The 56622-nt window shown below is 70.0% G+C and carries 49 protein-coding genes (1 of these 49 only partly in view); 25 read left to right on the forward strand and 24 right to left on the reverse strand.

The features are described 5' to 3' along the window. The first annotated feature begins 645 nt into the window (after nucleotides 1-645). Together ACIA8K_RS24910 and ACIA8K_RS24915 are read left to right on the forward strand one after the other, a co-directional pair. Nucleotides 646-1155, forward strand: coding sequence for an RNA polymerase sigma factor (locus ACIA8K_RS24910; RefSeq protein WP_396063186.1), 510 nt, complete (start codon nucleotides 646-648; stop codon nucleotides 1153-1155). Beyond that, the gene (locus tag ACIA8K_RS24915) at nucleotides 1148-2023 is read left to right on the forward strand and encodes a hypothetical protein (RefSeq protein WP_396063188.1); all 876 of its coding nucleotides are present in this window, start codon (nucleotides 1148-1150) and stop codon (nucleotides 2021-2023) included. Before ACIA8K_RS24910 ends, ACIA8K_RS24915 begins: the two co-directional genes overlap by 8 nt. Before the next feature lie 228 nt (nucleotides 2024-2251). Here the strand turns inward: ACIA8K_RS24915 and manD are convergent, their stop codons facing one another. From manD to ACIA8K_RS24940, 5 genes are all read right to left on the reverse strand, one after another. Next, nucleotides 2252-3466 carry a D-mannonate dehydratase ManD gene (manD, locus tag ACIA8K_RS24920; protein ID WP_396063190.1) on the reverse strand — a complete coding sequence of 405 codons (1215 nt, stop codon included), beginning with the start codon at nucleotides 3464-3466 and terminating at the stop codon, nucleotides 2252-2254. 25 nt (nucleotides 3467-3491) lie between these two features. Beyond that, nucleotides 3492-4292 carry a carbohydrate ABC transporter permease gene (locus tag ACIA8K_RS24925; protein ID WP_396063192.1) on the reverse strand — a complete coding sequence of 267 codons (801 nt, stop codon included), beginning with the start codon at nucleotides 4290-4292 and terminating at the stop codon, nucleotides 3492-3494. Between the two features lie 68 nt (nucleotides 4293-4360). Continuing rightward, nucleotides 4361-5245: a carbohydrate ABC transporter permease gene (locus ACIA8K_RS24930; protein ID WP_396063194.1), complete on the reverse strand. Its 885-nt coding sequence runs from the start codon at nucleotides 5243-5245 to the stop codon at nucleotides 4361-4363. Then, nucleotides 5245-6531 (reverse strand): ABC transporter substrate-binding protein, encoded by a 1287-nt coding sequence (locus tag ACIA8K_RS24935; RefSeq protein WP_396063196.1) that lies wholly within the window; start codon nucleotides 6529-6531, stop codon nucleotides 5245-5247. Before ACIA8K_RS24935 ends, ACIA8K_RS24930 begins: the two co-directional genes overlap by 1 nt. A 96-nt stretch (nucleotides 6532-6627) precedes the next feature. Next, nucleotides 6628-7404: a FadR/GntR family transcriptional regulator gene (locus tag ACIA8K_RS24940; protein WP_396063198.1), complete on the reverse strand. Its 777-nt coding sequence runs from the start codon at nucleotides 7402-7404 to the stop codon at nucleotides 6628-6630. A gap of 97 nt (nucleotides 7405-7501) precedes the next feature. Here ACIA8K_RS24940 and efeU point away from each other — a divergent pair, with 97 nt between their 5' ends. From efeU to efeB, 3 genes are all read left to right on the forward strand, one after another. Continuing rightward, complete coding sequence (efeU, locus tag ACIA8K_RS24945) at nucleotides 7502-8344, forward strand: iron uptake transporter permease EfeU (protein ID WP_396063200.1); 843 nt, start codon at nucleotides 7502-7504, stop codon at nucleotides 8342-8344. A gap of 66 nt (nucleotides 8345-8410) precedes the next feature. Continuing rightward, on the forward strand, nucleotides 8411-9538 hold the full coding sequence (gene efeO / locus ACIA8K_RS24950; RefSeq protein WP_396063202.1) for an iron uptake system protein EfeO: 1128 nt from the start codon (nucleotides 8411-8413) through the stop codon (nucleotides 9536-9538). A 226-nt stretch (nucleotides 9539-9764) separates the two neighbouring features. Continuing rightward, nucleotides 9765-11021 (forward strand): iron uptake transporter deferrochelatase/peroxidase subunit, encoded by a 1257-nt coding sequence (gene efeB / locus ACIA8K_RS24955; protein ID WP_396063204.1) that lies wholly within the window; start codon nucleotides 9765-9767, stop codon nucleotides 11019-11021. Between the two features lie 535 nt (nucleotides 11022-11556). Here efeB and ACIA8K_RS24960 read toward each other — a convergent pair. Then, entirely contained in the window at nucleotides 11557-12279 is a 723-nt protein-coding gene (locus tag ACIA8K_RS24960; protein WP_396063206.1) for a TetR/AcrR family transcriptional regulator, read from the reverse strand. Nucleotides 12280-12400: 121 nt separating this feature from the next. Between ACIA8K_RS24960 and ACIA8K_RS24965 the strand changes: the two genes are divergently transcribed. The 3 genes from ACIA8K_RS24965 (at nucleotide 12401) to ACIA8K_RS24975 (ending at nucleotide 14647) form a co-directional block, all read left to right on the forward strand. Continuing rightward, nucleotides 12401-13444, forward strand: coding sequence for a medium chain dehydrogenase/reductase family protein (locus tag ACIA8K_RS24965; protein WP_396063208.1), 1044 nt, complete (start codon nucleotides 12401-12403; stop codon nucleotides 13442-13444). Beyond that, complete coding sequence (locus tag ACIA8K_RS24970) at nucleotides 13441-14097, forward strand: DUF998 domain-containing protein (protein ID WP_396063210.1); 657 nt, start codon at nucleotides 13441-13443, stop codon at nucleotides 14095-14097. Before ACIA8K_RS24965 ends, ACIA8K_RS24970 begins: the two co-directional genes overlap by 4 nt. Nucleotides 14098-14200: 103 nt before the next feature. Then, nucleotides 14201-14647: a GNAT family N-acetyltransferase gene (locus tag ACIA8K_RS24975; RefSeq protein ID WP_396063212.1), complete on the forward strand. Its 447-nt coding sequence runs from the start codon at nucleotides 14201-14203 to the stop codon at nucleotides 14645-14647. 319 nt (nucleotides 14648-14966) lie between these two features. Here the strand turns inward: ACIA8K_RS24975 and ACIA8K_RS24980 are convergent, their stop codons facing one another. Together ACIA8K_RS24980 and ACIA8K_RS24985 are read right to left on the reverse strand one after the other, a co-directional pair. Next, nucleotides 14967-16070 (reverse strand): ROK family protein, encoded by a 1104-nt coding sequence (locus ACIA8K_RS24980; RefSeq protein WP_396063214.1) that lies wholly within the window; start codon nucleotides 16068-16070, stop codon nucleotides 14967-14969. Next, complete coding sequence (locus tag ACIA8K_RS24985; protein ID WP_396063216.1) at nucleotides 16070-17308, reverse strand: Gfo/Idh/MocA family protein; 1239 nt, start codon at nucleotides 17306-17308, stop codon at nucleotides 16070-16072. Before ACIA8K_RS24985 ends, ACIA8K_RS24980 begins: the two co-directional genes overlap by 1 nt. Nucleotides 17309-17383: 75 nt before the next feature. On the opposite strand from ACIA8K_RS24985, the gene ACIA8K_RS24990 reads away from it, so the two are divergent. The 5 genes from ACIA8K_RS24990 to ACIA8K_RS25010 all read left to right on the forward strand — a co-directional run bounded on the left by ACIA8K_RS24990 (nucleotide 17384) and on the right by ACIA8K_RS25010 (nucleotide 22398). Then, entirely contained in the window at nucleotides 17384-18514 is a 1131-nt protein-coding gene (locus ACIA8K_RS24990; RefSeq protein ID WP_396063218.1) for an ROK family protein, read from the forward strand. A gap of 73 nt (nucleotides 18515-18587) precedes the next feature. Next, on the forward strand, nucleotides 18588-19862 hold the full coding sequence (locus ACIA8K_RS24995; protein WP_396063220.1) for an ABC transporter substrate-binding protein: 1275 nt from the start codon (nucleotides 18588-18590) through the stop codon (nucleotides 19860-19862). Continuing rightward, on the forward strand, nucleotides 19859-20824 hold the full coding sequence (locus ACIA8K_RS25000; protein WP_396063222.1) for a carbohydrate ABC transporter permease: 966 nt from the start codon (nucleotides 19859-19861) through the stop codon (nucleotides 20822-20824). Before ACIA8K_RS24995 ends, ACIA8K_RS25000 begins: the two co-directional genes overlap by 4 nt. Next, nucleotides 20817-21626: a carbohydrate ABC transporter permease gene (locus ACIA8K_RS25005; protein WP_396063224.1), complete on the forward strand. Its 810-nt coding sequence runs from the start codon at nucleotides 20817-20819 to the stop codon at nucleotides 21624-21626. The genes ACIA8K_RS25000 and ACIA8K_RS25005 overlap by 8 nt, the downstream gene beginning before the upstream one ends. Nucleotides 21627-21834: 208 nt before the next feature. Next, a complete protein-coding gene (locus tag ACIA8K_RS25010; protein ID WP_396063226.1) occupies nucleotides 21835-22398 on the forward strand; it encodes a hypothetical protein in 564 nt (187 codons plus the stop codon). Between the two features lie 81 nt (nucleotides 22399-22479). On the opposite strand, the gene ACIA8K_RS25015 is transcribed toward ACIA8K_RS25010, so the two are convergent. From ACIA8K_RS25015 to ACIA8K_RS25025, 3 genes are all read right to left on the reverse strand, one after another. Beyond that, nucleotides 22480-22920: an MEKHLA domain-containing protein gene (locus ACIA8K_RS25015; protein WP_396063228.1), complete on the reverse strand. Its 441-nt coding sequence runs from the start codon at nucleotides 22918-22920 to the stop codon at nucleotides 22480-22482. 144 nt (nucleotides 22921-23064) lie between these two features. Next, nucleotides 23065-24801, reverse strand: coding sequence for a sensor histidine kinase (locus ACIA8K_RS25020; protein ID WP_396063230.1), 1737 nt, complete (start codon nucleotides 24799-24801; stop codon nucleotides 23065-23067). Continuing rightward, nucleotides 24798-25466, reverse strand: a complete 669-nt coding sequence (locus tag ACIA8K_RS25025; protein ID WP_396063232.1) for a response regulator — start codon at nucleotides 25464-25466, stop codon at nucleotides 24798-24800. Before ACIA8K_RS25025 ends, ACIA8K_RS25020 begins: the two co-directional genes overlap by 4 nt. A 135-nt stretch (nucleotides 25467-25601) precedes the next feature. Here ACIA8K_RS25025 and ACIA8K_RS25030 point away from each other — a divergent pair, with 135 nt between their 5' ends. Next, a complete protein-coding gene (locus ACIA8K_RS25030) occupies nucleotides 25602-26156 on the forward strand; it encodes a hypothetical protein (RefSeq protein ID WP_396063234.1) in 555 nt (184 codons plus the stop codon). Between the two features lie 3 nt (nucleotides 26157-26159). Here ACIA8K_RS25030 and ACIA8K_RS25035 read toward each other — a convergent pair whose 3' ends face one another. Both ACIA8K_RS25035 and ACIA8K_RS25040 read right to left on the reverse strand, forming a co-directional pair. Further along, on the reverse strand, nucleotides 26160-26558 hold the full coding sequence (locus ACIA8K_RS25035) for a TIGR03618 family F420-dependent PPOX class oxidoreductase (protein WP_396063236.1): 399 nt from the start codon (nucleotides 26556-26558) through the stop codon (nucleotides 26160-26162). Nucleotides 26559-26569: 11 nt separating this feature from the next. Continuing rightward, on the reverse strand, nucleotides 26570-27202 hold the full coding sequence (locus ACIA8K_RS25040) for a TetR/AcrR family transcriptional regulator (RefSeq protein ID WP_396063238.1): 633 nt from the start codon (nucleotides 27200-27202) through the stop codon (nucleotides 26570-26572). A gap of 105 nt (nucleotides 27203-27307) precedes the next feature. Between ACIA8K_RS25040 and ACIA8K_RS25045 the strand changes: the two genes are divergently transcribed. Both ACIA8K_RS25045 and ACIA8K_RS25050 read left to right on the forward strand, forming a co-directional pair. Beyond that, a complete protein-coding gene (locus tag ACIA8K_RS25045) occupies nucleotides 27308-27481 on the forward strand; it encodes an epoxide hydrolase N-terminal domain-containing protein (protein WP_396063240.1) in 174 nt (57 codons plus the stop codon). 37 nt (nucleotides 27482-27518) lie between these two features. Further along, complete coding sequence (locus tag ACIA8K_RS25050; protein WP_396063242.1) at nucleotides 27519-27908, forward strand: hypothetical protein; 390 nt, start codon at nucleotides 27519-27521, stop codon at nucleotides 27906-27908. On the opposite strand, the gene ACIA8K_RS25055 is transcribed toward ACIA8K_RS25050, so the two are convergent. Then, entirely contained in the window at nucleotides 27806-28327 is a 522-nt protein-coding gene (locus ACIA8K_RS25055) for an NTP transferase domain-containing protein (RefSeq protein ID WP_396063533.1), read from the reverse strand. The genes ACIA8K_RS25050 and ACIA8K_RS25055 overlap by 103 nt on opposite strands. Before the next feature lie 197 nt (nucleotides 28328-28524). Here ACIA8K_RS25055 and ACIA8K_RS25060 point away from each other — a divergent pair, with 197 nt between their 5' ends. Both ACIA8K_RS25060 and ACIA8K_RS25065 read left to right on the forward strand, forming a co-directional pair. Continuing rightward, nucleotides 28525-30432, forward strand: a complete 1908-nt coding sequence (locus tag ACIA8K_RS25060; protein ID WP_396063244.1) for a potassium transporter Kup — start codon at nucleotides 28525-28527, stop codon at nucleotides 30430-30432. Nucleotides 30433-30474: 42 nt separating this feature from the next. Then, nucleotides 30475-31263, forward strand: coding sequence for a MerR family transcriptional regulator (locus ACIA8K_RS25065; protein WP_396063246.1), 789 nt, complete (start codon nucleotides 30475-30477; stop codon nucleotides 31261-31263). Nucleotides 31264-31312: 49 nt separating this feature from the next. Here ACIA8K_RS25065 and ACIA8K_RS25070 read toward each other — a convergent pair whose 3' ends face one another. Next, nucleotides 31313-32539 (reverse strand): alpha/beta fold hydrolase, encoded by a 1227-nt coding sequence (locus ACIA8K_RS25070; RefSeq protein WP_396063248.1) that lies wholly within the window; start codon nucleotides 32537-32539, stop codon nucleotides 31313-31315. Between the two features lie 127 nt (nucleotides 32540-32666). On the opposite strand from ACIA8K_RS25070, the gene ACIA8K_RS25075 reads away from it, so the two are divergent. Beyond that, complete coding sequence (locus ACIA8K_RS25075; RefSeq protein ID WP_396063250.1) at nucleotides 32667-34736, forward strand: glycoside hydrolase family 15 protein; 2070 nt, start codon at nucleotides 32667-32669, stop codon at nucleotides 34734-34736. Here the strand turns inward: ACIA8K_RS25075 and ACIA8K_RS25080 are convergent. Continuing rightward, entirely contained in the window at nucleotides 34731-35198 is a 468-nt protein-coding gene (locus tag ACIA8K_RS25080) for a MarR family winged helix-turn-helix transcriptional regulator (RefSeq protein WP_396063252.1), read from the reverse strand. The genes ACIA8K_RS25075 and ACIA8K_RS25080 overlap by 6 nt on opposite strands. 90 nt (nucleotides 35199-35288) lie before the next feature. Between ACIA8K_RS25080 and ACIA8K_RS25085 the strand changes: the two genes are divergently transcribed. Together ACIA8K_RS25085 and ACIA8K_RS25090 are read left to right on the forward strand one after the other, a co-directional pair. Continuing rightward, a complete protein-coding gene (locus ACIA8K_RS25085; RefSeq protein ID WP_396063254.1) occupies nucleotides 35289-36125 on the forward strand; it encodes a hypothetical protein in 837 nt (278 codons plus the stop codon). A 14-nt stretch (nucleotides 36126-36139) separates the two neighbouring features. After that, the gene (locus ACIA8K_RS25090) at nucleotides 36140-37072 is read left to right on the forward strand and encodes an NADP-dependent oxidoreductase (RefSeq protein ID WP_396063256.1); all 933 of its coding nucleotides are present in this window, start codon (nucleotides 36140-36142) and stop codon (nucleotides 37070-37072) included. 86 nt (nucleotides 37073-37158) lie between these two features. Here ACIA8K_RS25090 and ACIA8K_RS25095 read toward each other — a convergent pair whose 3' ends face one another. Beyond that, nucleotides 37159-37623, reverse strand: coding sequence for a DUF4396 domain-containing protein (locus ACIA8K_RS25095; RefSeq protein WP_396063258.1), 465 nt, complete (start codon nucleotides 37621-37623; stop codon nucleotides 37159-37161). A 1461-nt stretch (nucleotides 37624-39084) separates the two neighbouring features. Here ACIA8K_RS25095 and ACIA8K_RS25100 point away from each other — a divergent pair. Further along, on the forward strand, nucleotides 39085-40365 hold the full coding sequence (locus tag ACIA8K_RS25100; protein WP_396063260.1) for a hypothetical protein: 1281 nt from the start codon (nucleotides 39085-39087) through the stop codon (nucleotides 40363-40365). 301 nt (nucleotides 40366-40666) lie between these two features. On the opposite strand, the gene ACIA8K_RS25105 is transcribed toward ACIA8K_RS25100, so the two are convergent. The 5 genes from ACIA8K_RS25105 to ACIA8K_RS25125 form a co-directional block, all read right to left on the reverse strand. After that, nucleotides 40667-41641, reverse strand: a complete 975-nt coding sequence (locus tag ACIA8K_RS25105; protein ID WP_396063262.1) for a hypothetical protein — start codon at nucleotides 41639-41641, stop codon at nucleotides 40667-40669. A gap of 20 nt (nucleotides 41642-41661) precedes the next feature. Continuing rightward, on the reverse strand, nucleotides 41662-43176 hold the full coding sequence (locus ACIA8K_RS25110) for an OmpL47-type beta-barrel domain-containing protein (protein ID WP_396063264.1): 1515 nt from the start codon (nucleotides 43174-43176) through the stop codon (nucleotides 41662-41664). A gap of 59 nt (nucleotides 43177-43235) precedes the next feature. Next, a complete protein-coding gene (locus ACIA8K_RS25115; RefSeq protein WP_396063266.1) occupies nucleotides 43236-47135 on the reverse strand; it encodes a ThuA domain-containing protein in 3900 nt (1299 codons plus the stop codon). After that, the gene (locus tag ACIA8K_RS25120; protein WP_396063268.1) at nucleotides 47132-48166 is read right to left on the reverse strand and encodes a multicopper oxidase domain-containing protein; all 1035 of its coding nucleotides are present in this window, start codon (nucleotides 48164-48166) and stop codon (nucleotides 47132-47134) included. Before ACIA8K_RS25120 ends, ACIA8K_RS25115 begins: the two co-directional genes overlap by 4 nt. Nucleotides 48167-51074: 2908 nt before the next feature. Beyond that, entirely contained in the window at nucleotides 51075-51359 is a 285-nt protein-coding gene (locus ACIA8K_RS25125; RefSeq protein WP_396063270.1) for a hypothetical protein, read from the reverse strand. Between the two features lie 237 nt (nucleotides 51360-51596). Between ACIA8K_RS25125 and ACIA8K_RS25130 the strand changes: the two genes are divergently transcribed. The 3 genes from ACIA8K_RS25130 to ACIA8K_RS25140 all read left to right on the forward strand — a co-directional run bounded on the left by ACIA8K_RS25130 (nucleotide 51597) and on the right by ACIA8K_RS25140 (nucleotide 55520). Continuing rightward, complete coding sequence (locus ACIA8K_RS25130; protein WP_396063272.1) at nucleotides 51597-51839, forward strand: hypothetical protein; 243 nt, start codon at nucleotides 51597-51599, stop codon at nucleotides 51837-51839. 415 nt (nucleotides 51840-52254) lie between these two features. Continuing rightward, the gene (locus tag ACIA8K_RS25135; RefSeq protein ID WP_396063274.1) at nucleotides 52255-52626 is read left to right on the forward strand and encodes a hypothetical protein; all 372 of its coding nucleotides are present in this window, start codon (nucleotides 52255-52257) and stop codon (nucleotides 52624-52626) included. A 2285-nt stretch (nucleotides 52627-54911) separates the two neighbouring features. Beyond that, nucleotides 54912-55520: a class I SAM-dependent methyltransferase gene (locus tag ACIA8K_RS25140; protein ID WP_396063276.1), complete on the forward strand. Its 609-nt coding sequence runs from the start codon at nucleotides 54912-54914 to the stop codon at nucleotides 55518-55520. On the opposite strand, the gene ACIA8K_RS25145 is transcribed toward ACIA8K_RS25140, so the two are convergent. Both ACIA8K_RS25145 and ACIA8K_RS25150 read right to left on the reverse strand, forming a co-directional pair. Next, entirely contained in the window at nucleotides 55513-56004 is a 492-nt protein-coding gene (locus tag ACIA8K_RS25145) for a MarR family transcriptional regulator (protein ID WP_396063278.1), read from the reverse strand. The genes ACIA8K_RS25140 and ACIA8K_RS25145 overlap by 8 nt on opposite strands. A 7-nt stretch (nucleotides 56005-56011) precedes the next feature. Then, nucleotides 56012-56622: the 3' portion of an FAD-dependent oxidoreductase gene (locus ACIA8K_RS25150; RefSeq protein WP_396063280.1), read on the reverse strand. 637 nt of this gene lie beyond the right edge of the window; 611 of the gene's 1248 nt are visible here — the last part of the coding sequence; the start codon falls outside the window, past its right edge; the stop codon is at nucleotides 56012-56014.

Genomic DNA, 56622 nt, shown 5'->3' on the forward strand with positions numbered 1-56622 from the left:
GTTCGTTGGTGGCGGCCCTGCCGATGATCTGCTCCCCGTGGGGCGGGTCGATGGCAGACGGGGCAGCCAGGCGGTCACCTTTGTGTGCTGCGCACACGACCCAAGGTCAAAGGCGGGGCGCGCGGCGGGGATATGGGTGAAATGCGGGGAAGGTGCGAGGGTGGAGGGCGTCAGGTGAGGCGTAGGCACGTTATTCGGCGCGGATGACGTGCACATGCCTCACCTGGCCGTTGATCTATCGGCGGTTGCCGATTGACGTCATCGTGGTCACCGTCTTGCTTCGCGCGGCGCGTCTTGCTTCGCACCGCGTTTCTTGCTTCGCACCGCGCTTCTTGCTGCGCGCGGCGCTTCTTGCTTCGCACCGCGCTTCTTGCTGCGCGCGGCGCTTCTCGCTGCGGCGACGTACCAGCGGCAGGGGATTTTTCTTGATATTTCCGGCACCCGTTGAGTCTGGTCAGGTGGTAGCTGAGGCTGGGCGTCGAAGGCGGGAGCGTGCGGGCCGGGCCACCGCGGGAGCGGGAATCTCTGGAACTGGTGCCCTTGGATCTGGCTCCGTGGCAGGAAAAGGCGTGGCCAGCGGCGAGATCCGGGGGTGGGGCGACATGTTCAGGTCGAGACTGTTGGTACGTGTCGAGCTGAGGTGGCATGGACGAGGAGCAATTCAGCGCTCTCTTCGAAGCGCAGTTCACTGACGTGTGGCGTTTCGCGCGTCGGCGGACCGCTTCGGGGAGTGATGCGGACGACATCGCGGCCGAGACTTTCATGGTGGCCTGGCGGCGTCGGGACGAGATGCCTGTGGATGCGGCACGGCTGTGGCTGTTCGGGATCGCGCGGAACATTGTGGCGAACCACTGGCGGCAGGATGTCCGCCGCGACCGACTCCATCTGCGGCTGGTCGGCAACGATGCCGCGGAGGACGCCTACGAGCAGCCTACGCCGTCGCAGGAGGTGCTGTGGCCGGCGCTTGCGGCGCTGCCGGACAAGGACCGTGAGCTGCTGCTGATGCGGGCCTGGGACGGGCTCGGCGTCGGCGAGATCGCGACGCTGCTCGGCGTCGATGCCGCGACCGTGTCGTCGCGGTTGCACAAGGCCCGTCTGAAGCTCGAACGCGAGCTGACCGACCTTTCTCTTGAGGAGCAGAAGCGCCATGCCTGAGCACGAGGACACCACCCTGGCGGTGCTGCGGTCGCTTGACCCGGCCGTGGACGACGTGCCGCCCGCACCGGGGTCGGCCCGCTACGACGACATCCGGCGCCGGGTGATGTCGGAGGTCGCACCGCAGGCCACGGGTGCGCCCGAGGTCGCCACGCCGTCGCGGCACGTGGTGAGGCCGGCCCGGCGGAAGCGTCTGCTCGCCTGGACCGCGGCTGCCATCACCGCGGTGGCCGCGTCAGTGGTGGCGGTCGTCGCGTTCGGCGGCGTCGGTGGCGGTCCGGCCGCGGACCAGGTGGTGCTGGTGGCCGCCGACACCACGGCGAAGGTGACCTCGCTGCGCGGTGTCTCCGAGACCACGGCCGAGGACGGCGGTAAATCCTCCTCCACGGTCGAGGCGTCCGGCGACGACCTGAGCATCGTCACTGTGGACGGGCTGGGCACGATCACGTCGATCAGCATCGGCGACACGTTCTACGAGAAGACCGAGCAGGACGCCGAGTTCCGTACCGGCACGCTTGATCCGGAGAGCACGCTCGCGCCCTATGCAGAGTCGGCCGCCGCGGTGGTCCGGGCCGCGCTGCGGGGCGGAACGGTCGAGGAGATCGGGGAGGAGAAGGTGCGCGGTGCCGAGACGACCCACTACCGGCTGCCGGTGACCGGCGCGGCCCGGGACGCGCTCGCTGCCCTGCCCGCGCAGCAGACCGCGTGGTTCGAGTTGGAGCAGGCGGACGAGGTCTCCTCGATCGACGTCTGGGTGTCCGGGGACCTGATCCACCGGATCACTGTCGACCAGGGCCCGCGTCAGGCGGCGGTGGAGTTCTTCGACTTCGGCGCGCCGATCCGGATCACGGCACCGCCCGGCTTCTGAGGATCTGCGGTACGAGACCGTCCGGCGCAGCGCCGGACGGTCTCGGTCCGCACGCATTCGTCCCAGCGTGGGAGAGGCGCGGCGCCGGACCCGGAGGGACCGGTCCAGCGCCCGGTGAGGAGCGCGCCGCTGCCCACCCCGAGCAGGAACGCGGCGGCGGCACCTCCGCCCGGCGGTCCGATGATATCGACTCATATCGACGCGTGTCGGCCGCCTCGCCGGAGCGGCTCACCAGTCGTGAAGCGTGCCGTCCTGCAGGCGGTTGACCGGCAGATACGCGGGCACATAGGGGTGCCCGGCCGCCAGCTCCTCGTCCAGCTCCACGCCGAGGCCCGGCGCCTCGCCGGGGTGCAGGTGGCCGTCGTCGAACGTGTACGCGTGCCGGAACACCTCGTTCGTCAGCGCCGTGTGGCCTGAGTACTCCTGGATGCCGAAGTTGTGGACGGCCAGGTCGAGGTGGATCGCGGCGGCCATGCCGACCGGCGAGATGTCCTCCGGGCCGTGGATCGCGCTCTTGATCTGCCGCTGGGCCGCGTAGTCGAAGAGCTTCCGCATCGGCGTGACGCCGCCGAAGTGCGTGACGGCCGAGCGCACGTAGTCGATGAGCTGCTCGTCGATGAGCGTCTGGTAGTCGAAGACGGTGTTGAACACCTCCCCGATCGCCAGCGGTACGGTCGTGTGCTGCCGGACCAGGCGCAGTCCTCGCTGGTCCTCGGCGGGCGTGCAGTCCTCGAGCCAGAACAGGTCGTACCGCTCGATCTCCTTTCCCAGCCGTGCGGCCTGCTGTGGCGTGAGCCGGTGGTGGGCGTCGTGCAGCAGTGGCAGGTCCGGCCCGAACTCGCTTCGCACCGCCTCAAGCACGCGGGGGAGATGCCGCAGGTACGCGCCGGTGTCCCAGTCCTCGACGACAGGCAGTGCGCGCTGGTCCAGTTGGGCGGCGTCGATCGCGGTTCCGGCGTGCACGCCGTACACGGTCTGCAGACCCGGTACGCCGGTCTGCACGCGCACGCTCTTGTAGCCCTCGGCCAGCCGGGCCCGGACCGAGTCGAGCAGCTCCGGGATGTCGCGGCCGTTCGCGTGCCCGTAGGTGCGCACCCGGTCCCGGGACGCGCCGCCGAGCAGCTGGTAGAGCGGCAGCCCGCACACCTTCGCCTTGATGTCCCACAACGCCGTGTCGACCGCGGCGATCGCGGCCATGGTGACCGGACCGCGCCGCCAGTAGGCGCCCCGGTAGAGCGTCTGCCAGGTGTCCTCGATCCGGTGCGGGTCCGTACCGATCAGCAGCGGCACCACGTGGTCCCGCAGGTAGGAGACGACGGCCAGCTCGCGTCCGTTGAGCGTGGCGTCGCCGAGCCCGGTGACCCCGTCGTCGGTGGTGATCTTCAGTGTGACGAAGTTGCGCCCCGGGCTGGTGACGATGACCCGCGCGTCGACGATCTTCATGCAAAACCTTTCCTGGGTACGGATGTCAGCCCTTTGTCGCGCCGGCGGTCAGGCCGGCGACGAGATATTTCTGCCCGGCCACGGCCGCGATCAGCACCGGCACCGTCATCAGCGTGGCCGCCGCCATCAGCCCGCCCCAGTCGGTGGAGGCGTAGGAGATGAAGTTGAACAGCGTCACAGGCATCGTCTTGGTGTCCTCATCGGACAGGATCAGCGCGAACATGAAGTTGTTCCAGCTGAAGATGAACGCGAGCACGCACGCGGTGGCGGTGCCGGGCGCGGCCAGCGGCAGCGCGATCCGCCGGAACGCGCCGAACGCGGTGAGCCCGTCCACCCGCCCGGCCTCCTCCAGCTCGATCGGCAGGCCCTCGAAGAACCCGATCATGATCCACAGGATGAGGGGTACGGAGACGAACATGTGACTGAGCACCAGCACGGTGTAGGAGCCGACCAGCCCGATCTGCGCGAACAGGTAGTACCAGGGGACAAGCAGCGAGATGGCCGGCACGATCCGGGCCACAAGCACCAGCGAGCCGGTCGAGTGCATCCGGAACCGCCCGACCGCCCACGCGGCCGGCACCGCGATCAGCGCGGACAGCACAGTGGAGACCACGCCGACGAGCGCGGAGTTGCCGAGCGACCTGATGATCTCGCCGTCGGCGAGCACGGCGCGGAAGTTGTCAAGCGTCGGTGCGAAGACCAGGCCGACGGTGGGGTCGGTGACCTGCACGTTCGTCTTGAAGGCGGCGGCGATCATCCAGACCACCGGCATCGCGATGATCAGGCAGACCACGGCGATGGCCAGGACCCGCAGCGAGGTCCACATCCCACGGGGCACACCGGGCCTGCCGCCACGGTCCCGGCGCCGAGCTGATGACCGATTCGCAAGCTCGCTCATGCGGAAGCCTTCCGGGAGCGGCGTCGCAGCAGCACGACGACACCGATGATGAAGAGGGTGAACAGCACCAGTACGGCCGCGGCCAGCCCGTACTCCTGGTAGTCGAACGTCAGCCCGTAGGCGTACACGTTGAGCGTCTCCACCTCGAAGTCCGAGCCGCCGCCAGGTCCCTTGGTGGCAAGGAAGATGTCGAACGTCTTGAGGGCATCGACGGCACGCAGCACAAGCGCGGTCATCAGCGTGGTCATCAGCGCCGGCAGCACCACGAACCGGAACCGCTGCCAGGCGCTCGCGCCGTCGACGCGCGCGGCCTCCTCCGGCTCTTCCGGAAGCGTGCTCAGGCCGGCCAGCAGGAGCAGTGCCATCATCGGCGTCCACTGCCACACGTCGATCATCATCAGCACCGGCAGCGACTGGCCGACCGAGCCGAGGAACTCCTGCGGCGCGATGCCGAGCTGCCCGAGCAGGTGGTTCGCGATGCCGTTGGTCGGGTCGAGGATCAGCAACCAGAGGATGCCGATCGCGACCGGGGTGGCCAGCAGCGGCACCATCAGGACCGACCGGACCGCCCGCATGCCGCGGAACGGCTTGCGCAGCAGCATCGCGATCGCCAGGCCGAGGATCGTCTCGATGACGACCGCGCCGATCGTGAAGTACACGGTGCGCCACACGGCCGGCCAGAAGCGGCGGGTGTCACCGAGCGCGTCCAGGTAGTTCTGCCCGCCGGTATAGCGGTTCCCGGCGTTCACCGCGCCGAACGCGTCGGTGAGGGAGAGGTTCAGCGTGAACAGCAGCGGGAAAACGATCATGAGGCCGACGAACGCGAGCGCGGGGGAGAGCATCAGCCAGCGCAGCCGCCGGTTCGACTGCTCGAACCTCATCAGAACTCCTGCTGTCGGTTGTCGCGGCTTAGGAAGTCCTCGAACTCGGCGTGTGCCCGGGCCGCGACCGGCGCCACGTCCTGGCCGATGATGCCGGCGACCAGCGGCCGGCCGACGATGTCGCGGGCCCGGCCCACCTGGATCACCTCGGGCCGGTCGTGGCCGATGCCGTTCTGTGCGTTGACCCGCATGGCCTCGGCCAGGTCCGGCGGGAACGCACCGAGCGTCGCCGGATCCGCCCAGGTGGCGGCGCGCGCGCCGGGGATGCCGTCGATCTGCAGCGCGGTCACCGTCTCCGGGCTGGACACCCAGCGCACGAACTGCCAGGCGTCGTCCCGCAGCAGCGAGAACTCGTTGATCCCCACGCTCCACGACGGGATGTTGTGCGGCCTTGACCCGGCAGGCCCGGCCGGGAACGGTGCGAAGCCCACCCGGTCCCGTACCGTGGAGATCTTCGGGTCCAGGAAGTTCTTGTAGATCGCGTCCGCGTCGATGTAAAACGCGGCCTTGCCCTGCGCGAAGATCGGCATCGCCTGCTCCAGGCTCATGTTCGTCGCACCCGGCGGCCCGGCCGTGTGCAGCAGCTCGCCGTAGAACCGGTAGGCGGTGACCGCCTCGGGCGAGCCGATCCCGGAGCGGCCGTCCGGCGTGGTGAAGTCGCCGCCGAAGGAGTAGAGGAAGCTGGACCACTGGGTGACCGCGCCGCTGCGCTGGCCCCGGCCGACGTATCCGAACAGGCCGGGGGAGGTCAGCCTGAGCGCGGCGTCGCGCAGCTCGTCGAGCGTGGCCGGCGGCGTGTCCACCAGGTCCTTGCGGTAGTAGAGCGCCGGCCGCTCCGTCACGACCGGGACGCTGAGCACCTTGCCGCGGGTGATCGAGCGCTCCCGCGGCGCGTCCTGGAAGTCCGGCCAGGCGAAGGAGGGTTCCGCGACCAGGTCGGTGAGGTCCGCCAGCCAGCCGTTGCGCGCGAACAGGATCTGCTCCTGCAGCGCGCGCACCATCATCACGTCGATGTCCGTCGCCGAGGCGTTCAGCTTCACGTTGTAGCTGCTGGCGAGCTGGTCCGCGGTCAGCAACTGCATGCTCACCCGCCGCCCGATCAGCTCCTCGAACTCCGGCAGCCGCTCGCGTACGGCCTGCGACCACACGTGGTTGACCGCGGAAATGCGCAGCGGCGTGTTCGGCCCGGGTGCGGACCGGTCCGCGCAGGCGGACAGCGCCGCCGTACCGGCGCCGGCGGCGATCAGCCTGCCGAAGGCGCGCCGGCCCATTCGTATCTCAGACATCGTCGTCCTCGCCGTCGTGGGTTCTGGTCCAACTGGTACTACCAGTTGGACCAGTTGGACCGTAACAACGCCGAAACCTTCTTGGCAAGGGATGAGCTATGACTGCGTGAGCAGGCGCTCCAGGTGCCGGGTCGCCATCACGTCAAGGCTCACGTCGAGATCCGCGCCGTAGGTCCGCAGTCCGAGCATCAGGTGCTCCCGCATGCGCGCCCGGGCCAGCGGCACGTCGCGGGCCGCGACCGCCTCCAGGATCTCCGGGTGGTGCGGCACGCCGGGCTCGCCGATCGCCGGGTCCGAGTTCGACCGCAGCATCATCTCGAACATCATCTCGCCGATCGAGGACAGCATCACCCGCAGCACCGGGTTGCCGCACGCGGCCGCGATCGCGTCGTGGAAGCCCAGGTCCGCACGGGCCATCGCGGCCGCGTCCGGCGCCGCGACGAACCGCTCGTGGGCGCGCTCGATCGCCTGGATCTCCGTGGCCGTGGCCCGCTCCGCCGCCAGTCCGGCGATCTCCACCTCGACCGGGATGCGCGCCTCGATCAGCTGCCGTGCCGTGGGCCGGTCCGCGCGGTAGACCGCGTCGTAGGTGCGGGCGCCGCGCGAGGTGACGAACGACCCCCGCCCCGGCTGCACGTCGATCAGGTCCTGCGCCTCCAGCCGGCGCAGCACCTCGCGGACCACGTTGCGGCTCGCGCCGTACTGCTGCGCCAGCTCCCGCTCCGAGGCCAGCTTCGCGCCCGGCGTCAGCGCTCCGGCGCGGATGTCGTGCTCCAACTGCCGTGCGATCCGCTCGGTCAGCAGCCCCCGGAGTGCCGGCCGCTCCCGCGCGGCGAGGTGCGGAGGCTCATCGGAGGAGGTCACGGGGCGCATGGATCACAGGATACGAGACCGTGTCGGCTTGACTTTGTCCCACAGCGTGTAGGAGATTGCTGGAGTCAGGTAAGGCTAGCCTAAACAGGAGCTGGAAGTGTCGAACTCCCCGTTGTTCGCGTCGTTCCTCATCGGGCTGCGCGAAGGCCTCGAGGCGACGCTCGTGGTGAGCATCCTGGTCGCGTTCCTGGTCAGGTCCGACCGCCGGCACCGGCTTCCGTGGGTGGCGGCCGGCGTCACGGCCGCGGTCGTGCTCTCCATCGGATTCGGCGCCCTGCTCACCTACACCAGCACCACGCTGCTCGCCGACTACCGGCACCGGGAGCTGTTCGAGGCGGTCACCTCGGTCGTCGCGGTCTGCTTCGTCACCCTGATGATCTTCTGGATGCGCCGGGCCGCCAGGTCACTCGGCGGTGAGCTGCGCGCCGGCCTGGACCGGGCGATCGAGGTCGGCCGGGTCGCCGTGGTGCTCTTCGCGTTCCTCACCGTCGCCCGCGAAGGCCTGGAGACCGCGCTTCTCTTCTTCGCCGCGGTGCAGGGCGCCACCGCCGACTCCGGTCCGCTGCTCGCCATCCTCGGCGGCATCGTGACCGCGATCGTGCTCGGCGTGCTGCTCTACGCCAGCACCGTCCGCATCGACCTGGGCCGGTTTTTCACAGTGACCGGGCTGCTGCTGATCCTGGTCGCCGCCGGGATCCTCAAGTACGGCGTGCACGACTTCCAGGAGGCCGGCGTCCTGCCCGGACTGAACACGCTTGCCTTCGACATCACCGGCACGCTCGACCCGTCCGGCTGGCCGGCAGCGCTGCTCGCCGGCACGTTCAACATCACGCCGGCGCCGTCGGTGCTGGAGACGGCCGCCTACCTGCTCTACGCGGTGCCCGCGCTCGCGTTCTTCCTGACGCCGGCGCGCACCCCCGTCGCCGCCCCGGTCCGCTGAAACGCCGCACCCGCCGCAACCCGCCGGACCCCGCTGAATCCCGTTGAGTTCCGCTGAAGGAGCACCATGCGTACCCCCCGATTCTTTGCTCTGACGACCGCCGCGCTCGCGGTCGCCGGCCTCACCGCCTGCGCGGAAGCGGACGAGGGCGCCAACGCCGCGGCCGGCCCGGTCGCGGTCAACGCCACCGACACCGCCTGCGACGTCGGCGTGACAGTCCTGGCCGCCGGCACCGCCACGTTCGCGGTCACGAACAAGGGCTCGAAGATCACCGAGTTCTACGTGTACGCCTCCGGCGACCGGATCATGGGCGAGATCGAGAACGTCGCGCCCGGCCTGACCCGCGAGCTGCGCGTCGAACTGCCGGCCGGCACCTACCAGACCGCCTGCAAGCCCGGCATGGTCGGCGACGGCATCCGCGGCACGCTCCAGGTCAGCGGCTCGGCCGCGCCGCTCACCGACGACGCGGCGCTTGCCGAGGCGACCGCCGGCTACCAGCGCTACGTGCAGAGCCAGTCCACCGGCCTGCTCGCCAAGACCCAGGAGTTCGTCGACGCGGTCAAGGCCGGCAAGGTCGACGAGGCGAAGGCACTGTTCCCGGTCGCGCGCACCTACTGGGAGCGCATCGAGCCGGTCGCGGAGATCTTCGGCGATCTCGACCCGCGGATCGACGGCCGCGAGGAGGTCATCGAGGAGGGCATGGAGTTCACCGGCTACCACCGCCTGGAGAAGGACCTCTGGGAGACCGGCGACATCTCGAAGTCCGGCCCGGTCGCGGACCAGCTGATGGCCGACGTCAAGGAGATCGTCGCCAAGGCCACCGCCGCGCAGCTCTCCCCGCTCAACCTGGCCAACGGCGCCAAGGAACTGCTCGACGAGGTCGCCACCGGCAAGATCACCGGCGAGGAGGACCGCTACTCGCACACCGACCTGTGGGACTTCGCCGCGAACGTCGAGGGCTCCAAGGCCGCGATCGCCGCGCTCCGCCCCGCGCTCGAGCAGCGCGCACCCGCACTCGTCACCCAGCTCGACACCGGCTTCGCGGACGTCGACACCGCGCTCGCCAAGCACCGCGTCGGCGACGGCTACAAGCTGCACACCGACCTGACCGAGGCCGACCTCAAGGAACTCTCCGACGTGATCAACGCGGTCTCCGAGCCGATAAGCCAGGTCGCCGCCGCAGTCGTCAAATAAAGCCACGATCAACTGCCGCATCGGGGTACGCCCCGGTGCGGCCCAGAACGTTCGGTGGATCCGACGCTGACGCTGACGGCAAGGCCTCGCACTGCCTGGTCCCGTGGCGCGCTGTGACCGCCCTCGCTCCGCACGCCCGGACCGCGCTTCGGCCCGCCGCGATCCACCGCACGTCCCAGCCCGCCGCGAGCTATCGCACACTCCCAGTCCGCAGGAAGGTGTTCAGATGAGGATGTCGCGCCGCCGGATCATCACGGTGGCCGGCGCCGGGCTGGCCGGATCCGCCGCGGCCGCAGCCGGTGCGGTCGCGCTGCACGCGTCGGGTGACACGGCACCCCCGCTCCACGGCCCGGTCGACTTCCACGGCGAGCACCAGGCCGGGATCGTCACCCCCGCGCAGGACCGGCTGCACTTCGTCGCGTTCGACGTGATCACCAAGGACCGGGCGCGTCTGGTCGCGCTGCTGCAACAGTGGACCGTGGCCGCCGCACGGATGACCGCGGGCCTGGACGCCGGCCCGGTCGGCGCGGTCAACGGCATCCCGGAAGCGCCGCCGGACGACACAGGTGAGGCACTCGGCCTGCCCCCGTCCGGGCTGACACTGACGCTTGGCCTCGGACCGGGCCTCTTCCGTACCCCCGACGGCATTGATCGTTTCGGTCTTGCCGCGCAGCGGCCCGACGCGCTCGCCGAGCTGCCCCGCTTCCCCGCCGACAAGCTCGACCCCGCGCTCTCCGGCGGTGACCTGTGCGTGCAGGCCTGCGCCAACGACCCGCAGATCGCCGTGCACGCGATCCGCAACCTGGCCAGAATCGGCATGGGCGTGGTCAGCGTCCGCTGGTCCCAGCTCGGCTTCGGCCGCACCTCCTCGACCAGCCAGGCCCAGGCCACGCCGCGCAACCTGTTCGGCTTCAAGGACGGCACCCGCAACCTCAAGGCCGAGGAGACCACGCTGCTCCGCGACCACCTGTGGGCCCAGCCCGGCGACGGGCCGTCCTGGATGGACGGCGGCAGCTACCTGGTCACCCGCAAGATCCGCATGATCATCGAGACCTGGGACCGGGCGCCGCTGGGCGAGCAGGAGGCGATCGTCGGCCGCACCAAGGGCAGCGGCGCACCCCTCGGCCGGGCAGGCGAGTTCGACGAGCCGGACTTCACCGCGACCGCTGCCGGCGAACCCGTGATCCCGGCCGACGCCCACGTCCGCCTCGCCCACCCGGATGCCAACGCGGGCGCCCGCATGCTGCGCCGCGGCTACAACTTCGTCGACGGCTCCGACGGCCTCGGGCGCCTCGACGCCGGCCTCTTCTTCATCGCCTACCAGCGCGATCCCCGCACGGCGTTCATCCCCGTCCAGACCAGCCTGGCCCGCCACGACGCCATGAACGAGTATCTCCGCCACGTCTCCAGCGCCGTCTTCGCGGTTCCGCCGGGTGTGCCCTCGGAGGGCGGCTTCTGGGCGGAGGCCCTGTTCGCCGCGTGACGGATCTCGCGTAGAGGATGGTCCTGGAGTGGCCCGCGGGCAGGGCGCCGGGGTCGTGGTCCGGCTTGCGGTGGGCTTGGTGGAGATCAAGAGCGGCATCGAGGCCGGGGATCGCGTCAGCGGCGGGTGAGCGGGGCGTGTTCGGCCTGGGTGGGGGCCAGATCTGCGCGCAGGTTCGCCGTGGTTGAGATCGAGAAGCGGCCGCCGGTGAGCGGGGCGTGTTCGGCCTGGGTGAGGGGGCTTGATCTGTGCGGAAATTCGCCGGTGGAGTTCGAGAAGCGGCTGTCGCGGAGGGTAACCGGTAGGCGGGCGCTGCGCGCCCGATATTTCACCATAAAGGTGCGATACCGCAGACCCGGCCCACGGAGATCATCCGTCGAATGTACCTGGGAGTGGTTATGCGCGCCTTGGAACCACTCCTGTGTACATTCGACGGATGATCATTTGATCCCGCCGCTTCATGTCCGAGATTCCTGCCGGGCACGGGATCGGCCAGACCCTCGCGGTGCTCCGGCTTCGTCGCCGCGCTCGCGGACTACAACCCCACGCTCGGGCCGGCCTGCGGGGCCGGGTAGAGGAGCCGGACCGCGTCGTCGACCTCGAGGTCGATCAGCCGCTGGACCTCGACCGCCTGGCCGTCGAATATGCCGGTGAGCTCCAGGCTCACGATGCCGTGGACACGGGTCCAGATGACGATTGCGGTCCGTGCGGCGCGGGGCGGGGTGTCCGGCCGTTGCTGGACGCGGGCCCACGTTCTCAGCTGCGTGTCGAGCGTGCGGTCGCCGCTTGAGGCGTCGGCCGCCGGGTGGTCCGGCACGGCGGTCAGCAGGTCGACGAGAAGTGCCATCGCGGGATCCAGGGGGGTCTGGCCGTCCGCATCGTCGGGCAGGCCCCCGGTCCGCTGGCCGAAGAGCATTCCGTACCGGTGACGATGCCGCAGCGCCCAGTCGCGGTAGGCCGCGACGAGCAGCCGCACTCGCGCGCGCGGCGTCCGCCTGTTGCCCTGCACGGCCTCGGCCATCGCGGCGGCGAGCTGCTGGTACGACCGGTTGATCAGGTGGGTGAGCAGCGCGTCCCGCGACGGGAAGTAGCGGTAGGTGGCCGGCGCGGACATCGCCATGCTCCGGGCCAGTGCCGCGATCGACAGCGCGTGTGCACCGTCCGCGTCGATGATCGCGAACGACGCGTCCTCGATCTCCTGGAGCGTCTGCGCCCGTAGCCGCTCACGCCTGCTCATCACCTGCTGTTCCTCGATCACCGTCGCAGTGTAACGGGGCGTGCCAAGTGTGACGGGTTGACGCGTCAAAACCGGCCCATGCATAGTTACGGCCGTTAACAGAGCGATGATCCGTCGCAAATCAATCGAGGGGACGGCCGAATTGAACACCGCTACCGAGGTGGTGCTGCCGGGCAAGGTCGCGCCGTCCGGCCTCCGGGTCGTCAAGCGGGAGTTGCCCGCCCCGGGCGCAGGTCAGGCGAGGGTGCGGGTCGAGTCCACAGCGGTGTCGTTCGCCGAGAGCGCGATGCGCCGCGGTCGCTACTTCGGCCAGCCCGCGTTCCCGTTCGTGCCCGGCTACGACCTGGTCGGCATCGTCGAGGCGGTCGGCCCGGACGTGGACCGCGCGCTGATCGGCACACGGGTCGCCGCGCTCACCAAGACCGGCGCCTGGGCCACCGCGGTCCTGCTCACCGCCGCCGACCTGGTGGACGTGCCGGACGGCATCGGCGCGGACGAGGCGGAAACGCTCATCGTCAACGGCGTGACCGCCTACCAGATGCTCCACGGTGCGGCGAAGGTGCGCGCCGGGCAGACCGTGCTGATCCTGGGCGTCAGCGGTGGGGTGGGCACCATCCTTGCGCAACTCGCCCGGCAGGCCGGGGCCCGGGTGATCGGCACCGCCAACCCGCGCCACCACGAGGCGTTGCGCGCGCTCGGGGTGGAACCCGTCGACTACCGCGCACCCGATGTGACAGCCCGGGTGCGTGCGCTGACGCCGGGCGGTGTGGACGCGGTGTTCGACCACCTCGGCGGCGCCAGCGTCGGCCGGTCGTACCGGCTGCTCAACCGCACCGGGACGCTCGTCTGTTACAGCATCGCGAGCAAGCTCGACGACCGTACCCCCGTGGTGTTCAGCTTTGTGGCGTTGCTTGGCCGGCTCGCGTACTGGAACTACCTGCCCACGAAGAAGCACGCGAGCTTCTACGACATCTGGGCCGGTTCCGGAAAGCCCGGGTCGGCGAAGCGCGAGGTGTTCCGGGCACGTCTGCGCACCGACCTGACGCACGTCTTCGGCCTGCTCCGCGACGGCACGCTCACCGCGCAGATAGCCGCCCGCTTCCCGCTCGGCGAGGCGGCCGCGGCGCTGGAACTGTCCGAGTCCTCCAACCGGACCGCGCTCGGCAAGATAGTGCTGGTCCCGTGAGGGCGGGGATCGCGCTCATCACCGCGGCGCTTGTCAGCCTGATCGGGGAGGCGGTCGTGGCCGCGGCCTGGGACCGGCGCGCCTACAGCTACGTCGACGACTACATCAACTTCCTGGGCAGCCGGTACGCCGGCGACTTCCAGGGCATCCTCATCTCGTCGCCGCTGTGGTGGCTGATGAGCCTCGCCTGGATCGTCGCCGGGACACTCGTCGCGGTGGCGTGCATCGTCCTCGGGCGCCGGCTCACCGGCTGGAGACGCCTGATGGTTCCGGCCCTCGGCGTGGCGCACGCGGTCGCGCTGATCCTCTTCGCCGTGTTCCCGCTCGGCCCGGACCGCTTCGCCGACGGGACGCTGCCGCTCTACCTGATCGGCGCGTTCCTCTCGATAATCGCCGGGAACGTGCTCGCCGTCGTCGTCGGCCTCTCTCACCTGGAACTCGGGCTGCCGGGATGGTTGGCACCGGTGAGCGTCACGCTTGGTGCGATCGGGCTGCTCAACATTCCCGTCACGTACGGCTGGGTGCCGACCGGCCTCGCGGAGCGCATCTCGCTCTACAGCTTCCTGCTCTGGGCACTGATCACCGGGCTGGCGCTGCTCCGGCCGTTACCTGCGCTGGCCGGGCGGCCGGAGCCGGTGGTGCCGGGGATCTAAGGTGTGGGTGCGGCATCCGGCTGTACGGACCCGAGCGGGACGATCTCGCGGTCGCCCTGGAACAGCGGGCCGCCGCCCTCGAATTCGACGCGAGGAGTTCTTCATGATCCGGATCGGTGAGCTCGGGGCGTCGGACCGGGGCGCGTGGGAAGAGCTGTTCCGCGGGTACATCGACTTCTATAAGCGGCTCGAGCCCCAGGAGATGTACGACAGGGCGTGGCGTGAGTTCGAGGCGGGGACGCGCATGCACGCACTCGGCGCGCGCCTCGACGACCGGCTTGTCGGCATCACGCACTTCTTCGTCCACGCAAATACGTCGGGGCCGGACGTGTGTTATCTGCAGGATCTCTTCACCGCGCCTGACGTGCGCGGCAAGGGCGTGGCGCGGGCGTTGATCGCGGCGGTGTCGGAGTGGGCGGCGGAGCAGGGATGCTGCCGCGTCTACTGGAACACGCACGAGTCGAACAGCACGGCGCGACGCCTCTATGACCAGGTCGCGGAAAACCGGGGATTCATCCGCTACCAGATCGAGCTGCCACCCCGGCCGTAGCGTTCCGGCACAGCCCAGCCCTCGATCAGCCGGTTCCCGGCCGGGGCGGGACGAACGCTGAGACCCTGAGGTCGTGGATCAATTTCAGGAGCTTGCCCGCGCGCTGAACAGGGCCGGACTGTGGGCGGGCCTGTCGTGGGTGCGGCGCCGGAGGCTGCTGTGGGCCGTGGCCGCTGCCGAGTCGGGAGTGGTCTGGCCGGGCGGCGGCGCCTGGCGTGCCGACGGCGAGGATCTCGCCCCGCGCCTGCCCTGCCGGCGTGCGGAGGCCGCATCGCCGGCCTGTATACGGCGGTCACGGGTCGCCCTGAACAGGCGCCCGTCAGCCGGCTGAGGCGAGGCCGGAGCCGAGGTCGCGGGCCAGGTGGGCGGCGCCGAGGACGCCGGCGTTCTCGCCCAGGGTGGCGGGGAGCAGCGGGGGCAGAGGGAGTGGGCCGTGCCGGTCGGCGAGGGCGGCGCGCAGCGGGGTGAACAGTGTGTCGCCGGCCTCGGACAGGCCGCCGCCGATGATGACGACCTCGGGGTCGCGCAGGGCGATCGCGGTGAGGAGGCCGTCGGCCAGCGCGTCGATCATGCCGGTCCAGACGGTGGTCGCGTCCGGTTCGCCGGCAGCGGTGCGGGCGGCGATCTCCGTGACCGGTAGGTCCTCGCCGGTGCGGGCGGTGTAGGCGCGGGCGACCGCGGGCGCGCCGACGATCGCCTCCAGGCAGCCGTTGCGCCCGCACCCGCAGGCGGGACCGCCGGGGCGGACGATCACGTGGCCGAGCTCGCCGGCGGTGCCGTGCGCGCCGGTCACGGCTGCCCCGCCGACCACGTGGGCGGCGGCCACACCGGTGCCGAGCGGCACGAACAGCGCATCGCGGTGGCCGCCGGCCCGCGCCTCGGCCAGCCCGCCGGCCCGCACGTCGTGGCCGAGGGCTACCGGGAGGCCGAGCCGTTCGCGGAGCAGAGCGCGCAGCGGTACGTCCCGCCACCCGATGTTCGCGGAGTAGCGGGCTATGCCCGGAACCTCGTCGACGAAGCCGGGGACCACGACGCCGACGGCATCGGGAGTTCCCGGGCAGTCGGCGACGAGCCGGGCGGCCACGTCGAGGAGGGCGGCGACAACCGCGTCCGGGCCGAGTTCGCGCCCGGTGGGCCGGCGGAAGAGGGTTCGTGCGCGCCCGTCTGCGCCGACGACCGCGCACTTCATTGTGGTGCCGCCGACGTCGATGGCAATCACATCGCCCAGGCTTCCCCCGGTCAGAGCAACCACGGCACCCGCACTGCCGACGTCACCGGCATGGCCGGCGTCGCCCACGCCACGAGCATCAACGACAGTCGTGTCGCGACGGGAGGCGTCGTCCGTGTCGCCGCGGAAGGCATCGCCCGTGGAGCCGCGGAAAGCATCGCCCGTGGCGTGGGAGGCGTCGTCGGACGTGTTCATCAGGCCATGCTGACGACGGTGCCGGTGTGCCGTGCGCGTTCCGCCGCCCACACCACCCGGTGACTTGCGAGGCTTGCCTCCGCGTCGGACAGCAGCAGCGACGCGTCGTCCGTCGCGACCGCGGACAGGAATCTGTCGGTGAGCGCCCAGTCCGCGTCGCTGTGGTCGGCGGAGATGTCGTCGGCGATCGAGACCGTCTCCTCGTCGCCGGTGCGGAAGTCGACGATCCGCAGGCTGGCCCCGTCGCCGTCGATGTAGCCGTGGGTGCCGAAGAAGCGGGTCTTGCGCTGCTCGAAGGGGCTGAACGCGGTCATCGTGAACGAGCAGGTGGTGCCGTCCGCGAATTCCATGCTCACCACCTGGTGGTCGACCGCGTCGTTGTCGCTGTCGTAGACGCACCTGCCGTACGGGCCGGTCCGCAGTGCGGCGAGGACGCCCGCCTCGGTGTGGTCCGCGGTTACGGCGGAGAGCGGCCAGAACTCGCGGTCCGGGTCGCCGAGGCAGCCGAGGTAGAGCTGCTTCGCGGAGTACGGGCAGGTGGGCTCGATCGGGCAGTCCAGGCACCTGGAGGCGGCTCCGGCCGGGCGGGACGAGGGGCGGAAGTGGGAGAGCCGCCCGAACGAGTGGACTCGGGACACCGGGCTGCCGATCAGGTACAGCAGCCAGTCGATGTCGTGGCAGGCCTTGGCCAGCAGCATGGGGGAGGAGGTCCGGCTGTTGCTCCACTCGCCGCGGACGAACGAGTGGGCCTGGTGCCACCAGCCGACCGGCTCCAGGTGCTGCACGCTCATCACCTGCCCGATCCGGCCGCTGTCGAGCAGATCCTTGAGCACCGAGGTATACGCCGTGTAACGGAGAACGTGACAGAGTGCGAAGATGACCTTGTTTCGGGAGACCGCGTCGGCGATCAGGATCGACTCTTCCTCGGTCGGCGCCATCGGCTTTTCAAGCATCAGGTGATAACCCAGGTCGGCGAGCGCGACGGCCGGGCCGGTGTGCACGCGGTCCGGCGTGGCGACGATCGCCGCGTCCGCAAGCTTTCCGGCGGCGGCGAGCTGCTCCCAGTCCTGGAACTGAGCCGAGGGGGAGAGGCTGAATTCGGCCGCGAACCGTGTGCGGCGTCCTTCGTCGGGTTCGGCCACGGCGACCACCCGGGCGGCGCCGGTGGAGACCGCGCGCCGCGCGTAGCCCTGACCCCGGAGTCCGGCGCCGACGACCACTAAGCTGACCTGATTCACGTTGTCTCACTTTCTATGGTCTCCACAATTAGTGGCGTGCGGGACCGCCTTGTCAAGACCGGAAGAGGAGGGCCGATGCCGGAGGAGATCCTCGGCGGCGACCTGTCGCGGCTGCGGCAGCTCAACACGCAGACCGCGCTGCGGGTGCTGCGCGCCGCGGAGTCGATGACGCTCACCGAGCTGGCCAAGCGCACCGGCCTGTCCCGCGCCTCGACCGAGGACGTGGTGGACGACCTGCTCGCCCAGCGCTGGGTGGCGGAGGTGCCGCCGGCCGCGGGCGTGATGGGCCGCCCGGCGCGGCGCTACCGGTTCCGCGGCGACGCCGGTCATGCGCTCGGCGTGGACATCGGCGGCCACCGGGTCCGGGCCGTGGTCACCGACCTGGACGGCACCGTGCTGGGCCGCGCGCAGGCCGAGGTGCCGGAGGCGGCCGGCCGGGAGAAGCGCCTGGCCGCGGCGGACGAGATGGTGGCCGAGAGCCTGCGGGACAGCGGCGTGGACGCGGCCGATCTGTGGGCCGTGGGCGTGGGGACGAGCGGCCTGGTCGACCCGACCGGCAAGGTGGTGCTCTCGGTCGCCATCCCGGAGTGGACCGGGCTGAACCTCGCGGAGCACTTCCACGGGCAGATGCGCAAGGAGGTGCTCGTCGACAACGACGGCCGGCTGGCCGCGCTTGCGGAGCAGTGGCGCGGCGTGGCCCGCTACGCCAAGGACTTCGTCTACCTGCTTGCCGGTCTGCGCACCGGCCTGGGCCTGGTGATCGACGGCAAGCTGCACCGGGGGTTCGGCGGCGCGGCGGGCGAGGTGGGCGCGCTGCCGGTGACCGGCTGGATCCGCGCGCAGGAGCACCTGGCGAAGTGGGACGGCGATGCGGGCGACCTGTTCGCGGCCGCGCGGGCGGGGAACCGGGCTGCGCTCGGGGCGGTCCGGCGGTACGTCAAGGATCTGTCGATCGGGACGGCCTCGCTTGTGATGACGCTCGACCCGCAGATGGTGGTGCTCGGCGGCGGTTTCTCGCGCTCGGCGGACGTGCTGCTGGAGCCGTTGCGGCGGGAGCTGGACAGGCAGTGCCTCCGGACGCCCGAGGTGCGTGCATCTACACTCGGTGAGGAAAGCGTCGCTCTGGGTGCTGTTCGTCTCGCGCTGGATCATGCCGAGCGCACGATGTTCGCCGGACCCGGCCCGGCCGAAGAGCTGAAGTCTTGACAAACTTTCTGTGGAGACCATTAATAGTCCCAACCCTGACGGCTGACAGGGCCGGTGCGGAAGGACTATCCCCATGGCATGGATCGGACGGGCTGCTGCCACCCTTGTGGGTGTCACTGCTCTTCTCGTGAGCACCACGGCCTGCGGCAGTGGTGATACCGGTAGTGACGACCCGAACGCGAAGGTCACGTTGTCGTACGCGGTGTGGGACAAGAACCAGGTCCCTGCCATGCAGCAACTGGCCACGGCGTTCACCCAGGAGAACCCGAACATCACCATCGACGTCCAGCTCACCCCGTGGGAGACGTACTGGACGAAGATGAAGGCGGCGGCAACCGGAGGCGCGGCACCAGACGTCTTCTGGATGAACGGGCCGAACTACCAGCTCTACGCGACAAACGGCGTGCTGGCCGAGCTGGACGAGAAGATCGCGGCCGACAAGGTCGACCTCACCGCGTACCCCAAGGCGCTCGTGGATCTCTACACGGTCGACGGCAAGCACTACGGCCTGCCGAAGGACTTCGACACCGTGGGGCTCTGGTACAACAAGGAGCTGTTCGACGCGGCCGGCGTCGCCTACCCGGACGCGACCTGGACGTGGGACACGTTCAAGGCCGCGGCCGCGAAGCTGACGGACAAGGGCAAGGGCCAGTACGCGATCGGCGCGAACCTGTCCTCCGCGCAGGAGTACCAGTACAACACGATCTTCCAGGCGGGCGGCTCGGTCATCTCGGCCGACGCCAAGAAGAGCGGTTACGCGGACCCGGCGACAATCGCGGGCCTGAAGTTCTGGACCGACCTGATCAAGGCGGGGTACTCCCCGGACCTGAAGACCATGACTGACACGGTGCCGCTCAACCTCTTCGAGTCCGGCAAGACCGCGATGTACTACGGCGGCTCCTGGAACGTCGCCGAGTTCACCGCCAACGACTACACAAAGACGCGGGTGGACGTGGCGCCGCTGCCCAAGGGCGTCAAGGCCGCCACGGTCATCCACGGCCTCGCGAACGTGGTCTCCGCCAAGAGCGATCACCCGAACCAGGCCTGGTCGTTCGTCAAGTACCTCGGCTCGCAGAAGGCGGCGGAGCAGCTCGGCAAGAGCGGCGTCATCCCGGCCTACAACGGCACGCAGACCGCGTGGGCCGCGGCGCACCCGGAGCTGAAGTTGCAGGCCGCGTTCCTCGACCAGGTGCCGACCGCGGTGCCGTACCCGATCTCCCGGAACACCGCCGCCTGGCAGGAGCTGGAGACCACCTACCTGACGCCCGCCTGGAACCAGCAGAAGGACGTCGCGGCCGCCGCCGCGGAGCTGGCCAAGGCCATGGACGAGAGCCTCGCGAAGGAATGAGCGTCGTCTCGGAGGCGCCCGGCGCCGCGGTGAAAGCCGCGGCGCCGGTCCGCAAAAAGCCACAGGGCAGATGGGCAGAAGCCTTCTGGGGGTACGCGATGATCGCGCCCACCGGACTCGGGCTGATCGTCTTCTACCTCTGGCCGGTCGTGCAGACCGCGTACCTGAGCTTCACCAAGACCGGGCCGTTCGGCGGCGCGGCCGACTGGGTGGGCCTGGACAACTACCGGGAGCTGGTCTCGGACCCCGAGGTCGGTACCGCGCTGCTCAACACCATCGAGTACACGGTGCTCGGCCTGGTCGGCGTGCCGGTCGCGGTGATCTTCGCGGCGCTGCTCAGCCGGCCCGGACTGCGCGGCGTGGCGATCTACCGCACGTTCTTCTTCCTGCCCGTGGTCACCACGCCGGTCGCGGTCGCGATGATCTGGAAGTGGCTCTACAACGGCGACTTCGGCATCATCAACTACGTGCTGTCGCTTGTCGGCATCGAGGGACCACACTGGATCGCGGATCCGGCGACCGCGCTCTACGCGATGGTCGTGGTCGGCATCTGGATGGGCCTCGGCTACAACCTGGTCATCTTCATCGCGGGCATCCAGTCCATCCCGAAGCACTACTACGAGGCGGCTGCGCTCGACGGCGCCGGGCCGATCGCGCAGTTCCTCCGGATCACGGTGCCGCTGCTGTCGCCGACCATCTTCTTCATCTCGGTGGTCTCGGTGATCGGCTCGCTGCAACTGTTCGACCTGGTCTACGTGCTGATGGGCGGGTCAAGCCAGAGCTCGCGGGCGAACCCGGCGTTCCCGAGCACCGAGACGATCGTCTACCTGTTCTACTCCAAGGCCTTCCAGACCAACGACAAGGGGTACGGCGCCGCGATCGCCATGCTTCTGCTTGTCATCATCGTCGTGCTCACCGCGGTGCAGTTCCGCCTGCAGAAGAAGTGGGTGACGTATGCGTAGCCGGCCGCTTGTGCACGTGCTGCTGGCGCTCGGCGCGCTCGGCATGGTCGCGCCGTTCATCTGGCAGTTCCTGACCTCGCTGAAGACGCTTCAGCACGCCACCCAGGTGCCGCCGACGCTGACGCCCGACTGGCGGTGGCGCAACTACACGCAGATCTTCGAGCTGGTGCCGTTCGGCCAGCAGTTCCTCAACACGCTGATCATGACGGGGGCGCGGGCGCTGGGGCAGGTGCTGTTCTGCTCGATGGCGGCGTACGCGTTCGCGAGGTTGCGCTTTCCCGGGCGTACCCTCATCTTCGGTGTGTTCCTGTCTGTTCTCATGGTGCCGCCGCAGCTGTTCATCATCCCGCAGTACGAGATCATCGCGCGCCTCGGCTGGCTCAACAGCCTGCCCGCGCTGATCGTGCCCGGCCTGTTCAGCGCGTTCGGCACGTTCCTGCTGCGGCAGTTCTTCCTCGGCCTGCCTGTCGAACTCGACGAGGCCGCGCGGCTGGACGGTGCGAACCCGCTGCGCATCTGGTGGTCCATCATGATGCCGCTGGCCCGGCCCGGCCTGGTCGCGCTCGGCATCCTGACCACCATCTGGTCGTGGAACGACTTCTTCTGGCCGCTCGTGGTGAACAACGACCCGGAGAAGATGACGCTCTCCGCAGGTCTCGCGTCGCTGCAGGGCCAGTTCATGACCGACTACCCGGTGCTGATGGCCGGGTCGCTGCTCGCGTCGCTGCCGGTCATCGCGGTCTTCGTGGTCATGCAGCGCCAGTTCGTGCAGGGCATCGCGTTCACCGGCTCCAAGGGCTGAACCGGCTCCAAGGGCTAAGCCGGCGCCAAGGGCTGCATCGGCTCCAAGGGCTGAGCACCGGCCGGACATATGCGGGAGGGCCGCCGGTCCTCCCGCATATCGGACGTCACCGAGCCCGCGTCCCGCCTCCCTCCTGACGGGTGTCCGACATGGACAACCGATCCCGGCGCCCATCGCGTCTCTGGGTGAGGAGTCCGAGGAGGCACACATGCGCCGACTGTCCATCGCCCTCGTGGCGGGTGTTCTGACCGCCCTCACACTGAGCGCGCCCGCCGAGGCCGTTCCCGTCCCGCCGGATCCGTCGCTCGTCAGGGCCGCCACCGCCGCCCCGCCGCCCGGGTCCGGCTGGGTGCTCATCCCCAGCCCGCCGTTCGACCTGCCGGCCGGCCCGCTCTGCGACTTCGCGGTGCACGGCGACCCGATCGAGGACGAGGTCTACTACAAGACCCTGAGCACGCACCCGGACGGCTCGGTCCACGTCGAGACCGCGACCGGCCCGCTTGTCTACCGGCTGACGAACGTCTCCACCGGCAGGACCGCCGTGGGCGACGCCAGCGCCAGCGGCTTCCTCATCCACCATGCGGACGGCGCCCGCACCTATCTGAACCACGGGCCGCTCCTGGTCGGATTCCGGGAGGGGCAGGGCAACCTGGCGCGGGGCTTCTACGAGATCGACGGCCCCGCCTGGACGCTGCAGATCACTGCCGACAACCACCGCACCGTCTCCGGGGCCTACCACGTCGTGCAGAACGTCTGCACGACGCTGAGCTGACGGAGTCGTACCGCCGCGCGTTTGTGAATGACGGGGGCGGTCGGCGCCGGGTCCCGGGGGTGGACCCGGCGCCGACCGGGGTCAGTCGGTCCAGCGGCGGATCAGCGCGGCCTGACCGGTCCTGTCGCCGGACGGGCCGATGAGGTTCCAGATGGTGACATCCTCTATCCAGAACGGCTGGCCGTCCGCGGTGACCCGGGGTCCGCGGTAGTCCGAGGCGAAACCCTTGAGGCGCACCGACTCCAACACGGCGGCGCGGGACTCCCGGTCCTGTGCGCCCGCGGAGAGCCGGGACGGCAGGCCGACGAAGTCGTCCCAGGAGTAGCCGAACAGCTGCTGCGCGGTCAGGTTCGCGTAGATGAACAGCGGGTCAGCTGACGTGTCGTGGGCAAGCAGGCCGAACGGCGCCTCGTAGAGCCACTCGGCCGCCCGCAGGCCGCGCAGGCCGTCCGGGACCAGCGGCTCGCCGACAAGCGTGCGGTAGCTGTCGGCGAGCAGGTCGGCGAACATGTCCAGGGTCATCGCTGTTCCTCACCGTCCTCGGCGCGCGGCCGGTCCGGCGCCCACCGAAGCGACGTGCGGCGAGCCCGGAAGGTAGACGACTGTGACCGTCCCCACGGAAATCGGCGGGCCGGCAACGGCGGGCTGCTCCGGGGAAGCCCGCGATCACCCCGGGTACGGCCCGCCGCCGACGGTGAAGGTGGCGCCCGCGCCGGGCTCGCTGCGCACCGTCAGATCGCCACCGTGCGCCTGGGCGATCTTGCGGGCGATGGTGAGGCCGAGCCCGCTGCCGCCGGTGGCCCGGCTGCGCGACGCGTCCGCCCGCCAGAACCTGTCGAACACGCGCGGCAGGTCCCCGGGCGCGATACCGGCACCGGTGTCCGCGACCTCGATCCCACCGGGCGTCAGTGCGAGCGTGACCACGCCGCCGTCCGGCGTGTGCCGGACCGCGTTGCCGACCAGGTTGCCGATCAGCTGACGCGTCCGCTCCGGGTCCACGACAGCGGTCCGGGGCTGCGGTGCGTCGACGAGCAGCGTGACGCCGGCGCGCGCGGCCGTGCCCCGGTGCGCGTCCGCGACCTGGCCCAGCAGCTCCCGCAGATCGCAGCGGACCGGGTGCAGGCGCAGGTCCCCGGCGTCCGCGGCGGCCAGGTCGCGCAGGTCGTCGATCACGTGCTGGAGCAGCACCGCCTCGTCGAGGAGCAGATCGACGAGCGGGCGGTCGATCGGCGCGAGCCCGTCCTGGGCCGCCTCCAGCCAGCTGCGGATGTTCGTCAGCGGCGTCCGCAGTTCGTGCGCGACGTCGCCGACCATCTCCCGCCGCCGCGCCTCCGTGCCGACCCGCCGCGCGTCCAGGTCGTTGAGCGCGGCCGCGAGCCGGCCGATCTCGTCCGCGCGGCCGACCGGCACGACCGGGAAGCCGCCGGTACGCGTCGCCGCCTCGGTGAGCCGGGTCAGCGGCCGGACCAGCCGCCCGCCGATCACGACCGTGACAAGCACCGCGACGGCAAGCACCGCGGCGGTGACGGCGGCGATCCGGGCCGTGTTGCCTGTCGACAGGTCGAACACCGGTGGCGCCTCGGCCGACGCCGGATCCGTGACGAACAGCAGCACCGGCGGGGCCGTGTACGGCCGCAGCTGCGCCTTCCGTGCCTCGAACGCGCACTCCCGTACCCGCTGATCGCTGTCCGCGGCGGCGCCGGCAAGCGTGAACCCGACCGGGTCGAACCAGATCTCCAACCCGTCGTGGGGGAGCCCGGCGCAGCGCGCTGTCGCGGCAGTCAGCTCCCGCAGCGGCCCGGCCTCGGTCGGCGTCGGCGCGCGCAGGTCACCTGGGTCGCACGTCCCGGCCGGTCCGCCACGCACTGCCAGTCGCCCGGTGGGCAGTGTGACGATCTCCGCCTCCACACCGCGGTTCCGTATGCAGTCCTGGATGGACCGCGCCGACTTCCACATCTGTGCGGTCTCCTCGGGCGGCAGCCGGTACGGCCCGGTCACCCGCGGATCGATGCGGCCCGGCGCACCGCTGATCGTGAGGTCGAGGTCGAGCGGGTCGATGAGCGCGGACGGCCGGGCACGGAGCAGCGACGGCCCGGCCCCGGTCTCGGCGATCAGCTGCCGGTCCGCGGTCATCAGCGTGATCCGCCGATCCCCGCGGCCGCTGAGCAGCAGGTCCGCCGCGCCGGCCCAGTCGGTGTGGGTGGCCGCGTGCGCGATGAGCGAGTCGTAGAGCGCCCGGTCGTCCGCGAGCGCCCGGCCCTGCTCCTGGCGCAGCGTGCGCGTGGTGGTCTCGACGGCAAGCCAGGCGGTGGCCGTGATCGCGCAGACCGCGATCAGCACTGACACGGCAAGCAACCGGACCACAAGGCTGCGCCGCCACGGTACGCCGCCCGTGCCGCTCATGGGGCGAGCTTGTAGCCGACGCCGTACACGGTCAGCAGCCGTACCGGGTGCCGTGGATCGTCCTCGATCTTGCGCCGCAGGTTCATCACGTGCGAGTCGATGGTCCGCTCGGTGGACTCCCGGATCAGCCCGGCGGTCTGCACGAGCAGCTGGGCGCGGCTGAACACCCGGCCCGGCTGGTCGGCGAGCGTGGCGAGGATTGCGAACTCGCCCGGCGTGCAGTCGACCGGCCGCCCGTCAAGCAGGACCTGGTGCCGGTCCAGGTGGACGGTGAGCGCGCCGGCCCGGCGGACGGCGCCGGGCTCCGCACGGGCGCGCCGGAGCAGCGTGCGGACCCGGGCCATCAGCTGCCGTGGGCTGTACGGCTTCGTCACGTAGTCGTCCGCGCCGGTGTCCAGCCCGGTCAGCACGTCGTCCTCGGCGGCGCGTGCGGTGAGCATCAGCACCGGCACGTCTGACCAGGCGCGGATCCGCCGGCAGGCCTCGACGCCGTCCAGGCCCGGCATCAGCAGGTCCAGGACGACCAGGTCCGCATCCGCCGCCATCGACACCGCGGCGTAACCGTCGGTGACCATGATGGCCCGATGGCCCTCGGCCTCAAGGTAGCGCCGGAGCACCTCGGCCTGACGCGGGTCGTCCTCCGCCACGAGCACGTTCGCACACATGACGGCAGATCCTAGAGCGTCCGGGCCGTGCGGAACGTCGACGAACCTCACAGCGCGCTCCCGACAGGTTCCACACAATCCGTGATCAGGATCGGCGGGCAGGTTTCGTCCCACAGCACCGGAGGATCACCACCGATGAAGCGATTCACCCTCGTCCTGGCCGCGACCGGCGTCATTGCGGCGCTGACCGGCTGCGGCGGTGCCGACCCGCAGGCCGGCGACGACGTGCCCACGTTGGTGACGCCCGGCGCGGCTGCGGCGGCCTCCGGGTCGGCACCCGCCGGTGCGGAGCGGCCGGTCATCCGCCCGGACGCGACCGAGGAGGAGATCACGCGGCTGGAGAACCTCTGGGCCGCGTGTCTGGTCGCCGCGGGCGTGCCGCACCACGTCGACGAGGCCGGCAACTACGGCAAACCGGAGGTCGACCTGGCCGATCCGCAGTACCGGGCCGCCGTGGACTCCTGTGCCGCCACCCAGCCGGAGAGCTGGCTCGACCGGGAGCGCCGGACGGACCCGAAGTTCACCGACCGGCTGCTTGAGGCGGTCGCCTGCCTCAAGGCGAAGGGATATCAGGCCCGGGTCGACACCGAGGGCGACCCGCGCATCGCCTACGCCACCACCGAGGAGTTCATGAGGGCGGACGCGGACGAGAACACCTGCCTCCGGGAGGCGTTCGCGCCCGCGGGGTAGGCCTTACCGCTGCGGCCGGTGCAGGCTGTCCACCGAGATGGTGAGCAGGACGCGCTCCTGACCACCGGCGCCGCTGTAGCCGGGGTACGGGCGGCCGATGTACCGCTGGGCCAGCTCGTCGATGTTCTCGCGGGCGCCGTCCTGGGTGGCCGACACCACGGTGCCGCGCACGGCCCAGGACCGCAGCGGCGCGTCCGGGTCGGCGATGCCGACGGCGACCCGGGCGTCCCGCGCGATGTTGCGGTTCTTCTGGTGGGTCTCCACCGTGTTGATCAGGATGTGCTCGCCGTCCGTACCGGCCCAGGTCTGGGAGATCTGCGGGGAGCCGTCCGGCATCAGCGTGGTGACGAAGCAGATCGCCTTGCCGTTGAGCACGCGGAGCAGGTCGTCGGGGAGTGGCATGTGCTGTTCCTTCATCTCTTGGGATCCTGGTAGAGGTGGTCGATGACCGTCTCGTCCGGCGCGGTGCCGGGCAGATCGGCGTGTTGCAGCCCGGCCAGCGCCACCGCGAGCGCCCGGCGCCACAGCTGCGGCGCGACGGTGCGGGACGCGTCCATCACGCTGCCCACCATCAGGTGCGCGGCCGCGAAGTCGCCGGACGTGACGCCGGAGGGCAGTTGGCCGGCGCGCACGGCCCGCGCGACCAGCCCGGTGATCACCGGCGTCATCCGCTCGCCGGCCCGCAGCACCAGCGCGGACGACTGCCGGCGGCCGCGGAGCAGCTCGCCGAGGCCGCGGCTCTCCGACTCCAGCTCCAGCTGCCGTTCGAGGAACCGGGTGAGCCCGGCGAGCGCGTCGTCCTCCCGCGCCGCCTCCTCCGCGAAGCCGATGACCGCGTCGATGTGCGCGGAGAAGAGCGCGTCGAGCAGGTCCTGCCGCTGCGGGAACCGGCGGTAGACGGTGCCCAGCCCGGTGCCGGCCGCGCGGGCGATCTCCTCGTAGGTGACGTCCAGCCCGGCGGTGGCCATCAGGTCGTAGGCGGTGCGCAGCAGCAGTTGCCTGTTGCGTTCGGCATCGCGGCGCAGGGGAGGGGGCGGCTCGGTCACGCCCCGATACTACGGAAGTGGAGGATCTTTTTCCAAGTTGATTTTTTATTCCACTTTCTGCGTACAGTGGCGGCGTCCACAGCACGCACCACACCTGGAGCACCGATGGAAGACCTCGTCACGCCGTTTCCGATCTCGGTACCGGACGCCGATCTGCTCGACCTCCGGCGCCGCCTGGCCGACACCCGCTGGCCGGACCGGGAGACGGTCGCGGACGCCGGCCAGGGCCCGCAGCTCGATCGGATCCGCGCGCTCTGCGACTACTGGGCCACCGGTTAACTTCAACCTCCCGCTTGTGTTCCCGACGGCGGCTGAGATGAGCGAGGCGACGCCCGAGGGACAGCGCATGATGGCGCGCGCGCAGCACTACCAGGACCAGCTCGACGGGTACGCCCGGGAGCAGGCCACCCGCCCGCAGACGATCGGATACGCGCTCGCTGACTCGCCCGTGGGGCTGGCCGCCTGGATCTACACGCTCTTCCAGGACGTGACTGACAACGACGGCGACCCGGAGAAGGCCGTCGACCGGGACGAGATCCTCGACGACATCATGCTCTACTGGCTGCCCAACGCGGCCGCGTCCGCGGGAGCGGGAAGATGGGTTCAGGTGTGGTGGGCGAGCGCGTCCGGGGTGTCGACGTCGAGGTCGTCGGCCACGTCGCCGACCTCGACAACTGTCACTGCGGCGGCGTGCGTGCGCAGGTAGTCGCGGGCACCGTGGTCGCCGGTCGCGGAGGCGGCCACCCCGGCCCAGTGCGCGCGGCCGAGCAGCACCGGGTGTCCGCGACGAGGTCCGTAGCCGCCCATGACAAGCGCGTCCGGCGAGGCGTGCGCGGCGACGCGGCGAACCGCCTCCGGGGTGACGCCGGGCATGTCGACCAGGAGCACAAGCGCGGCGTCGGCGGTGGTGGCGGCCAGGGCGGCAAGGCCCACCCGCAGCGACGAGGCCATGCCGGTCGCCCAGCCGGGGTTGTCGACGAAGCGCAGTTCCGGCGCGGCGGCCCGCACGGCGGACGCCTCCGCACCCACCACCACGAGGGCACGGCCGCAGCCGCCGGCCAGCGCGAGCCCGGCGGCGTGGCGCACAAGCGGCTGCCCGCGGAACGGCACCAGCGCCTTGGCCATCCCGTATCGCCGCCCGGCGCCGGCGGCGAGCACCAGCCCGGTCACGTCCACCGGGCGAGCATATCGGCCGGCCGGTGGCCGACGGCATATCCGCTGCCGGGGCCGGGTCTGTCGTCCGTGTGTGGGGTGCGTGGGGCGGGTATGGTCGCGCGGGGCGCGTGTGATCAACACCGGGCGCCCGCGCGAAAGGGGACACGGTGGGGCATCCGGGAGATCGGGACAGCGTGCGGCTGGCCGTGGTGGTGGGCGCGCTCGGTGTGGTCTTCGGTGACATCGGGACCAGCCCGATCTACACCATGCAGATCATCTTCAATCCGGCCGACCCGCATCCGGTGCCGGTCAGCACCGGCAACGTCTTCGGCGTGGTGTCGCTGATCTTCTGGTCCGTGATGGTCATCGTGACTGTCACCTACGTGCTGCTGGCGATGCGGATCGACAACGACGGCGAGGGCGGCATCATGGCGCTGATCTCGCTGCTGCGCCGCCGGGCCGCGCCGGGCCGGCGGACCGCACCGGTGCTCGCCGCGCTCGGGATCTTCGGTGCATCGCTGTTCTTCGGCGACAGCATGATCACGCCGGCGATCTCGGTGCTGTCCGCGGTGGAGGGCGTCAAAGTCATCCAGCCGTCGCTCGAGTCGCTCGTCGTGCCGATCACCGCGGTCATCATCGTGGTGCTGTTCGCGGTGCAGCGACGTGGGACCGCCGCTGTCGGCCGGGTGTTCGGCCCGGTGATGATCGCCTGGTTCCTCGCGATCGGCGGGCTCGGCATCACCGGCATCATCATGCGCCCGGAGATCCTCAAGGCGCTGTCGCCGACGTACGCGATCGGGTTCCTCGCCGGGCACTTCGACATCGCGTTCTTCGCGCTGGCCGCGATCGTGCTCGCGGTGACCGGCGCGGAGGCGCTCTACGCGGACATGGGCCACTTCGGGCGCCGGTCGATCGCTCGCGGCTGGCTGTTCCTGGTGCTGCCCGCGGGCACGCTCAGCTACCTCGGCCAGGGCGCGCTGATCCTTGACGACCCGGCCAACATCAGCAGCCCGTTCTTCCTGCTCGCGCCGGAGTGGTCGCGCCTGCCGCTGGTGCTGCTGGCCACCGCGGCCACGGTGATCGCGGCCCAGGCAGTGATCACCGGCGCGTACTCGGTCGCGTCGCAGGCCGGGAAGCTCGGCTACCTGCCCCGGCTGCGGATCGCGCACACCTCGGAGTCGTCGATCGGCCAGATCTACGTACCGTGGATCAACTGGCTCCTGATGTTCTCGGTGCTGACGCTTGTCTTCGCGTTCCGGAGCTCGGCCGCGCTCGCCTACGCGTTCGGCATGGCGGTCACCGGCACGATCACCATCGCCACTGTGCTGTTCCTCTACGTGGCCCGGCACCGCTGGGGCACGTCGTGGTGGCTGCTCGGCGCGCTCGCGTTCGTGCTGCTCGGCGTGGACCTGCTGTTCCTCGCCGCGAACCTGACGAAGCTTGTGCACGGCGCCTGGCTGCCGCTGGCCATCGCGCTGACCGCGTTTACGCTGATGACCACGTGGCAGCGCGGCCGGCAGGTGGTCACCGCGGAGCGGGAGCGGATCGAGGGCTCGCTGCCGGAGTTCATCGAGCAGGTGCACACCGAGATGGCCGGGATGCCACGGGTGCCGGGCACGGCCGTCTTCCTGAACCGTGGCAAGCGGACCGCGCCGCTTGCCCTGCGCGCGAACGTCGAGCACAACCACGTGCGCCACGAACACGTGATCATCCTGTCGATCGAGACCGAGCCGGTGCCCCGCGTGCCCCGGGAGGAACGGATCACGATCGACGACCTGGGGTACGCCGACGACGGCATCTTCCACGTGGTCGCGCGCTTCGGCTACATGGAGCGCCCGGACGTGCCCGATGCGCTGCGCATACTCGACCCGGACACGACCGAGGGCCGGTTGAACATCGACGAGGCCTCGTTCTTCCTGTCAAAGATCGAGCTGCGCACCGGCACCGCGCCGACGATGGCGCTGTGGCGCAAACGCCTGTTCGTGGCGACCTCGCACATCACCGCGGACGCGGCCGAGTACTTCCGCCTGCCCCGCGAACGTACCGTGATCATGGGCTCGCACATCGAGGTGTGATCGGCTTGACCTTGTGGTAACCGGAAGGCGCACGCTTGTCACATGCTGACGATCAAGGACTTCAGCGAGCTGAGTGGGCTGACCGCACAGACGCTTCGTTATTACCATGCGGAAGGGCTGCTCGTGCCCGCGCACGTCGACGAGCACAGCGGATACCGGTCGTACGAGTTCACGCAGATCGAGGCCGCCGTGCTTGTGACTGTGCTGCGCGGCGCCGGGCTGAGCGTCCGGCAGGTCCGGCGCGCGCTCGACGAGCCGGACACCGCGCTGGAGCTGCTGAACCAGCACGCGGAGGAGGTGGCGGCGCGGCGGCGGGAGCAGGACGAGGCGATCGCGGACGCCCGGGGGCTGCTCACCGAGTGGCCGGATGCGCGCGTGGTGGACGTACCCCCGATGATCGTGGTGTCGGGGTTGACGCAGGGCCGGTACGAGGCTTCCGGCTGGGACGACGGCCTGGCCGACGCGGCGGAGACCGCGCGCGAGCTGGCCGCGCTCGTGGGGGAGGGCGCCGGGCCGCCCTGGTTCGAATGGCCCGCCGTCCGGGAGCTCCGTCAGCAGTGGACGACCGGTCTGGGGAGGCCGCACTGGCAGGTCGGCGTGCCGGTCGAGGCGGAACCCGCGAGCCTGCCCGAGGGCGTGTGGTCGCATCGGCAGGACGGCGGCGCGCACGTCGCGGTGTGGATCCCCGGCCGGTACACGCTTGCGAAGTACGGCGCCGCGCTGTCCCGGCTGGTCGCGCGGCCGGACAGCATGCCGGACTTCACCCGCATCCGGTTCGTGCTGCACCCGGACGGCGTCGAGACGATCGCACCGGTCCTCACGTCGCCCTGACACGGCGACTGCCCGGCCGGAGGATCGGCCGGGCAGTGGGGTCGCACGGTCAGCGGTGCGACCGCAGCCAGGTGCGGACGTCGTTGACGACCTTCGGGTCGGGGTCGCGGAACTGCGCGGCGAACTTCGGCGTGATGTTCATGGTGTGCGCCATGCCCGGGTAGATGATGATTGTGTGGTCCTTGTTGCCGGAGGCGGCGACGGCGGCGTCCGCGGCGAGGGCGGCGCGGGCCGGGGTCTGCAGGTCGTTCTCACCGTTGAGCATCAGCGTCGGGCCGGTGAACGACGGCAGTGCCTCGGTCACGGTCGGGAAGCGCGCGAAGTCGGTGACGTACTCCTTCAGCTCCTCCAGGCCCGGCACGTCCGGGTAGTTGTCGATCCCGGTCGCGGCCCGCAGCACCGGCCCGGCCTCCGCGTCGATCGCGATCTGGCCGTCGCGGTCGGTGTCAGTGCTGTCCAGCACGCCGTCGCCGTCGAGCAGGATCGCGCGGAACTGGTCGGCCGTCGCCTGCGGCAGGCCCACCAGGCCGTCCGACGCCTCGAGTGCGGTCAGCCGGCCATCGGCGTCCACGTCGAACTCGTCGTGCATCTGCAGCAGCTGGCGGCCGTACAGCTGGAGCGTCAGCAGCGTGCGGATGTCCTTGCCGACCACGCCCATCGCGATCACGCCGGCCGGCTTCGGGATGTTGTATTTCGCCGGATCCGAGGCCAGGTTCGCGGCGACGTTCGTGCCCTCGCTGTGGCCGAGCAGGTAGATCTTCGACGGGTCGATCTCCGGCCGTGCCGCACCGAACCGGATCGCCGCGGCGGCGTCCTGCTGGATCTGGTGGTACGGGTTCTCCGGGTGCAGCTGCGCCGGGTCGGTGCTCTCCACCGGGCCGACGTCTGTCACGCCGCGCTTGTTGAACCGCAGCGTCGCGAAACCCTCCCGGCTCGCCCCCTGTGCCAGCGGCACGAACGTCGAGCCCCCACCGTCCGGCAGCGTCTGGTTCATGTCGTTGTAGCCGCTGCCGTGAAGCATGACGACAAGCGGCAGCTTGCCCTTGGCATTGCGCGGGACGGTCAGCTCGGCCTTGGTGACCCAGCCCTTGCCGAAGTCGATCTCGACCTGGGTACGGGTGACACCGGCCCAGCCGGACTGTTCCGCAGTGGTGGCGGTCGAGGCCTTCATGACATCGGCGTTGGCAGCCCCGACGCCCACGCCGACGCCGCCGGCGAGCACGGCGCTGGCGCTGAGCGCGATGAGCAGTTTGCGGTGCTTCTTCGCTGTAGTCATGACAAGAACGCTATTCGCCGGATGCGCCCGCATCGATCCCGTCAGCTGCCCGATCAAGGTACAGCAGGCTGTACCTCGGGGATGCTCGCGGATGCGATCAAGGGCGGAGTCGGATAGACAGTGAGCTATGACGGCGGTCCTGAACGTCCTGCTGGTGGCCACGATGAGCCTGACACCCGTACCGCCGGGGGTGGGTGTCGCACCGGGGGCGCCCGGCGTCGACGAGCAGTACCTTCCGGCGGACAAGTCGGGGCTGCTCACCTCGCGGACGCGGGAGAGCCTGGTCTGGGCGACAGTACAGCGGGAAGGCGGGCTCGGGGAGATCTTCTACCCGACGATCGACGGGCCGAGCGCGCGGTCGCTGACGTTCGCGGTGACGGCGCGCGGCGGCCTGTCCACTGCGGCACGGGTACGGACCGAGCAGCGTGACGGGCTGCGCTTCCGGCAGACCTTCGACGGTGCCGGGTGGCGGCTCACTGCCGACTACACGACCGATCCGGCGCGGTCGACTGTGCTTGTCGACCTGGCGTTCGCGGCGCCGCCCGGCTATGACCTGTTCGCGATCTACGATCCGGCGCTGGGGAACTCCCGGTCCGGCGACACCGGCCGCACCGCCGGGAAAGCGCTGCTGGCGACGGACGGCACGGTGTCAAGCGCGCTGATCGGGGACTTCACTGCCACGTCGAACGGGTTCGCCGGGGTCAGCGACGGGCTCACCGATCTGCGGGACGGGCGGATGGACTGGCGCTACCACCGGGCCGAGGCCGGCAATCTGGTACAGACGGCGGCGCTGAAGGGGCGGCACAGCACGCTCGCACTCGGCTTCGGCGTCACTGAAACGGACGCTGCGGCCACCGCCCGGCGCTCGATGCGGGACGGGTTCGGGGCGGTCGCGCGCGCCTATGCCGGCGGCTGGAACCGGTATGTGGCGGGCCTGACCGAGGCGCCGGCGGGTGCGACGTTGTGGAACACGTCCGCGATGATCCTCGCCGCGTTGGAGGACAAGACCCACCCCGGTGCGTATGTGGCCGCGCCCGCCTCGCCGTGGGCGTTCGGCACTGATGATCCCTCCGGCCCGTACCACCTGGTCTGGTCTCGTGATCTTTATCAGATCGCCGGTGGGCTGATCGCTGCCGGTGACCGGTCCGGGGCCGGCCGCGCGCTCGACTTCCTCTTCACGGTGCAGCAGGGGGCGGACGGCTCGTTCCCCCAGAACTCGAGAGTGGACGGTACGCCGGTCTGGGGCGGACTACAGCTCGACGAGGTGGCGCTGCCGATCGTGCTCGCCTATCAGCTGGGCCGCACCGACACCTGGCCGCACGTGAAACGGGCGGCCGACTTCCTGCTCGGCTATCCGGGGGCGCCGTTCACGCCGCAGGAGCGCTGGGAGAACCAGTCCGGCTACTCGCCGAACACGATCGCCACCACGATCGCGGGACTTGTCTGCGCCGCCTCGATCGCCCTTGCGAACGGTGACCCGGCGTCGGCGGCGCGCTACCTCGACACGGCCGACTCATGGCGGTCCCGGGTGAAGTCGTGGACGGTCACGACCACCGGGCCGTACTCGGCCGAACCCTACTTCCTGCGCCTCACCAAGGACGGGCAGCCGGACGCCGGGACCGCCTACGACATCGGCGACGGCGGCCCGACCGGCGTCGACCAGCGCACAGTCGTCGACCCCAGCTTCCTGGACCTGGTCCGGCTCGGGATCTTCCCGCCGTCCGATCCCGACGTCACCAATAGCCTCGCCGTCGTCGATGCGCAGCTCGGCGTGTCCACTCCGCGCGGCTACTTCTGGCATCGTGCCTCGTTCGACGGCTTCGGCGAGCAGCTCGACGGCAGCCAGTGGGAGTACGACGAACCGGCCGGGTCCCGCGTCTCCCGCGGCCGTGCCTGGCCGCTGCTCTCCGGCGAACGCGGTGAATACGACATCGCGGCCGGGGACGTGCGCACCGCCCGTACCCGGCTGTCGGCGATGACCCGCGCCGCCGGGCCGGGCGGCATGCTCCCCGAACAGGTCTGGGATCTGGCGCCTCCGCACTTCACCCCGGGGACGCCCACGTTCTCGGCGACGCCGCTCGCCTGGTCCCACGCCCAGTACCTGCGCCTCGCCCGCAACCTGGACGCCGGTCGCCTCCTCGACCAGCCGGCCGCGGTCGCGGACCGATACCTCACGAGCGCCGGATCACCGTCATGACAGATCGTCGATGCGGGTGATCACCTTGTCGGCGCTGTGGTGCAGCGTGCGCAGCTCGTCCGGGGTGAGGACGTCGATGAACACGTCGCGGACGCGGGCGACGTGCGCGGGCGCGGCCTGGGCCAGGTACGCGTAGCCGGCGTCGGTCAGGATGGCGTGGGTGTAGCGGCCGTTGGCCGGGTCGGGTTCGCGGGTGGCGAGACCGCGCTTCTCCAGGCGGCTAACCAGGTGCGACAGGCGGGACAGCTCGGCGTTGGCAAGGATGGCGAGGTCGCTCATCCGCATGCGGCGGCCCGGCTGGTCGGCCAGGCCGGCGAGCACGTAGTACTCCAGGAAGCTGAGCTGCGAGTCGCGCTGAAGCTGGGCGTCAAGTGCGCCGGGCAGCCGCTGCAGGAGTTTCATGAAGCCGCGCCAGGCCGCCAGCTCCTCGGTGGTGAGCCAGCGCGGCTCGGGGTCGGACATGCGGTCAGCGTACAAGCCGAGAGTTGACTTGAATGTTCATGTCAGTTAGCTTTTGACTTGAACATTCAAGTGAATGAGAGGGGGAGGGCCGTGATCCAGTCCGACAGCCGGCTGCGCGTGGTGTTCACGGATCTGCGCCGCGCCGTCGACGACGTCATCCTCAAGCACCAGGTCACGCCGGACGAGCTGTCCGCCGTGCTCGACTGGCTCCAGGAGACGGCCGACGCCGGCGAGCTGCGCAGGCTGCGGGTGCTGTTCTTCAAGACCGTGCTCCGGGCGACCGAGGGTGCCGACTACGCGCACCCGGAGAAGGACGGCGCGAGCAACTGGGACATGGGCGGGTCGGCCTACCGCCCCGGCGCGCCGGTACTGCACAGCCCGGCGGTGCTCCCGATGCGCCCGGACGAGCCCGGTGAGCCGCTGTTCGTGTCCGGCGCGGTGCGCACCACCGCTGGCGACCCGGTGCCCGGTGCGGTGCTTGAGGTCTGGCAGATCGGCGCGGACGACATCTACTCCGGCATCGACACCAGCGACTTCCTGCCGCTGAACATCCCGAACGACTCGTCCGGCATCCCCGAGTGGAACCTGCGCGCCACGATCGTCGCGGATGGCGACGGGCACTACGAGTTCCGCACCGTGATGCCGGGCACCGAGACGCTCGGCCTCGACCCGGACGGGCCGCTCGGCGCGCTTACCGAGTCGCTGCGACTACCCGGCCTGCGGCCCCTGCACATCCACTCGATCGTCACCGCCGACGGGATGCTGCCGCTGACCACCCAGATCTACTTCGACGGTGACCCGCTTGTGGAGGCCGCAATCGAAGGTCCGGTGCCCGCGGCCTCGGTCGAGACCACCACGGTCCACGACGACTCCGCGGGCCGGCCGTACCGCACCCTCACCCACGACTACGTCCTCCGTACCCGATGATTGTGGAGTTCCTCATGCGTGCACTGCATATCCCGGCCGCCGGCGAGAAGCCGCAGCTCGGCGAGATCCCCGTTCCGGCCGTCACCGACGGCACCGTGCTGATCCGGGTCCGCGCCGCCGGGCTGAACCCGATGGACAATGCGATCGGCACCGAGTTCCTGGCCCGGATGATGCCGCACGAGTACCCGGTGGTGCTCGGGCGGGACGCCGCAGGTGTCGTGGAGGCGGTCGGTGCCGGGGTGACCCACGTGCGGCCCGGCGACGAGGTGTTCGGCCACATCCTGCGCACCCCGCCGATTCACGCCGGTACGCTCGCCGAGTTCGCGCTGCTGCCGGCCGCGTCGGTGGTGCTCAAGCCTGCCGGGCTCAGCTTCGTCCAGGCCGCCGCGCTGCCGCTTGCCGCCGCTGCCGCCAGTGCGGCCGTCGACGCGGTCGACCCGCAGCCCGGTCAGACCGTGCTGGTCAGCGGCGCGTCCGGCGGCGTCGGCTCGTTCGCGGTCCAGTTCCTCGCCGCGCGGGGCGTCACAGTCGTCGCGACAGGTGCGGACACCGCGCGTCTCAGCGACCTCGGCGCCACCACTGTCCTCGACCGGGCCGCCGGTCCGATCGCCGACCAGGTCCTCGCCGCCTACCCGGACGGCGTGGACGCGCTGGTCAACCTGTTCGGCCGCACCGACGCGGACGTTCCGCTGGCCGCGGTGCGCCGTGGCGGCGTCGTGGCCACGCTTGCGCTGGCGCCCGGACCCGACACGGACGGCCTCACCGTTCACAAGATCATGACGGATGCGCGTGGCGACATCACCGGCCCGATCGCCGCCCGGGCCGCCGCCGGCGAACTCGCCATCGCGGTCGAGTCCGTCGTCCCGCTCGACCAGGCCACCGACGCGCTCGCCGCCATCGCGGCCGGCCGGGCCAAGGGCAAGACCGTGGTGACCCTCGACAGCTGATCGGCGTGTTTTATGTGGGGGCCGGAGCAAGGCGGGTTCCAGGCGCGGGGTGCGCGGCGTGGCTGGGTCCCGCAGCGGCCTCCAGGTCAGTGGGCGTGGTGGTACCGGTGGACGACCGCGTGGCCCCGGCCGCGCGAGATCATCCACCGGTTCACCGGCGTGGTCAGCACGAACGCCACCACAAGCGACCCGGCCAGCGAGGCCCAGAACAGCGCGCTTGTCAGCCCGGCGTCAAGCGCGCCCGGCACGGTGAGCATGACCGCATTGTCCAGCAACTCCATGATCGCGATCGACACGGTGTCCGCCGCGAGCGCCACGCCCAGCGCCGCGCGAAGGCCGACCCCGGCCCGCAGCACACCGCGCATGGTCAGCGCGTAGCCGAACACGAACGCCAGCGCGACCGACAGCACGATCGTCGCGGCGTTGTGCAGCCCCGCCGCCGTCCCGATCACCATGCCCAGCACTTCACCGATCGCGCAGCCGGTCAGGCAGTGCAGCGTCGCGGACGCCGCCGTTCCCCAGGACGTGGTCGCGTGCTCCTTGTGCTCCATGCCGTCAAGGTACCCCCGGGGGGTATTGGTGGCAAGAAAGCACAGTCGTGAATTGCCTCTTTCCGCTCTGTGGGTGGTCGCGGGCCGCGCGCTCCACATCTGTTGCCCAGTCGCGTCCGGCTGCCTGGGGACCCAGGATCGAATGGGCTGGGGCGTGGTGAGTGGTTTCGGCTGGTCGTTGTGGTTGCGAATGGCGAGAGCAGCACTGCCGTCGTCTTGGCGGCTGCGGGGCGAGGCGGCTGCGGCTTAGGTGGGCGCAAGGACTGGCACCGAGGCCGCGAGTTCCGCGGGTGTGCGGGTTGGTCGCGGCACTCCGGCAGGTCTCGGGGTCGGGATGAACGCGGAGTCGCACCGGATCCACATATGTCGGGACACAGCCCGCGCTCGAGACCCGCGTCATGTGGAGGTCCGCGGTCAGTGTCCAGGTTCGAGCGCTGCGCGCCCGACATTTCGTTATATCAGTGCCTCCCTGTGCGTTCATCCTGGCGCCGAAGGGTCAGTAAGGCCCGCGTCAAGATCCTTGCGACTCTGGTGGCCCTTATCGGAGCGGGATAAGGGCCACCAGAGCCGCAAGGATCTTGCATCCCGTCAGGTGGACGCGAGATCCCGCACAACGAGCCAAACTCGGTGCGGAGCGCCCGAGCTGCCGTGGCCCTGGCGCGGCGACACGTGAGAGCCAAGATCGAATGGCACTTCGGCAGCTCCCGGCTTCGGTGCTGGTCCTTGCGGCTGCCTAGGCTGAGGTTGATCGGCTTTCCCGCTGCCCCGGTGTCTCGGTGCTAAGCACCTGTCCAAGGGTTCTGCTCGTAACCAACGGCACCGAAGCGAGGAGGGTCGGCGCTTGCGCTGGTCGGCGGTCTGGGGGCCTTCCGGAGTTAGCGACAGGACCTCTGACCAGGTGCCTAGCCCTTGCGACCGCCCAGGCCGAGGTCAACCGCTCCTCCCGCCGTCCCTCGGCTTTGGTGCCGACCCTTGCGACCGCCCAGGCCGAGGTCAACCGCCCCTCCCGGCCTCGCCCGCTCTCTCGGTGCCAGCCCTTGCAGCCGCCCAGGCCGCAGCCGTACTGACCAGCCGCCGCTCAGACGATGACCGTTCTGCCCCGCGTGCCGCGAGACCGCCGACCAGCCGGAACGACCCGCCACGCTCCTGGCCTCGATGCCAAGCCCGTCGATCGTCAGGCTCCGGACCGCCGCACGCGAACGGGCAGCAGAGTCGCTCCCGCGGGCACCGGTTCCGTAGTGGAACTAGGAAGAGCCATCCCGGCGGTGCGGACCCCATCGTCCCGTTCGCCGGGCGAGGGCAGGCCGGCGACCAGGGGTAGCGCGGCTCGGCGGGGCCACGAGCGGGGTCGGTCGAGCGGGCAGGTAGGTCAGGCGTTTCGGGCGTGTGGCGTTACGCCCGGTTCGTACCCCCTGAATGTTCCGATAGGTGGAAATCCCTGCCGGAGCGGAAGTGGTGTGGATGAACGACAGGCCGCCGCAGGACGGTGCCGGACGGCGCTTCAACCCGCCGCCCGGCTGGCCGGTGCCACCACCGGGATGGACGCCGCCGCCGGGCTGGCGGCCCGAGCCCGGCTGGCCGCCCGCGCCTCCCGGCTGGGAGTTCTTGGTGAGCGAGACGCCCACCCGTCGGCAACGACGGCTGACCGCGCTGCAGAAGGGCTTCATCGTGGTGACCACGATGGTGACCACAGTCGCCGCGGTCATTGCCGTGGCGATCCAGATCCTCGACCGGCCCCAGGACACGTTCGCGGAGTGGCAGCGGAAGGCCGGCGCGCAGTGCGAGCAGGGACTCGGCACCCTCTCCGTGCCGCTGTTCGGCGTGCTGTCGACCTTGACCGAGGTCAATGCTGCGATGCCGGGCCCGGGGGTGTCGGATCAGGGGATGCAGCGCGCGATCGTGGAGCTCGAACAGGCCGGGACCGCGCTGCTTGCGGTGGTCGGTCACGTGCGGGAGATCGAACTGCCGCGGCGTCTTCCCCCGGAGCGGGAACGGCAGATCACCGGGTTCCTCGAATCAGGCACCGCGGTCTCGGCGGTCTTCCGCAGCGTGGCGCGGGTGCTGTCGAACTATCAGCTCGGCCAGGTGACGGCCGGGGAGTTGGCGGCGTTGGGCACAGCTATCGAGTCGATGGACGACCTCTTCGCGCAGTGGTCCGCGTCGGCTGACACGCTCGGCGTGCCGACCTGCGCGGGACTCGACGTGCCCGGCCCGGCGCGCTCCGGCGGCGCCACACCGTCCGTGCAAGCCACTCCGTCGGTGCAGGCCACTCCGTCCGTGGAGGCCGAGGTGACGCCGTCCGGATCGGCGGCGCCGGACAGCCGGGCACGGCGGCAGCTCGAGGCGGCGCTGGATCCGGCGCTGCTCAGCGGCTGTGTCGGCCGGCCGGACTCGGAGAACGGCGGCGTGATCGCGGCACTGAACTGCGTGAGCGCCGATCCGGGCCTGATCCGACGCCCGCTTGTGCTCGCGTTCGCCACCGACGCGGATCTGACCAGCTGGTTCGACTCCGAGGTGGAGGCGAAAGCGTTCGTCCCGTGCATGGAGGGGGCCGACCGCGGTCTGTGGATCGACGGAGACGGCGAGGAACTAGGCAGGTCGCGGTGCGCGGTCCCGGAGGCGGGCGTCTTCCGGATGACCTGGAGCTTCAACGGCGCCCGGATCGTGATGGTCGCGGAGGCGGCCGACCAGGAGACGGGGATCGCGTGGTGGCGCCGGAACGCCCGGGCGGTCGTACCGTGAAGTCCGGACGTGTGGGGGCCTGACGTTCCTGGACGCGTGAGATCTGGACTGACTTTCCGCGGTCAGGGCGACTGCGCGTAATAGAATCCTATATTACGAAATTTCGGGCGCGGAGTGCCCGACTCCCACCCAGACCGCGAAACCTCAGGACGCTCAGACGCGTAAGGCCGTGACGCCCCCGGACGCGTGAGACCGGGACGCGCGTCCGGAGACGCAAGGCCCAGGCGGCGTGATCGGCGACCGGGTCCGAACAGTGTTGAGGTCCCCGGCCGGGAGCCGGGGACCTCAACTGACTGACGTGTCAGAGACGGGCCTGGCCGGCCGCCTCGGCCTCGTCCACGGCCACCTCGTGACGCTGGGTAGCGCGCTCCTGCGCCGCGCCGTCCCGGTCCGCCGCGGCCTGGCGCTTGCCGGCCGCCGCTGCCGCCGCCGCGGAGTCGCCGACCACGCCGCCGCGGATCCGGTTGTTCGCCGCGACCTGGGCGGCCGGGGTGTTCCGCTGGACGGTAAGCGAGCCGTTGATGATGTTGTCGTCGAGCGTCACGCCGCCTGTGGTGTTGGTGATGCTGACGTTGGTGCCGAAGTAACCGCCGGACGCGCAGCTGTCCAGCGGGCCGTTCGGGCCGACCTGGACGCCGCCGACGTTGCCCGCGAACGTGGCCCGGCCGGCGACCGCGCTGCCGCAGACGACGCTGCCGGTGGCGCTGTTGAGCACCGAGAGTGAGCCGTCGACGAACGAGTCGCGCAGGTCGGTGTAGTAGGTGCCTGTGGTGTTCAGCGAGCCGGTCACGGTGGTGCCCTTGTCCAGGCTCACCACACCGGCGTTCGCGTTGATCGCGCCGGTCACGGTCGCGCCGTCGGCGAACAGGAACGTGTCGATGGTCGACGAGCCCTTCGGCTTCACAGTGATCGCGCCGCTGTCCGACTCCTTCAGGTAGACGCCGTAGCCGCCGGCCGCGACCACCACGTCGCCGCGCACGGTGCTGTTCCGGGCGTCCAGGTAGCCGTCCGAGGCCACGTCGACCTGGCCGTCGACCCGGCCGCCGTCGACGACGAGGTTCGCACCGGCGGCCACTGCCACGTTGCCGGTGATGATCGTGCCGGTGAGCGCGCAGGACTCGCCCGGCGGGACGTAGAGGTCGTTCGGCACGGTGACCGCGCCGCCGGTGCCGATGCAGTAGGTGGTCAGGGCCGCGCTCGCGCTCGGCGCGGCGCCCAGGACGGCGGCGGCCACGGTCGCAGAGGTGACAAGAGCCATGGTGACGGTACGTTTCATCGTCAGTCTCCCGTGATCAGTCATGAACCGATTGAGGACCGTGCGGCGGCGCGCACGATCGTTCCGGCCTGGCGGGTGGTCAGGGTGCCGGCCGCGACGAGCCCGCTGGTCACGGTCTCGACGTGGCGGACGAACGCGGCGTGGTTCGGGTACGAGGCCCGCTCCGCGATCCGGTCGTTGATCGTGCAGCCGGCGCCGGTGTCCCGGTTCGCGACGCCGGTGTCGTCACCGCCGATGATCACGGTGTCGCGCAGGTCGGAGTCGGCGCAGTCGTCAGTGCCGTCGCCGACCACCGTGAACTGTACGGAGCCGGTTTCGGACAGGTTCCCGGCGTTGTCAGTCGCCCGGAACCGTACGGTGTGCGCGCCGGGCGTGGAGACGCGGAAGGACGCGGCGTACGGCACGAACTCGCCGCCGTCGATCGCGTACTCGACCCGGGCCACGCCGGAGTCCGCGTCGATGGCGGTGATGCTGACGGTGACCACTGCGGTGCCGTCGCCGGTGACGGAGCCGGTCACTGTCGGTGCGGTGGTGTCCGGCTCGGGCGGTGCCGCGACCGTGAAGTGCGACATCTGCTCCGCGGAGAGGTTCCCGGCGTTGTCGGTCGCCCGGTAGTGAAGCATGTGCATGCCGGCCGTGGAGACCACCACCGGCGCGGTGTAGACGTTCCACGCGCCGCCGTCGAGCTGGTACTCGATCGTCGCCACGCCGGAGTCGTCGTCGGTCGCGCTGATCGTGGCGGTTACCGGGCCGGCGTAGGTGCCGTCGGGGTTCTGCGCGCCGGTCAGCGCGATGGTCGCGACCGGCGCGGTGACGTCCTGCTCCGGGTCCGGCGCCACGACCGTGAACTGCACGGAGTCGACGCTTGAGAGGTTGCCGGCGTTGTCGGTGGCGCGGAACTGGACCGAGTGGTCGCCGGGCGTGCCTACCGCGACCGGCGCGGTGTAGGCGACCCAGCTGGTGTCGTCGATCTGGTACTCGACGGTGTCGACGCCCGAGCCCGCATCGGCGGCGGTGACGGTCACCGTGGCCGTACCCACGAAGGCTCCTGATGGGTTCTGGGTTCCCGAAACCGCACCTGTGACAGTGGGCGGCGTGGTGTCCGGGGTGCTGGGGCCGTCGGTGACTGTGAACTCGCCGACCATTGTGCTGTGACCCGGAATTGTACAGAAATAACGGTATTTGCCGGGGGTGAGCGTCACGGTCGTGGTGTGCAGGCCGTTTGTCGCGTCGAACGGGTTGGCCAGGATGTTCACCGCGACGTCGTGGTTGTAGCCGGGCGTGTCGGTGTCGAACGTCAGCGTGTGCGGCATGCCGACGGTGTTGCCGGTGGCCGCGCTGTTCTCCCACACGATCGTCGTCTCGCCGGCCACCGCGCTGGTCGGCGCGGACTTGTACCGGGTGATGTCGCTGTCGGCGGTCCAGGTGAGCGTCTGTGCGGCGGCGTAGGCGGGGACGGCGAGGCTGGGGGCCAGCACGAGCAGCAGGCCGGCCAGCGCCACCCCGGCACGCCTGAGCATCTTTGGTACGGACATGGCACCTTCCTGGGTGGAGCGCGGGGCCGGCCGGAGCCGGCCCCGCTGGAACGGAAGAGCTAGAGCGACCGCACCCGGACGTTGCGGAACTCGACCACATCGGCGTCGCCGTGGTTCTGCAGGCCGATGTGACCCTTGAGGAACTGCCGCAGGTCGGTCGGCGGATCGCCGGCCCGCGAGGACTGCTGTCCCGGGGTGTTGTCGAACTCGTTGATCACCACGCCGTTGCGGATGATCGTGTAGTGCTGGCCGACGACCTTGACCTCGTAGTCGTTCCAGACGTTCTTCGGCGTGACACCGGCGTTGGCCAGGGGCTGCGGGTCGAAGTTGTAGATCGACCCGGTCTTCTGGGGCTCGCCTGTCGTACCGTCGTAGATCTGGATCTCGTGGCCGCAGAAGATCGCCACCCAGGCCGGCGAGGACACCGCCGATCCGGTCCTCCCGCACTCCGGCCGCTGCTCGACCGGGGTACGCGGGTCCGGGAAGCGGGCGAACACGCCGGTGTTGGCGCGCGTGTCACCGGTGGCCAGGTCCCGGAACTGCAGGCGGAGCGAGAAGTCGGCCAGCTCCTTGGTGTGCCAGAGCATGCCCAGGCCGCCCGAGGAGCGCAGGTTGCCGTCCGGCTGGAGGGTGAACTGCCCCGAGGGTGCCATCTCCCAGCCGCGAAGCGACTCCGGCGTGCCGTCGAACAGCGGCTCGTACCCGGTGACGCCTGTCATCCCGATCGGTGACGCCGCCGCCGCACGGGTCAGCACGCCCGCCTCCCGGCTGGTGATCGTTCCGGCCTTGACCAGCCGGTTCGCCACCGCGGTGACGTCCCGGACGAAGGAGTCGTGGTCGGCCCAGACACCCTCGTCGTCGATCAGGTCGTTGATCGTGCAGGCGCCGCCGGTCGTCTTGTTCGGCACACCCGTGTTGGTGTCACCGATGAAGACGGTGCCGCGGGTGTCAGGCGCCGCGCAGGCCGCGGTCACTGTGGACTGCACGGTCACGGTCTCGCCGTCGGCGTACGTCACCGTGTGCTTGACGACGTAGGAGCCGGCCGTGGCGTAGACGTGGCGCGGGTTGACCTCGGAGGAGCTGGTGCCGTCGCCGAAGTCCCACAGGTGGCTGACACCGCCGGAGGAGGAGCCGTTGAACGCGTACGTCAGCGCCTTGTTCTGCACCGCGACGGACGCGGCCTTGGGCGCCGGGGTGGCCGGCCCACCGGTGTACGACACCTTGATCAGCTTCTGCACGTTGCTGAGGCTGAAGAAGCCGGTGCCGTAGTCGAGCATGTAGAGCGCGCCGTCCTTGCCGAACTTGGCGTCCATCCACGAGTACAGCTGGTTGTCGGCCCCGCCGGTCGGCAGGATCGCCCGGAGCGTTTCCGCGAACGGCGGCGGCGACTGGGTGGGCACGCCCGCCGGGTCGACCGTCACCGCGACGCGGTTCGCGCCGTTCGACTGGTCACCGAGCAGCCACTTGTCGTCCCAGTACTTCGGCCACGCCACGCCGCTCGCCGTGTCGACCTTGTCGTAGTGGTAGGTCGGCCCGGACATCACGGCCTGGCCGCCGCCGCGCAGGTACGGCTGGGTATAGGTGGCCTCCGCCGCCTTGTACGACGGGATGCCGTCCGCCCGCAGCGGGAACACCGGGCCGCCACCGTCCGGCGCGTACCAGATCATGTTGTCCCGGGCGTCCGGGATGTCCACGATGCCGGTGTTACGCGGCGACTCGTTCTTCAGGTTGTTGCAGTCGTACCAGCCGGTCAGCTGGGTCGCGTCAGTGCTGCTGCGGTCGCGGTACGGCTGCCGGTTGCCCATGCAGTACGGCCAGCCCTGGTTGCCCGCGGAGGTGAGGATGGTGGCCGTCTCGTACTTGGCCGGCCCCAGCTCCGGGTTCGGCGCGGAGGCGTCCGGCCCGACCCAGCCCGCGGTCAGCCACTGCCGTTCCTCGTCGATCTGCAGGCGCGAGATGTTCCGCACGCCCATCACGTAGATCTCCGGGCGGGTCTTCTCGGTGCCCGGCGGGAACAGGTTGCCCTGCGGGATCGAGTAGGTGCCGTCCGCCTCCGGGTGGATGCGGATGATCTTCCCGGCCAGGTCGTTCGAGTTGCCCGAGGTACGGCGCGCGTCCTGGAACGAGATGCCCGCGTACTCCTTGGTCCAGTTGTTGCCGGAGTAGCCGGACGAACCCTCGGACGAGTTGTTGTCGCCGGAGCCGACGTACAGGTTGCCCTGCGCGTCGAACGCCATACCGCCGCCGGCGTGGCAGCAGCTGTGGATCTGCACCGGGAACTTCAGCAGATCTTTGCGACTTGCCAGATCAAGGGCGCCGCTCTGGTACGTGAAGCGGCTGATCGTGCGCTCGCCGACTCGCTTCTCGCGGTCGATCGAGGCGTGCGGCATCCAGTAGACGTAGACCCAGCCGTTCGTGGCGAAGTTCGGGTCGGTCACGATGCCGAGCAGGCCCTCCTCGTTCTTGACGAGCTCGTCGCCGCTGCCCCGGTTGCCCATCACCGGCAGCGTGGCCAGGAGCTTCACCGCCTTGGTCTTCGGGTCGTACGTGTGGATCGTGCCGCAGCCGAGGCCCACGTTCGGGTTCGTCCACTCCACGATCGGGCCGGACGGGCAGGCCGCCTTGCCGACGTAGAAGATGAGGCCGTTCGGCGCCACTGTCAGCCCGTGCGGCTCACCGATCTGGTCCAGCTGCCCGGTCTGGTTCTGCGGGGTGAGCCGCTCGATCTTGTAGTTGCTCGCGATCGTCGCCTGGCAGTCACCCCGCACCCGGCCGGACGTCCAGTTCAGCGCGCCGGTCAGGTGCTTACGGAACGCGTCCTCGCCGTACCCGCCGTCGGTGTGGCCCATCCCGGTGTAGAAGGACCGGCCGCCGTCGTAGTCCCGGCACCAGGAGACCGGGTGGAACGCGCCGTTCGCGTTCGCGCCAGGGGTGTAGTGCCGCTCCTCGACCTGCGCGACCGTGTGCACGGTGCCCAGCGGGTTCGGCTCCCAGTTGTACCAGCGGTCCGAGCGCTTCACTGTCAGCGGCAGGTCCCGGGTGGCCGGGTGGTTCCGGTCCAGGATGTCGACAACGGACTCGGCCACGGCCGGCGACGGCGGGAACGTGCTCACGCTGCCGAAGAGCTTCCAGTCGGCGAGCTGGATGAGCGGCTCACCGCTGTTCGCAGTGATGTTCAACCGCCAGAACCTGTACGACGCGGGCGCCGCCAGCTGGTAGCGCTTCACCTGGAACCGGCCGGGGAAGTCCTCGACCGTCCGGCTGTCGACGTCGGTCCACGCGCTGCCGTCCGCGGAGCCCTGCAGCGTCCAGTCCCTCGGGTCGCGGCCCTCGAAGTCGTTCGCCGAGGTAAGCGAGTACGCCGAGATGGTCCGCGCCGCGGCCAGCTCGTACCTGGCCCAGCCGGTCGTGGCCCGGACCAGCCACTTCGTGTTCGGATCGCCGTCCGCGAGCTTGACCGCAGTCTCACTCGGCGGATTCTCCCCGCTCGCGGTGACCGCGGCGACCGCCTCCGCGCCCGCGCCGGCCGGGCGGGTGCCGATCAGGCCGGTGAACCAGGACGAGTCGATCTGCGCCTTGGCCGCGTCACCGACGCCGAGGAAACCGTTGCCGGCCTTCACGTAGGCCTGCAACGCGGACTCCTGCCCCGCGTTGAGCGTGGCGCCGGTGGCCGACAGGTACACGACCGCGCGGTACTTCGCCAGCTCGGTGGTGGTGAAGACGGCCGGGTCGCTGCTCTCGGTGACCGCCAGGCCGGCCTGCCCGCCGAGATCCTTGATTGTCTGCGTGGCCTTCGCGACCGGGTCCTCCTGCTGGGCCGCGGGGCCGTGGAAGACGAGCACCTGATCCTGGGGCGCCGCCGCGGCAACCTCAGCTGCCTGCGCGACCTGTGGAACCGGCCCGAGCAGCAGCGTTGCCGCCGCCGCAACGGCCAAGCCCTGTCTTACCTTCCGTTTCATCCGGTGTGCCCTCCATGTCCACTCTGGCTATCGGTGGTGGATGCCGCCTTGTGGCTGTGTCCCTTGAAACGGTCGATGGCCTCCTGCGCGCCGGCCGGCATGCTGCCGTCCGCGTTGCGCACCAGGAAGATGCCGGACATGCCCGCATCCGAATGGCTCTGCACGTGGCAGTGGTACATCCAGGCGCCCGCGCCACCGCCGTCCCCGGCCAGCACCTGGAAGCCGAACGAGCTGCCCGGCCCGAGATCCTTGTTGTCGATCGATGCGCTCGAGTCCGTGGGCCCCTCGAGGTAGCCGGTCCGGTTGTCCGCCCAGCGGTGCGCGTGCAGGTGGAACGTGTGGTAGAGATTGCCGTGCCCGATCGCGATCCACTCGACGCGCTGACCCAGGTTCGCCTCGAAGAGCGGCGTGTTCGGCGCGATCAGATTGTTGATCGTGGCGTCGTGCAGCACCGCGGTGAACTGCTTGTCCGGCAGGATGTCGCCGCGCCGCCGCACGATAAGCGCGCCGTAGAGTCCGCGCAGCACGCCCGCGGTACCGTGATCGGTGCCCATCGCGTGGTCGTGGTAATGCCAGTAGCCCGCGCTGCCCGGCATGAACCGGCGCCCGGCCGCGGCCGTCATCTCGTGCGAGCGCCAGGTGTAGGTGCGCGTCTCGCCCGGGTTGTTGAACGAGCCGTTGAACGGCGCACCGTCCGAGTCGGTGCTGTAGTCGACGCCGTGCGGGTGGATCGACAGCCGCTGGTCAGTCGTGTTGACCAGGGTGATCTCCAGCGTGTCGCCCTCGTACATCTCCAGGATCGGGCCGGGGATGGTGGCGGTGCCGCGCTCGAACCCGTAGCCGTACCGGTTGTTGCCGAGCGCCTCCGCGTACATGGTGATCCGCCGGACCGCGCCCGCCGCGCGCGCGGGCTGACCGTTCGAGGTGACCGCGGCCGTGAGCGCGGGCACGGCCAACCCCAGCGCCCCGACGCCGACCAGGGAGCGACGCGAGAAGCCCCACTTCCGCCCAGGTTTGTCAACGTTGTCCATGCGTCTCCGTTCAGGTCGGGACGGCAGCAGCACACTTCGGAAGCCGACTGCGGAGCGTCACCGCAACACCGGCACATCGAATCCCATGACTTTTGTCGGACAGCGACAAACGTAGGCACAGCATCGACAAAAGTAAAGGTCCCTTATGGAAAAGTGCCTGAGGGGTACGGTGATATCGGCGCAGCTCAAGAGCATTTATCGACGGTACGTCGTGGGGGCCTCGGGGGGCGTGGGAGCGCTACCGGGGGTTGTTACCAGGCTTTAACCCGCATGATCGACCGTAATCGACCCGCAATGTGCTCACTCTGGGTGAGCGATTAGGCATTCCGGCTCCCGATGCCGCCGAACAGCGCGTGCGGCCCCTTTCGTCGTCGTAGGCGCCGGACGCCGGGTCCACCGGACCGGCTCCATCAGGAGGCCGGTGATGACGGGCACGGGTCGGTGTCGGCGCGACGCATCGCGTGGGGGAGGGCGCCTCTCAAAGCGGAACCGCGGACCCTGAAAGGCTTGAGAACCATGGGCCGGAGCCGATCACCGTTCCCGCTCCCGCGGTGGTCCGGCCCGCATGCTGCCGACTCTGTTGCCGATTCGCGTGCGGCGGTCTGGGGCCTCACGATCGAAGGGCTGGCATCGAGCCGAGAGTCTGGCGGGTGGTTCCGGCTGGTCGGCGGTCTCGCGGCACGCGGGGGTGGCACGGTCATCGTCTGAGCGGCGGCTGGTCTGGGTGGCTGCGGTCTGGACGGTCGCAAGGGCTGGCACCGAGGGAGCGGGCGTGGCCGGGTGAGCCGGTTGAGCTCGCTTTGGGTGGTCGCAAGGGCTTGCACCGAGGGAGCGGGCGTGGCCGGGTGAGCCGGTCAAGCTCGCCTTGGGTGGTCGCAAGGGCCGGCGCCGAGACAGCGGGCGCGGCCGGGTAAGCCGGTTGAGCTCGCCCTGGGCGGTCGCAAGAGCTGGCACCAGGACAGCGGGCGCGGCCGGGCAAGCCGGTCGAGCTCGCCCTGGGCGGTCGCAAGAGCTGACACCAGGACAGCAGACGTGGCCGGGCAAGCCGGTCGAGCTCGCCTTGGGCGGTCGCAAGGACCAGCACCGAGACAGCGGACGCGACCGGATAAGCCGGTCGAGCCCGCCTTCGGTAGTCGCAAGGACCAGCACCGAAGCCGAGAGTTGCCGAAGGGTCAGTCGATCTTGGCTCTCGCGTGCCGCCGCGCCAGAGACAACGGCAGCTCGGGCACTCCGCGCCGAGATGGGTTCGCTGTTCGGGATCTGCGTCCACTTGGCGGGATGCAAGATCCTTGCGGCTCTGGTGGCCCTTATCGCGCTCGGATAAGGGCCACCAGAACCGCAAGGATCTTGACGTGGGCCTTCCTGACCCTTCGGCGTCAGGACGAAACGCAGCGGGAGGTGCCCAGATGATGAAATGTCGGGCGCGTAGCGCTCGAACCTGGACACTGACCGCGGATCTCCAGATGAGGCGGGTCGTGAGCGTCGCCTGCGTCCTGACATATGCGGAATCCCGTAATGGCTCCGTCTTCATGCCCGACCTGAGACCTGCCGGAGTGCCGCGACCAGCCCGCACACCTGCGAAACTCTCGGCCTCGGTGCCGGCCCTTGCGACCGCGCAGGCCACAGCCGCTTCGACCCGCGGCCGCCTCGGCCCCCAGCCGCCTCGAACCAAAGCCGTCACGAACCAAAGCCGTCACGAACCAAAGCCGTCACGAACCAAAGCCGTCACGACCCAGAGCCGCCCCGGCCCGCAGTCGCCGAGACGACGGCAGTGCTGCTCTCGACCTCCGCGACCATAACGACCAGCCGAAACCACTCACCACGCCCCAGCCCATTCGGTCGTCGGTCCCGGACGGCCGGACGCGAATGGGCAACAGCGTCGCTTCCGCGGGCAAACGTGCGTGTCGGGCTCCGCTGGCGCTCCGCAGCCGGTCCCGCCGTGCGCGGGCAGACCCGGCGGTGCGCGATCCCATCAGGATGGGCGTGCGGAGACGAAGTCACGGTAGGGCCCGGTCGCCCTGATCATCGTCGCGCTTCTCATCTGCGGCGCGAACGTGGTCAACCTGTTCGTCCACCTGGAGACGGTGCTGACCGGCACACGGACCGACGCCACAGTGGTGAGCGTGCGCGGCGCCCGGGGCTACGAGCTCTTTTACACCTAGAAAGGCGAGCACCTCGACGCGCCGACCGACTGGCTCGCCGGCAGCCCCTACGCGGCGAGACCGTCAGCGTCTATGTGAACCACCGCGATCCCGGCACAGTCATGGGCGGGGGGACCGTGGGAATGCGCCTCGACCTTTCTGCTCCGGACCTGTTCCTGGTCGCCTTCCTGGTCGGCATGGCCTGGGTGTTCTACCGACTCTGGCGACGCCGCAACCCGAACCCGAGAAAGAAGTCGAAGCGACACCCTGTCCCCGCCGTCAGCCTGAACGGAGCACAGCGTCGCGCCCGCCGGCCATCCCGCTGATCGAGCACACACTCCAGGCGGGCATGCGGTGTCGACGGTCTCCACCAGATCGTCAAGCCACTCGCGGACCGTTGGAGAGCCGGTCGGGTCGGTATGCCGGTGTCACCGCTGGCATGAGCCCTCAGGAAGTTGTATGAAGATCGGCCGCTCGCCAGGATCGGTGGCTAACTCGTAAGCGCTTGTCACCTCCCGCGCCGCCTGGCCACGCCGCGGCAACAGCCCTATGTCGATCCAGTAGGGCCGTCCCATCGTCACCCTCCGCCGCCTGCCCGGATGCCTGCCTGAGGCTCGGCCGTGGCGATGGTGACCACGTTCCTTAGCGAGACCGAATTCCCTCCGTAGCCGTAGCCGTAGCCGTAGCCGCAGCCGGACCTCCGCACATTCCACAGCACCGTCGTCCCAGAGCACCGGGCCGCGCATTTTGGACTATCCATCCGCACGTTAAGTCACGCCGATGGAGGTGTTGAGGCCGACGTCAAAGCTTGGGAGAGTCGTACCGGTGAGCCTGGTGTGTCGGGTCATTGTGTCTCGCGGTGCGGTCAGCGTCGCGACATCGACGAGTGCCGCCGCGGCTACCACCGTGTAGTCGCCCCATATGCCGAACGCCTTCGACGGCGTGGCGAAGGCCAGCAGTACATCGGCTGCGTGGTGCCGCAAGCAGAAGGTTTCCGGCACGGCGACCAGCCCCTCACCTGTCGTGCCAGGGTGGCGGCCACCATGACGCATCTGACAGGTCCTCGGGCCTGGCGCCTTTTCGGCCGCGAGCAGCAGTTCGGGCGCGGCCGGCCGGGTTCTTCGACAGCGCCCGCCGGAATTCGCCCACTCTGGCGGGCCCTGCCTTCTCTGCGGCGTTCCTGAGAATCCCCACCGCGCGTCTGGTAGCTGGAAATCCACACAGGCTTTCTGAAAGTCTGCAGGCGCGCCTCCTGGTGACGGCGACACCCCGAGCAGATGGAGCCGAGCATGGACACGCCGGACAGCACCGCCCGCCAAGGCGCCCTGCGGACGTTCCTCCGACGCGTCGTGTTCGGCGCGGCCCTGATCGTCGCCACGTTGATCGCCGTATTCGTCGGCCAGGCAGTGCTCAGCGCCGCGGGATTGACCTCCGACCCGCACGGCTACGACATCATCTTCGGAATCCTGTTCGCGACAGTCCTGACGCCCGTCGCGCTCGTGCTGTGGCTCGTATACCGATCACTGCGATGACACGGCACCCCCGTCACGACAACCCGCGGGCCCGAACGCGGACCCCGGCACGCACCTCGGCCGGATCCGGCAGGTCAGTCGGCCGGGGTATTAGGGGTCGAGCTGCCGTGAGCCCTCCGGCAGGCATACGCAGAGCGGCCCCTCGCAGGGGCGGGGCTTTGACGTGCTGGCGGCGATTGCGGCGGTGGACCGAAGCGGGCGGCTGCGACCGGCTGCGGATCCTCCCGGCGGAGCTGAACGCGGCGGGCCGCATCGACTGGTCACGGCGGTCATGGACGGCGGGCACGTCGATGCGAGAAAGGGGTTCCGCTACGGGTCCATCGCCGGCCAACCGCGGCAAGCATCATCTGATCACCGACAGCGAAGGCACCCCACTTAAGGCGTTCGCGACCGGCGGCAACGTGCCGACACCAGCATGGCCGTCACACTGCCTGGGCTTCGTGCCCCCGATCGCCGGCCGAGTGTGCCGGCCACGGTGCAGGTTCCCAGCTCTTTGGCAGGCAAAGGCTACGGCTGCAAGGGATTCAGGGCCGAGTGCCACCGTCGCGGCACCGAACCGACCATCCCGCGGCGCGGCCGCAAGCACATCAAAGGCCTCGGCAGGCTGCGCTACGTCGTCGAACAAGGCATCGCCCTGCTCCACCAGTTCCGCCGGCCTGGCCATCCGCCGGGAACGCCACCTCCGCGAAGTCTTCGTCAGCCTCGGCTGCGCCCACATCTACTGGTGCCGCTTGATCACAAAGCCAAGACGAAGATCGTGTTAAAAGCTCAAAGAGCCAGAAAATGATCTCCCGGGTACGACGCCGCAGTACGCGCTCGCGCGCAGTATCGGAGACCGAGCCGTTCATACCTCCAGTCTCGCGGCTGGGTCGAGTGCATGGGTTCGGACTCCGAGTTGGCGGCCGGACTCGACTGAACGCGCCTTCTCGGAGTGGATCCATGCACTCAATTGCGGGCTCCCCGCTCGGCAGCCGTGGCATTGCAGAGATAAGCCCGAGATGGTACGGCGGTGCGCGGTTACGATCACTTACCAAGGTCTGATATTTGCTCCGCTTTGCCAACGCGTGCCGAACATGCCATTTTGACGAATGGCAAAACGTGGCGATTTTTGCCGCTACTTCATTGAGGTCAAATCGGATTTTTGTGTCAGACGCCGTGTCCCGCATGACGGTGCCTTCATGTGGTGCGGTTTCGTGCTTCTGAACGGCGGTTTCTTCGGTGGTTGCCGTCCGGTGCGAGAAGGGCGCGCGGCTGTCGAGGGATGCGGCCGGCAATCCGGCGTGATGATGCCTGGACTGGTCGGGCTTGTTGTCGGCTGCCGTGGGTGAGGTGGTTTCGGGAGGACAGTGCGTGTCGGTATGGCCCGCCTCGACCTGGACCGTGCGCTGGTCAGCGGCGGGATCTGCGCGGTGGTCCGGTCGGCGGCTCGCGGGCGTGGTCGCAGCGTGGTCCCGGTCGGGACGTAATCCGTCCACCACTGCCGCCGCTTCGGCATAGGAACAGCCGCGCACCCGGCGCAGTCGATCGATATGACCGTGGCGCTTTCCCCACTCGCGGTCCCGCTGGTGCGTTCGCCGGAATTCATCGCGTGCGGGTGAGTAATGTCGGGACGCGGTGCGGTCCCGCATCTCGGCCAGGGTCGCCCCGGTGAATAACTGTAACTGGCCCACAAGAGAAGCATTTCACGCAACGACGCCCACCGCCGCCCCGAAACGGCACATGATCTCCGCCGCACCTTGCATTATTCGCGATTCCAGGCTATCTGCCCTAAGTGAAATATCGCTGGCGATCACACGCCCAAGGCGTTCCCATGAAGCAATATCCACATCCGCTCAAGTGGTCGGCGATGAGAATTGAGCGTCGGTAATAAGGCGATCGCCTCGACCTGCGATGCGGGTCAGCCGGTGGTCCTGCGCCACGGTCCCGGCCCGCCCGGAGGACCGCTACGGTGGCTCGCCGAAGTGAGCTTCTACGACTCCGGCGACAACTGGAGCTGCTTGCTTCGGGATCGCTGCGGGCGAAGGTATGGAAGAGACTTCAGGGGGTCTCGGATCGCGGTCTGCGCTGATGTCCTATCACGATTGCCTCAGCGAGTGGATTACGGATCGCCAGTCGCGCGCCGGGTTGACGGCGGCATCAGCGGCCGGTTGCGGGTCGTCGAGCAGGGCGCCGAGCCGGTCGGCGGGTATGCGCGGGCAGCGGGCCATCGCCGTGCGGATGGGGGTCGGTGGTCAGATGGCCGATCACCATGGGGTCCGCCTCGGGATCGCGGGCGACCAACGGTCGCACGTGCGGATCGGGGTGATCGGCGGAACGAGGCAGGCCAACGCGGGGAAACTGCGGCAATGCGAGCAGCTCGATCCGGTTCCGGTCATCGAGGTAGCAGCTCAGCAGTAGTTCGCTGGAAGCGCCAGAGTGGTCCAGGGCCAGGTTGGCACGTACTCCCGCATCTGGAGCGGTGGTAAGAATGGCGACCATCTGAACGGACAGGCCGGGGTGCTGTGCCGCTCGGTGGGTGGTCCGCACATGCCCGCCGCAAAGCCCGATCCGTGTCCAGGCCAGCGTCGTCGGCGAGGATCTCCCGTGGGAAGGTGCGCTTGGGTGGTGACTGCCATGCGGACGGCGCGGTCGGGGTCCGCAGCCGAAGCGGTGACCTGCTCGGAAGTGAGCCCGCAACCGGTGGCGACCTCGGTACAGACAGCCGGGCCGGATCCGCGGACATGACGGTGAGGCTCCATGAGCCGCTCGCGTCGGACTCGGCGCTCCTGCGGTGGCTGCCTGCTGGTAGAAGGTGCGGAGATCGGCGACGTTGGTCCAGGTGTATTCGAAGTCGGTGTCGTCGCGGGCGCCTGCGTAGTCCGGGTCATTGATCGCGTCGAATCGGTGGCGTAGTGAACACCCAGCACGTCGAGATCTTAGGAGCCGGCGCGCCGACCTCCCACGAACGCTGCCTTCCTGCACGCCGTGTCGCCGGCCTCGAAAACGATGACACCGGGTCTCAGGCATCAACGACGAGCTGGTCGCCGTAATCGGCCGCGTCGTCCGTACCCCCGCCGGGTCTAGGGTGTCGCCGTGAGCACGCAGCCGGTTCGTGACGCCTACTCGTCACTGTCGCAGCAGTACATCGACCTGTTCGACGGTGACTGGCAGACCTTCGAGGATGAGACGGCTCTCGTCCGGGATCATCTCGTCGGTGTGGACGGCAGGGTGCTCGACCTCGGTTGCGGGCCGGGGCATTGGACCGCCTACCTGCATGCGCACGGCGCCGACGTGACGGGCGTCGATCTGGTGCCGGAGTTCGTCGCGTATGCCCGGGAGTCGTTTCCGGGGCCTGAGTTCCGGCTCGGCTCGATGACCGAGCTGGGCCTCCCGGACCGTTCGGTGGCCGGCATCCTCTCCTGGTACTCGACGATTCACCTGCCGCCGGAGGAGCTGGACGAGGTGCTTGCCGAGTTCCAACGGATGCTCACCCCGGCGGGGCGTCTGGTGATCGGCTTCTTCGACAGCGACGACACGGTGGCCGCCTTCGACCACGCGGTGCACACGGCGTACCGCTGGCCGGTTGACGAATTTTCCGCACGCCTGGTGGGGGCGGGCTTCATCGAGCTCCGCCGCCTGCGACAGCGGTTCCCCGACCGCCCGGACCGCAGGTATGCGGCGATCGCCGCGGGCGTCAGTTAGCCCGGCTGTCACGCGGACCGGCGCCGCGGATGCGGTCCAGCTCGGCCAGGTACATCTCCTGCAGCCGGTCATGGTGCCGGATGAGCAGCGTGATCTCCTCGGTGCTGTAGCCCTCGACGAGTCGTCCCGCCCGTTCGGCGAAACGCTGGTAGGGCCGGTCCAGCTCGGTGGCCCGCTCCGGCCTGAGCGTCACGATGACCCGCCGCCGGTCGCCCGGGTCGCGGTCGGCGGTGACCCAGCCCGCCTGCTGGAGACGGCGGAGCATGCTTGTCACGGCCCCGGTGGTGAGGTTGGTGCGGGCGGCGATCTGCCCGGCGGTCGCGGACCCGGCATCCGCAAGGAAGTCGAGGCACTCCAGGTCGCTGACGGTGAGGCCCAGGCGCTCCGCGATGGCGTACCGGAAGACCATGGACAGCCGGGAGGTTTCCCGCCCGGCGCTCATGAGGCCGGCACTCGCGGACGCTCGGGCCGGCTCGTCGGACATGCCGCAATCATGCCTCCGGTACGGTCACCCGGTGCAGCCGAGGTAGCACGCGGGTAAGCACCCAGTGTGGTGCGGCGGCGCCACCGGTGAGGCGGCGCATCAGCGCGGCGGCGGTGTCGACGGCGCGGAAGGCGTAGGGGACCATCTCGTCCTGGTAGCCGGCGATCGCCTCCTCCACCGGCGTGCCGTTCAACCGGGCGTCGACCAGCCGGTGGCCGAGCAGGGCGGCGTCGCGGAGCGCGGTGTTGCCGCCGTGGGCGCCGAACGGGGGCATCACGTGCACGGCGTCCCCCATCATCGTCGCGCGGGGCTCCGCCCACCGTTGCGGGCGGCGGCCGGTGGCGAAGAGGTTGAGCACTGTGGAGTCCAGCTCGGCGGTGTCGACAAGCCGCCGGACGAGCGGGTGGAAGTCGGCGCTCAGGCCGGCTGCCAGGTCCCGCAGCGCCAGGAGGTTCCCGTGGACGCCGGTGGGCACCTCCTCCTGCCGCAGCAGCAGTCCCCACATGACGTAGTCGTCGCCGGTGGGCGCGTAGCTGCCGGGGGCCAGGCGTGCGAACGCGTCCCGCGGGCTCTCGCCGAACCGCATCGAGGTGAAGAAGAAGGCGCGACCCGGCCGGT

This window comes from Catenuloplanes sp. NPDC051500 (genome assembly GCF_044454585.1).
Lineage (GTDB): Bacteria > Actinomycetota > Actinomycetes > Mycobacteriales > Micromonosporaceae > Catenuloplanes.

Coding starts and splice junctions, on each gene's coding strand:
- ACIA8K_RS25100 (WP_396063260.1), top strand. CDS start 39,085: ATGAACGACAGGCCGCCGCAGGACGGTGCCGGACGGCGCTTCAACCCG.
- ACIA8K_RS25025 (WP_396063232.1), bottom strand. CDS start 25,466: ATGTGTGCGAACGTGCTCGTGGCGGAGGACGACCCGCGTCAGGCCGAG.
- ACIA8K_RS25135 (WP_396063274.1), top strand. CDS start 52,255: ATGGCCGTCACACTGCCTGGGCTTCGTGCCCCCGATCGCCGGCCGAGT.
- ACIA8K_RS25120 (WP_396063268.1), bottom strand. CDS start 48,166: ATGGACAACGTTGACAAACCTGGGCGGAAGTGGGGCTTCTCGCGTCGC.
- ACIA8K_RS24915 (WP_396063188.1), top strand. CDS start 1,148: ATGCCTGAGCACGAGGACACCACCCTGGCGGTGCTGCGGTCGCTTGAC.
- efeO (WP_396063202.1), top strand. CDS start 8,411: ATGCGTACCCCCCGATTCTTTGCTCTGACGACCGCCGCGCTCGCGGTC.
- ACIA8K_RS25075 (WP_396063250.1), top strand. CDS start 32,667: ATGACGGCGGTCCTGAACGTCCTGCTGGTGGCCACGATGAGCCTGACA.
- ACIA8K_RS25055 (WP_396063533.1), bottom strand. CDS start 28,327: ATGGCCAAGGCGCTGGTGCCGTTCCGCGGGCAGCCGCTTGTGCGCCAC.
- ACIA8K_RS25110 (WP_396063264.1), bottom strand. CDS start 43,176: ATGTCCGTACCAAAGATGCTCAGGCGTGCCGGGGTGGCGCTGGCCGGC.
- ACIA8K_RS25010 (WP_396063226.1), top strand. CDS start 21,835: ATGCGCCGACTGTCCATCGCCCTCGTGGCGGGTGTTCTGACCGCCCTC.
- ACIA8K_RS25105 (WP_396063262.1), bottom strand. CDS start 41,641: ATGAAACGTACCGTCACCATGGCTCTTGTCACCTCTGCGACCGTGGCC.
- ACIA8K_RS25095 (WP_396063258.1), bottom strand. CDS start 37,623: ATGGAGCACAAGGAGCACGCGACCACGTCCTGGGGAACGGCGGCGTCC.
- ACIA8K_RS25050 (WP_396063242.1), top strand. CDS start 27,519: ATGAGCGAGGCGACGCCCGAGGGACAGCGCATGATGGCGCGCGCGCAG.
- ACIA8K_RS24975 (WP_396063212.1), top strand. CDS start 14,201: ATGATCCGGATCGGTGAGCTCGGGGCGTCGGACCGGGGCGCGTGGGAA.
- ACIA8K_RS24925 (WP_396063192.1), bottom strand. CDS start 4,292: ATGTGGACCTCGCTGCGGGTCCTGGCCATCGCCGTGGTCTGCCTGATC.
- ACIA8K_RS25005 (WP_396063224.1), top strand. CDS start 20,817: ATGCGTAGCCGGCCGCTTGTGCACGTGCTGCTGGCGCTCGGCGCGCTC.
- manD (WP_396063190.1), bottom strand. CDS start 3,466: ATGAAGATCGTCGACGCGCGGGTCATCGTCACCAGCCCGGGGCGCAAC.
- ACIA8K_RS25130 (WP_396063272.1), top strand. CDS start 51,597: ATGGACACGCCGGACAGCACCGCCCGCCAAGGCGCCCTGCGGACGTTC.
- ACIA8K_RS24910 (WP_396063186.1), top strand. CDS start 646: ATGGACGAGGAGCAATTCAGCGCTCTCTTCGAAGCGCAGTTCACTGAC.
- efeB (WP_396063204.1), top strand. CDS start 9,765: ATGAGGATGTCGCGCCGCCGGATCATCACGGTGGCCGGCGCCGGGCTG.
- ACIA8K_RS25000 (WP_396063222.1), top strand. CDS start 19,859: ATGAGCGTCGTCTCGGAGGCGCCCGGCGCCGCGGTGAAAGCCGCGGCG.
- ACIA8K_RS25045 (WP_396063240.1), top strand. CDS start 27,308: ATGGAAGACCTCGTCACGCCGTTTCCGATCTCGGTACCGGACGCCGAT.
- ACIA8K_RS25020 (WP_396063230.1), bottom strand. CDS start 24,801: ATGAGCGGCACGGGCGGCGTACCGTGGCGGCGCAGCCTTGTGGTCCGG.
- ACIA8K_RS25070 (WP_396063248.1), bottom strand. CDS start 32,539: ATGACTACAGCGAAGAAGCACCGCAAACTGCTCATCGCGCTCAGCGCC.
- ACIA8K_RS24980 (WP_396063214.1), bottom strand. CDS start 16,070: ATGAACACGTCCGACGACGCCTCCCACGCCACGGGCGATGCTTTCCGC.
- ACIA8K_RS24930 (WP_396063194.1), bottom strand. CDS start 5,245: ATGAGGTTCGAGCAGTCGAACCGGCGGCTGCGCTGGCTGATGCTCTCC.
- ACIA8K_RS25030 (WP_396063234.1), top strand. CDS start 25,602: ATGAAGCGATTCACCCTCGTCCTGGCCGCGACCGGCGTCATTGCGGCG.
- ACIA8K_RS25125 (WP_396063270.1), bottom strand. CDS start 51,359: ATGCGTCATGGTGGCCGCCACCCTGGCACGACAGGTGAGGGGCTGGTC.
- ACIA8K_RS25065 (WP_396063246.1), top strand. CDS start 30,475: ATGCTGACGATCAAGGACTTCAGCGAGCTGAGTGGGCTGACCGCACAG.
- ACIA8K_RS24990 (WP_396063218.1), top strand. CDS start 17,384: ATGCCGGAGGAGATCCTCGGCGGCGACCTGTCGCGGCTGCGGCAGCTC.
- ACIA8K_RS24995 (WP_396063220.1), top strand. CDS start 18,588: ATGGCATGGATCGGACGGGCTGCTGCCACCCTTGTGGGTGTCACTGCT.
- ACIA8K_RS25015 (WP_396063228.1), bottom strand. CDS start 22,920: ATGACCCTGGACATGTTCGCCGACCTGCTCGCCGACAGCTACCGCACG.
- ACIA8K_RS25080 (WP_396063252.1), bottom strand. CDS start 35,198: ATGTCCGACCCCGAGCCGCGCTGGCTCACCACCGAGGAGCTGGCGGCC.
- ACIA8K_RS25090 (WP_396063256.1), top strand. CDS start 36,140: ATGCGTGCACTGCATATCCCGGCCGCCGGCGAGAAGCCGCAGCTCGGC.
- ACIA8K_RS24940 (WP_396063198.1), bottom strand. CDS start 7,404: ATGCGCCCCGTGACCTCCTCCGATGAGCCTCCGCACCTCGCCGCGCGG.
- ACIA8K_RS25035 (WP_396063236.1), bottom strand. CDS start 26,558: ATGCCACTCCCCGACGACCTGCTCCGCGTGCTCAACGGCAAGGCGATC.
- ACIA8K_RS24935 (WP_396063196.1), bottom strand. CDS start 6,531: ATGTCTGAGATACGAATGGGCCGGCGCGCCTTCGGCAGGCTGATCGCC.
- ACIA8K_RS25115 (WP_396063266.1), bottom strand. CDS start 47,135: ATGAAACGGAAGGTAAGACAGGGCTTGGCCGTTGCGGCGGCGGCAACG.
- ACIA8K_RS25145 (WP_396063278.1), bottom strand. CDS start 56,004: ATGTCCGACGAGCCGGCCCGAGCGTCCGCGAGTGCCGGCCTCATGAGC.